Below are 57280 nucleotides of genomic sequence, written 5' to 3'. Positions count from 1 at the left end.
CGGATGACCTGGCCCTGCCCGGCGCGGTCCTCGGCGCCGCGGTGGCCACCAACATCCTGTCCGGGGACGCATCCGCACGGTCCGCGCATGTGTCGGTGCCCGCGGGTGAGACGGCGGCACGGGTCGGGGTGGAGGTCGAGGTCGAGGATCGCTGGCTGAGCCTCGAACTCACCTGGCCCTGCGCCTGACCCACCGGCCCGCCGACGGGGCGGCGGCGGGCCGCCGCGAGCCCGGAGCTCGGAGCCAGTACCCCTGGCCCGAGCCGCGGCGCTGGTCCTCCGCGCGCTGGTCCTACAGGCTGGCGACGACCTGGCGGAGCAGGTCGGGGGTCTCGGCCGGGGTCGTGCTGTCGACGCTGAGGCGGTTGTAGACCTCCATGTACCGGTCGACCTCCTCGCGCTTGTCGAGGTAGGACGAACCGGTGAGCTGCTCGAGGTACACGACGTCGGGCAGGTCCATCTCCGGGAAACGCAGGATGGTGAAGGCACCGCCTTCGGCCGCGTGACCGCCGAAGGAGAACGGCATGACCTGCAGTGTGAGGTTCGGCAGGTCGCCGAGCTCGATCAGGTGCTCGAGCTGACCGCGCATCACCTTCGGACCGCCGATCGGCCGGTGCAGGGCTGCCTCGTCGACCACCACCCACAGGCGTGGTGGATTTGTGCGGTACAGCAGCTTCTGTCGGTTCATCCGTACACTGACTCGTCGCTCGACGACATCGCTCGGCAGCGCGTTGCCACCACCGTTGATGATGGCGCGGGCGTAGTCCTCGCTCTGGAGCAGGCCCGGAATGAACTGCACCTCGTACGTACGGATTAGCTGAGCCGACTCCTCGAGCCCGACGTACGGCTGGAACCAGTTCGGCAGGACGTCATTGAAGTTCTGCCACCAGCCGGCCGAGTTCGCTTCCCGGACGAGCGCGAGCAAAGGTGCTCGATCCGCTTCCTCCGTGACCTGATAGAAGGTCAGTAGATCGGCCACGTCGCGTTCTTTGAAGCTGACGCGGCCCAGCTCCATCCGGCTGATCTTCGACTCCGACGCCCGGATGTGGTATCCGGCCGTCTCTCGGCTGATGCCCTTCTCCTCGCGAAGTCGACGGAGCTGAGAGCCGAGCAGGATCCGACGTACCGTCGGTCCACTTCCCGGCTGAGCTGTCGTCACGGTCGGCCCCCTCGCCATCGGTCAACGCAAGAGTATGACATCTGATCTTCTTGATCCGGTTGTGTCTCTGGTTCTCATGCCTGATCGACAGTCGCTTGTTTAGCGTGGTGAGTGTTATTTGTATACTCGCTCACGGAGAGTATGTGAGATGGGTGTCCGTCCGCCGCGTCGGATGGCCCGATTGGTGTGGGCTGACGGGCGAGATCGTGGCACGCTGTGATGCGGGACATCCGTTCTGTTTCTTTGCAGCACATGAGCGTGGGTGAGGGTGGGGCCCCGCGTGTTCACGCCACCGTGGTGACGCTGCGTTGCTCGTCGTCACCTTCCGCCTCCGTTGCCGTCCGAGATCATCTGCGCACGTCTGTCTTCGGTGTCGTGTGCCTGCCGACGCCGCGCTGGGCGACCCGATGTCTGATTGCACCTGACGTTGCGGGCGACGGGAGCGCCCGCCGGCACGCTCGGGTAGCTCGATCCCGGTAGGTCCCGCGCCCCGATCGCCCCCGGATCGACGTCCGGGGTGGTCGGCCCAGGTCGGAGTTCTGTGCGGAGATGGGCTGTTGGTCCCGGTCTGGGGGCCGCCCGGGTGGAAATGTGGGTCTGGGGCGCGTCCGGCGAGGGATCTGATCGTGCGATTACGCACCCCGTGGATTGCTGGTGGGCCCTCGTTGCTTTGGCTGTCACGTCGAGGTCGGCTCGCCCGCTGCGCCCTGGTGCCCGCGGGTGCGGGTGTGGGTCGCGGTGCGGGCATGGCTGGTCCGAACGTCCTTGTCTCTCGTGTAGTCCCCCGTTGGTGCCGTGCGCGGCCCGAATGTGGACACCCCCCGGGCCCCTCGCACGCGTTTTCCCCAAGGTGAAGATCAATATGGGGATTTGCCGCATCTGGGGCGAATTGCAAGCTGCCCCATGGCTCGATTCCCTCACTTTACGGATTTCGTCGGCGATTCGATGCCTTGTCGGGCGTGGCCCGGTCGGGCGGCACCGAGTCGGAGGTCGGGGGAGTCGGAGGTCGGGCTGGGCGGGGCTGGGGTCGGGTGGGGCGGGGCTGGGGTCGGGTGGGGCTGGGTCGTCCGGGCTGGAGATCGTCCGGTGTCGGGGTGTGGTCGGCCGAGCGGGTGACGGCTCGAGGGCGGCCCTCAATGATCATGTCATGTGATGGTTTGCAGGGACATTGGACGACATCAGGTGGCATGGCGAATGATCGTGCACTATGTGCCCGCCCTCGGGCGTCTGCATGGGTGCGATGCTCCCCGCCGATCGCACGTGAGGTCGTCGCGCGCACACGCCTCCCGCTTGATGCACGTGCACCCGCCCGTGCTGTATCGTGAGCCGAAGTTCGTGCAGGCGCACACGCGACGAGTTCGTGGGGTTGCAGTGGGGCACCCCGTCGCAGTGGCAGGCGAAGCCGGTCCGCAGCCGCGGCGTGGCCCAGCCGAGGTGTCGTGGGCGGACCGCGTGGGGTGAGGGCTCGCTGTCGTGCGCTGCCCTGGGGCGTGGGGAGAAACGCGTGAGCAAGATCTACAGCGGCATGCCAGCGACTGCGCTCGAGCGCGTGACCTGGCAGAAGAGCCGTCGGAGCAACTCCCAGGGCAACTGCGTCGAGATGGCGAAGCTGCCTGGCGACGAGGTGGCCGTGCGTAACTCCCGTCATCCCAACGGGCCCGCCCTGGTCTATACCAGGGCCGAGATAGAGGCCCTGATACTTGGGGCCAAGGACGGCGACTTCGACAACCTCCTCCAGTAGTCCGCGCCGCCATGTCCCCGCTGACCTCGGTTGTCCCTGCCCTGCCGGCACGCCCGCACGCGGCGATGACGGCCCGCCCGGGTACCGATACGCCCTCGATCTCGTCTTCGCCCTCGTCCTTCGGTCCGCCGGAGCCGTTGCGGCCGGACCTGTCCGTGCGACGACCACCGGCCGACCTGCGCTCGGCCGTCGCGTTCGCGTGCCTGCCTGCGTCCCGGACCGGAGACAGCATGCCCCCGCCTGCCGCAGAACGGATCTTCAACTCCGGTGACCTTCCGTCGCTCTCGCTGCCCGGAGCGGACGGACTGATCACCTGCCGGTGGCTGCGCGCGGCCGTCACCGGCCCCACTACTGCCGTCACCGAGGTCGATGCCCGGGTCACCGGCGCCCCGGTCAACCTCGGCCTCGGTGACGGTGATCGCAGCGACGACCGACGTCACGCCCAGGTGGGCTTCGTGCTCGTCGAGCCGGCCTGGCTCGTGCGGGCCGCGGCCGAGCGTGTCCGCGCGCCGGGAATCGACGCGGTCGTGCTGCACGCGCATCCAAGCCCCCCGGGGCGCAGCGCGCTCGCCCTCGCGTTCGCCTCCCACCTGCGCAACGTCCTGCGTGGGCCGGCGACCGGTACCGACCCGTGGCTGGCCAACAACGTCGTAACCTCGGGTCTGCGTCCGGACCTGCGCGGCCTGCGGGACCTGGTCCGGGTGCCACACCTGGTGACGATCACGGACGGCACGGGTGCGGTGGCCGACACGATCGTCTGGGAGATCATGACCGGGGCCCAGTTCGAGGCCTGGCTTGACGGCGCCCCACGGCCGGACCAGAAGGCCATCGAGGCGCATCTGCCCGGCCTGCTGCGGCTGCGCGGCCTGCAACGACTCGGACGCCTCGATCATCGCTTCGCCGGTGTGCTCGCGGACATGCCCGGTGGCGGTCCGCTGACGACCCGGCTGATCCACTGCTTCCCGCGGTTGGTGCTTCCGCTGGCCGCCGCCGCCTGATCGGACCGGGCCCGATCGGGCCGCGGTCGCCGGCCGCCGGCGGTGAGCCCACCCACATCGCCCTCCACCCGTCCGGGCCAGCGATGCCCCCGGCGGGCCAGTAGCCGGATGGGGCGATCGGGCCGTGCCGTCGAGCCGACGGACGGCCATGGCCCGGTCGGCGGGTGTCGGCCAGGTGGTGCCAGGGTGGTGGGGGAGAGCCGCTGGGGGCGCCCGAGCGGTCACCGCCGGCCCGTTGGAGCAGTGCGGATCGCCCCATGACCTGCCCGCCGACAGCGCCGCGGCGAGCGTGTAGCGATATGGGTGCTTTCTGCGATCGGAGTGCGGTGATCGTCCCGTGGGGGCCTGCCGGCACCGGTCCCGTCCGGCCGGGCGGGGGCGGCCTGGCCAGCGCGGGGCTTTGTGTGTCCTTCTGTGTCCCGTCGCCCACATGGGGAACCCGCGTACGCAACGGTTGTTGTGCGGCGCGCCTTCCACCACCGGACGGTCGTTGTGGGCCTATGGTCAGGCGCACCGGAACGCCGCTTTATGGGGAGAGTCGCGGATGACCGTATCGCTCGAGGATGCCCGTCGGATCATCGCCGCCGGGGAAAGGTATGCGATTCACCTCGGCCAACCGGTTAACATCGCCGTCGTCGATCACGCCGGGATTCTGGTGGCCCACGTCCGGATGGACAACGCCCGGCTACGGACCGCCGACATCTCCGTCGACCGGGCCTGCGCGGCGCGGGCATCGGCGCTGCCCGCGGTGCCGGCGCGCCTGGTGCACCATGGCGGTGACGACGGCCCGGCGGAGTGGTCCGCCGTGGGGATCGACGCCGATCCCGGCGACGTCGACCTCGATCTGGACCGCGGCGGCGGCGCTGGCCGGGTGTTCGCCGACCACGACCGTGATCATGATCTCGGTCGCGGGCCGGGTGGCCGGGGGCTCGAGGGTGGGCTGGTCCGGCATCGGCCGGCGTTCACCCGACCGATCAGTTCGGGGCTCACCGGCGCCGTTCCGCTGTGGCGCGACGGCCTGGTGGTCGGCGCGGTAGGTGTCAGCGGCGGGCCGACCCCGCACGACGAGGCGATCGCCCGCGCCGCCGCCGCCGCATACTGAGCAATCTCACAAGTTGCCCAATACATGGCAGCGCACCTGATCGGATGCATAGCGTCGGCCCGTGCCCGACATCACGGCTCGCCGCGCCGGAGTCACCCGCTCCGCGGTGCGTCGGCGGCGCCGGCCCGCCGGGCGCGGCGGTCGGTGGGCCCGCGCGGCGCTGGCCTGCCTGAGCGCGGTGTCCGGGCTGGTGGCGTGCACGTCCACCAGTTCGACGGTGACCCCGGCGGCGGCCTGCGCGGGTCCGGGCATCAGCCGTGACGCGATACGCCTCGGCCTGATCTACCCGGACACCGGCATCACGGCCTCCCTGTTCGCGACCTTTCGTGATGGTGTCGACGCGCGCCTGGGCGTCGCGAACGCGGCAGGCGGGGTGAACGGCCGCCAGATCACCTACACCTGGCGCGACGACGCGTCGAGCCCGGCCGGTAACCAGGCCGCCGCCCACAGCCTGGTCGACAACGACGCGGTGTTCGGCCTGATCGAGTCGTCCCTGTCCGCCGGGGCCTCGGCCGACCTTCTGCACCGCGCGGGCATCCCGGTCACCGGAACCTCCCTGGACCCGGACTGGGCCGGCCACGACAACATGTTCAGCTACTCGAACCTGGTGGCCCGTGGCTCCTCGGTCACCACCTGGGGGCGGTTCGTCGCCGACCAGGGCGGTCACCGGGCGGTCCTCATCCAGTCGGCCTTCTCCCAGACGTCCATGGTGCTCGCCGACGAGATGGAACGCAGCCTGCGCGCGGCCGGCATCCCGGTCGTGGACCGCGTCGACGCGACCAGCCTGATCGCCGTGGCGGCGCTCGGGGAGAAGGTGCGGGCCAGCGGCGCCGACGTCATGATCGGCACGGTGACCGGCGCGGCGTTCGCGAGCCTGCTGCGTGCCACCCGCGGCAAACCCTCGAAGCTGCGGGTCATCCTGTCGCCGACGAACTACGACCAGGGTCTGCTCGAGCGCTACCGCGATGCCCTGCCCGACGTCTACACGTTCACCGACTACCAGCCGTTCGAGCTGAACCTGCCCGCCCACCGCCGCTTCCTGGCGGGGATGCGCGCCTACGCGCCGCAGGTCACCCCGCCCACCCAGCAGGCAGCTCTGGCCGGATGGATCTCGGCCGACATGTTCCTGCGTGGGCTGGTCGCGGCCGGCCCCTGCCCGAGCCGCGCGCTGTTCCTGCACGGCCTGCGGGCGCTGCGCGGCTACACCGCGGACGGCCTGCTGCCCGCCGCCGTCGACTTCGCCACCAGCACCGCCCAGGTGAGTCAGTGCTACACGTTCCTGCGGGTCAACCATGCCGCCACCGGCTTCGAGGTGCTGCCTCCGGCGCCCCGCTGTGGGCAGACGATCGCGCGATAGCGCGTTCGGGCGTGCGGTGTGAGCCGCTAGGTGGCGCTTGGCCACCCGTGTGCGCAGCGCTCGGACTAGCATCACTGGCGGCGCGACGGAAACAGCAGCGCAGCTCGGTGGTCCGGTGACGATCGCCTGTCGGTCCGGTCCGGCCCGCCGTCCGACCTCCGGATGACCTGTACCAGGAGATGCCAGTGAGTTCAACGCCCGTCAACGTCACCGTCACCGGCGCCGCCGGTCAGATCGGCTACGCGCTGCTCTTTCGCATCGCGTCAGGCCAGTTGCTGGGCGCGGACACGCCGGTGAAGCTCCGGTTGTTGGAGATCCCCCAGGCTGTCCGGGCCGCCGAGGGCACCGCCCTCGAGCTTGAGGACAGCGCGTTCCCGCTGCTCGCCGGCGTGGATGTCTTCGACGACGCCAAGGCGGCCTTCGAGGGCACCAATGTCGCCCTGCTGGTCGGGGCCCGCCCGCGGACCAAGGGTATGGAGCGCGGCGACCTGCTGTCCGCCAACGGCGGCATCTTCAAGCCGCAGGGCGAGGCGATCAACAGCGGTGCGGCCTCCGACATCCGGGTGCTCGTCGTCGGCAACCCGGCGAACACGAACGCTCTGATCGCCCAGACCCACGCGCCGGACGTCCCCGCCGAGCGGTTCACCGCGATGACCCGCCTCGACCACAACCGGGCGATCGCCCAGTTGGCGAAGAAGCTCGGGGTCGCGAACACCGAGATCAAGAAGATCACCATCTGGGGTAACCACTCGGCGAGCCAGTACCCGGACATCTTCCACGCCGAGGTCGGCGGCCGCAGCGGCGCCGAGGCGGTCAACGACCAGAAGTGGATCGAGGAGGAGTTCATCCCGCGGGTCGCCAAGCGCGGCGCCGAGATCATCGAGGTCCGCGGTGCCTCGTCGGCGGCCTCCGCCGCGTCCGCCGCGATCGACCACGTCCACACCTGGGTGAACGGCACCGCCAAGGGCGACTGGACGTCGGTGGCGCTGCCCTCCGACGGCTCCTACGGTGTTCCCGCGGGCCTGATCTCGTCGTTCCCGGTCACCGCCTCCGGCGGCTCCTTCCAGATCGTGCAGGGCCTCGAGCTCGACGCGTTCTCCCGGGCGAAGATCGACGCCTCGGTGCAGGAACTCACCGAGGAGCGGGAAGCCGTGCGCGCGCTCGGCCTGATCTGACCGACCCGCACTGATCCCCACTGAACCAGCACCACCACCAGGACCCCGAGGGCCCCGCGTCGCGGCTCTCGGGGTCCTGGTGTTCTGGCCGCGTTTCGAACCCCGAGGCCACGGAATAGACTGAGTTCTGGCAGGTCACACACCGGTTCGGGGGAACGCGTGACGCAGCGGCTGACCGAGGCGGAGATCAAGGCGCTGGCCACCGTCTTTGACACCCGGGGCCTGGCCGTCCAGGTGCTGGAGGACGCCGGCCTGCGTCGCGATCAGATCCCGGTCTTCGACGGCTCGTCCCACCAGTTCTGGACCGAGATCGCCCACCTGTTGCACAACGGCATCCTGCAGAACGGTCGGGCCTGCCTGCTCGCGGCCGCCGCGAAGAAGTTCCCCGACATGTCCGTCTTCCAGCCCGCATCGGCCTTCCAACCCGCATCGGCCACGGTCGCCGGGGCGGAGAAGGGGCCGGCCACGGGCGGGTCGGACTCCGCTCACCGCGGCACACCCGGTGCGTCGCGGCACGCCAACCTCTTTCGCGTGGATGCCAGCGGCTACAGCAAGCGTGACCTGCAAGGCCAGGTGGACGTGCGGGCCGGCGTGCGCGGGATCGTCGACACCGCCCTCGACCGGGCCGGCGTCGCCGACGCCGTGCTGCTGCACGAGAACGGCGGCGACGGCTGTCTGTGCGCGCTCGACGCCAACGTCTCCAGGGACCTTTTGGCCAGCGATTTCGTGCGTGAACTGCGCATCGCGCAACGCCAGTTCAACCGGGTACGCGCACCGTCGGACCAGGTGCGGTTGCGGCTGTCGCTGCACCACGGTCAGATCGTCGTCGACGGTGGGGGAGCCGCGGGCGATGCGGTGGTGGTCGTCGACCGTCTCGTGAACGCGGTGGCCGTCCGCGCGATCCTGGACAGCTACCCGGCAGCCGATCTTGTGTTGGCGCTGTCGCCGGACTTCTACCGGGACACGGTCGCCGAAGGGCTGCGCGACCTCGATCCCGCCGATTTCGCGCTGTTCCCGGCGGTGGTCGACGCCAAGTACGTCGGCGAGGCCTGGGTGAGCTTGCCAGGCCACCGGGCCAATCCTCCGGTGATCACGCAGCCACCGCACCCCGCGTCCCAGCCCGAGCCCCGGCCAGGGCCTCAGCCCCAGGCTGTCGTACCGGCGTCGTCCCAGCCGCAGAGGCCAGCGCCGACGCGGTCGGCCGCCGGTCGGGCGCTGCCTGCGGACGCACCGGTCGAGGACGACCCGCCGCCGTACCCGGGCCGGACGATGCTCTGAGCCGAGTGGGACCGTCACCGCGGGTTTCCTTCGCTGGCCGCGGTGGTGAGCAGCCGACACAGCCCCTGGCCGTAGCTTTCACTCCCCTCCAGACGGCTCCATTCGCGTAGCGCCGCCGTCATCGCGTGCACCTCGCCGGCTGGGGCCTCGCCGGCCCTTACCCGTTCGATCAGGCTGTGCACGCGCGTGGTCCAGGCCAGCGCCTCGTCGCCGGCGGCCTTGGCCCGGCGGCTGGCCTCGTCGATGCGGGCCCGGCGCAACATCGGACGGCCGGTCGCCGTGGAGGCCTCGGCGAGGCGGATCAGCCCGGCGGCCCGTCCGGCGTTGGAGCCGAGGTCGCCGTAGCCGTTCAGCGCCTGTCGCCACAGCTGTTCGGCGAGATCCGGATCGGCCCGCCGCTGGGTGGGCAGCAGACTGCCGTCCCCTCGACGGCCCAGCGTCTGCGCTCCTCCGTTGGGATAGCCGGCCCAGTCACCGCGGACCAGGGCGATGTGCGCGTGGGTCGTCTCGTCGGCCTGCCCGGCGACCTCGAGGGAGTCGAGGGCCTGGTTCGCCTGGGCGGCACGGCCCATGTGGAACAGCAGATCGGCCCGCAGCACCACCCCGTAGGCGTGGGCCTGGCGCACGGGGAGGTCCGCCAGCCGGGCGACGAAGAGGTCCGCGATGACCAGCGCGTCCACCGCCTGCACCCACGCCTGGCCCGCACCCGGCCCGGGGAGATCACGGCGGGGGACGGCATCCACCCGTGCGGTAGGCGGCGCGTTGCGCCCGCCGGGGCCGGTCCGCGGCACCGGACTCGGCGGGGCGTCCCGGCTGGACGCCGCCGGGGCCTGTGTGGGTACGCCGACACCCGAGTCGCCAGGACGGCCCCCCACGGACGGCTCCGTGTCGGCCGCGGCCGGTGGCACCAGACCCGGCTCCGCGGCGCGGGCCTGTCCGGCCATGCCCGCGCGGGCGCGTGTCAACAGGCGTGGACCGCCTCGGGCTCGCCCGCGGGCCATCATGCGGTGCAGGCCATGCGCCGCTCCATCCGGACGGGGCCGACTGACCGGGGCGGCCCAGCGAAACGCCAACGGCGCCGCGACCCCCCACGGCGGTATCGCCGACGCGACCAGCGCCGACAGGCCATCCGCCCCGGCTTCGGAACCGTGCGCACTGGTCGGGTACAGCGCGGCTCGGCTTCGCGTGGCGGCCGCCGACGACATCGCGGCCGGGGATGAAGCACCCCGTGGCAAAGCGGGCTGGGACGGAACGGGTGACGGGGCCTGGGCGGCGCTCCCTGCGGCTTCCGCCGACACCACGGGGCCGGCGACGGCCTGGCCGGCCGGGGACGGGAGAACGGGGGTCGGGCCAGCCTCGGTAGCGGACGTGAGCGCCGGGTCGGCCGAAGCCGCATCAGCCGAAGATCTCGTCGGCGGGGACACGGCCGCGAAGGACAGGGACGTCGAGGACAGAGTTGTCGAGGACAGGGTCATCGGGGGCCGGGTCGCCGAGGATTCGGCCGTCGAGGAAGCGCTGGGGTCGGGGGAGCCGCTCCCGCGCCACCGGTGGACCGCGTCGCCTGACTCCCGCGGGGGAGGCGGGGCCGACCACAGGCGGGCTCGGGCCATCCGGATACCCGGAATCACTTCGGCGCCGAGCACGCAGATGGCCGCGGTCCGCGGGTCAAGATGATCGTTACGTTGCCGCTGGACCGCCAGCGCCGTCCACCTGGACAGCAGCGGCGTGGCCGCCGGTACGTCGCGCTGCGAGGACGGTCGCCCAGCGGGGCGGGCCGCGCCGCAATGGCGAAGGCCTGCGCCGTCGGGCGCCCAGTTGCGATCGAGCGCCAGCGCGGCGAGCCAGAGCGCCTCGTGCACGGCCACATGATCAGGGTCGGCCCGGTCGTGTTCGCTGCGCCGCAGTTCGCGGAGGGCTCCCTTGGGACGGCCAGCGGCGAGTGCGGCCGCGGCCCGCACGAACTGACGCTCGGCCGCGGGCGGGAAGGGATACCGCGCGGCGACCCGGCTGGGTTCGATGCGGTGCTGTTCCAGAAGAAGAAGGGCGATCAGAAGCCGAGCGGAGGAGAGCGGCATCGGGCGGTTCCTTCACGGGACGCGGCCATGCGGGACATGGCGGGCGTGACGGGTTCGACCCCTGGGGGCCGCGGAAAATCCCTGACGACGGCCACGACGCTACCGGGCATTCCGCCTCGTGCAAATAGGTTCCAGGTGATCTGTGGAAAAGTGGGAACAGGGGTGGATCTGCCTCTGGGAAATGGTCGTGAAAAGTCGCCGAAGTGGCGAGGATAAATCAGTTGACCAATTCGTGGTCGCCCGGTCGGTACATTTCCTAGATTGAGTCGTGTGGGATGGCGTGGTAGCGTCGGGCCAGTTCGCCGGTAAAGTCCGATCCGGCGAAATGGTGGTCGTCGATGGCAGCCACGGGAGAAAGGCCGCGTGAGTTGGTCATGACCGCGGCGTCATACCGGGAAAGGTCCGCCAACCGCACGGGTGCGCGCATGCTGCCCGCACCCTGTTCCAGCAGCGCCATGGTCACACCGGTCAGGCACGGCGCGTCCGGCCAGGTGACGGTGTCGCCGGCCACGAACCCGATGTTGGTTCTCGCGCCTTCCGTGATCGTCCCGTCCGACGTGGTCAGCAGGGCCTCGTCGAAGCCGCGGCGCAACGCGGCGCGGGCGTGTTCCAGCTGTCCGAAAGTGCCCAGGTGTTTGATACGTGGAAAGGGCCTGGTGTAAAGCACGGACATCAGCCGACGAGGCGTCGGCGGCGCGTCGGTCGGCGGCCCGACCACGACGACGAGTACACCCGGCCCGTCCCCGGCAGGATCAGTCGCGATGACCCGCACGGTGGCGTCCACCGGTACCGCGTCCGCCAGCGGTGACGTCGGCGCGCGGGAGGCGTACGCCGCGCCGGTGACGTGGAAAAAGGATGCGAGTGCCTGGCGAATGCGGGCGCGTACCAGGTCGCCGTCCAACGGCTCGCCGTAGAGATCACGGTGAGCCGTGTCGAGGCGCTGCAGGTGGAGCATCAGGCCGCGACTCCCACCGCCGCGCACCTGCATGACGGTGAAATGCCCATGGGAGAGCAGGGCAAGCCGCCCCCAGACCCCGGGCGAGACCGCCCGACCGTCGACCTCTACGTACGGCGGCGCGGCGGCAACCATGCCCAGACGATAGCCACCGGCACGCCACGACTTACGCCAAGGTGCCACCGGGCGATGTAAGCCACATGCGCGTTCGCTAGCGTGCACACGTGCCCGCGAAGCAGGCGGGTGCCAAAGCCGAAGCCCGGCACCCGTCAGGCGCCTCGTCTGCCGAAACGAATGGAGTGGTCAATGTCCGACCTCGCCGTTGATCCCAGCGCCGACCCGGCCAAGCTCATCACGACGCTGGCCGCGATGTCGGAGCGGGAGGTCTCCGACCTGCTCTCGAGCCCGGGCGGAAACGACGTCCTGGACGAGATCTTCCGCCAGATGCAGGCGAACTTCCACCCTGAGCTGGCCAAGGGCGAGAACGCGGTCGTGCGGTTCGGTCTCAGCGGCGGGTCGGGCGGTGCGACCCGCACGTACGAACTGCGTATCAGGGATGGCGAGTGCGCCCTCGCGCATGAACCCTCCACCACCGCGCCCGAGGGCCGGCAGTTGACGATCACGACCGACCGGGTGCGCTTCGTCCGGGTGCTGACCGGGCAGGCCAACGGCGCCAAGCTGTTCCTCACCCGCAAGATCAAGGTGGACGGCGACATGAAGTTCGGTGGCAAAGTGATCAGCTGGTTCGGGGTTCCGACGCAGGAGAGCTGACCGGGGCCACCTCGATCCGTCCGAGGCAGGCGCACCGTCCCACCACTCCCGCGTTGCGTGTACGGAGAGTACTGGTCTCCCGGGGAGCGCCGAGGGTGCGTCTGCTGCCCGACGGTCAGGTCCTGGATCTGCCCGCAGGAAGGGACCTGGCAGCCCAGCACCTCGCCGGCCCCGCCGGGGCGGCGCGGTGCTGGGCGGCGGGGGGCGGGGGGCCCCCCCGCCCCGCCCCCCCGGGGGGGGGGGGGGGGGGGGGGGCGCGGCCGGCTGAACCGCCGGCCGCGACCGATCCGGCGTCGATCCCGTCAGAGCGCGAACTCGGCCGGGTCCAGACCGAGCACGAGGGCCGCCTCGCGCACCACGGCCCGCTCGCTGGCCACGAACTCGCCGTCCACCAGGCCGATGACCTGCCCGAAGCGAATCACCGCGGAGGCCTGCGCCGCGCGCCCCCGCACCTTGGCGATCTCGGCCAGGGCCACCGCCCGGCCAGCCTCAAGATCATTTTCGAGGCGGTCCAGATGGCCCTCGAACAGCGTGATCGTCTCCTGCTCGGGGAACTGCGACAGCACCGGATCGGTCGCGGCGTACGCCCGCACGCCCTCGCGTTCGGTCGGATCGATCCGCCCGTCCGCCACCGTCACCAGCGCACATATCGCGACGGCCGCATCGCGGAAGGCCAGTGTCCGCAGCTCCTCGCGGCGGGCGAACAGCTGCGCCCGCAGCGAGGCCAGCGACGGCAGCCGCCGGGTGCCACCGATCGGGTCGAGCCCCCGCCACAGTGGCCACCCCTCGGCCAGCCAGCCGCGCACCACCTCGGCCATCGACACCGGACGCAGCCGGGTCGCCAGCAGCACATCGACATCCACCGGCACGAGCGTGTGATCCCCCCACCGTGACGGCGTTGGAATGTCGGCGGGCCAGATTCCCCCGAACAGCACACTCAGCACATGGTCATCGCTCTGCTCCGGGGCCCGGCCCGACACACTGCCGTCATGCTCGACCGCGCCGACGAACTGACGGGACACCACCCGTGGCCCCGCGAGCCGTCCGACCAGCCGTTCCAACGCGTCATCCGCCGACTCGTCACCGTGCACGGGGCCGCCGGGCAGCACGTGCCAGGCGTCATCGGGCGGTCGAGCGAGCAACACCCGGTGATCGATCCGCAACAACAGGCGAACATCGAGTCGAAGAGCGGTCCGTAGCGGCATACAAGGGCCTCCCGGCGACACACAGCACAGTGGGTCTCTCGCTCCCCGCATCATCGCGCAGACGTGCCGACAACCACACACAGCGGTGCGTCCGGGTCATCCGCCCAGCCGGGATGTCCGACTCGTGCGGGCCCACGCCACCCCTTCGCCGCCTCATCGCCACCGCGACGCTCGGGTCGGTACCAGCGGATGGGAGCGAGCCCTCGACCGTGGGAGTGGCACCCGAGTGGTGGAACTGTCGCAGGCGAGCCGTAGCGTCGGGATGTACTGTTCGTCCGCCTCGACGCTGCCGCCGGCCCGCGCGTGCGCAAGCACGCGGGCCCGCCCGTGGTCGAGGTGCGTGCCGCGATGAGGTGTTCGTGAACAAGTTCCTGCTCAGCGTGCACGTCCTGGCGGCGATCGTGGCCATCGGCCCGGTGGCGGTGGCGGCCAGTATGTTTCCCCCCTCGGCCCGCGCCGCCCTCGCCAACCCCGGCGACGCGCACGCCACGGCCGTCAGCCGTGTGCTGTACCGGATCTGCGGGGTCTACTCGGCGGCCGGCCTGATCGTCGTGCTGTTCGGTTTCCTCACGGCCCAGAGCCTGGGCATCCTCGGCGAGGTCTGGCTGATGGTCGCCATCGCGCTGACCGCCCTCGCCGCCGGAGTGCTCGCCTTCGCCGTCCTGCCCGCGCAGCGCGACCTGATGGACGAGATCACCGCCGCCAGCACCGGTGGACCGGTCGACGCTCAGGCGCTCGGCGCCGGGCGGATCACGGACGCGACGGTACCGGCCGACGACGCCCCCACGTCGGACGCGGCCGCCGTGACGAGTACGGCCGCCGCCCCGAGCGCGGGTGAGGTGGCGGGCGCCGTGGCTCGCAGCCGGCGACTCGCGATGAGCGTCGGCATCTTCAACCTGCTGTGGGTCGCCGTCACCGTGCTGATGATCATCCGCCCGGGGTCCACGACGAACGTCTGAGCCGGCGGTTTCCCCGTCGTGGCAGGCATTCTGATGCGATGATCGCCTCAGCCGCCGCGGCGTGACGCGGCGTGACGCGGACCAGGCGAACACGGGGGAGACACCGGTGGGGCAGGCTCTGGACATCGTCCGACAGGCGCTGGACGCGTTCGACGGCGGCGACGTGCCGGGCGCGCTGGCGCTCATGCACGAGGATCTGGTGGTCGAGGCACCCGGCGGGGTGCGCGTCGAGGGCCGGGAAGCCGGCGCCGGCTACAGCGCCGCGTTCCTCGCCGCCTTCGACGACGTGGACGTCGACACGCACATCCTCGCCGAACAGGGCCAGCTCGTCGTCGAGGAGTACACCCTGACCGCCACCCACACCGGCCCCCTGCGGGAAGCCGACGGCAGCGAGCATCCACCCAGCGGTCGCCGGATCACCCTGCGGGTCGTCGAGGTCTACCGGGTGGAGGGCGGGCTGATCGCCGAGAACCGGATCTACTACGACCAGACCCGCCTGGCCCGCCAGCTCGCCCCCACCCTCTAGCGTCGTGCACACCGACGGCGGGTCGATGTTCAGCGGCTGATCGTCCGGGACATACTCCATCCGGAACCCGGCAGACCGGACACACCGGTCGGACGGCTGCCGGGCGGACCCGGGGGATCGGTGGAGGGCAGGACATGCAGTTCGACGACGAACAGGTCGATGCGTCCGAGCTGGACGACCAGCGCGGCGGAGGCGGCGGCCTGGGGCGCGGCGTCGCCTTCGGCACCGGTGGCGCGGGCATCATCGGCGTGGTCATCTACCTGCTCGTCACGGTGCTCGGCGGCGGGTCGGGTACCTCGACGTCCGGCCCGGCCCTGTCGCAGCCCGGCGGCGGGACGTCCGGGGACGTCGCGACGCGCTGCAACACCAGCGGGGCGATCAACACCTACGACGACTGCTTCGTCCTGAAGGCGTTCAACGAGATCAACGAGGTGTGGGCGGCGCAGTTCAGCCGCTCCGGCCAGACCTACACCAAGCCGCGCCTGGTCTACTTCTCCCAGGCCGTGCGCACCGGCTGCGGAACCGCGTCGTCCCAGGTGGGCCCGTTCTACTGCCCGCCGGACCGGCGCGTCTACATCGATCTCGGCTTCCTGGCCCAGCTGCAGAAGGAATTCGGCGCGCAGGGCCGCTACGCGCAGGCCTACATCGTCGCCCACGAGGTCGGCCATCACCTGCAGACCCTGACCGGCACGGAGGCCCGGGTCCGCCAGGCACAGCAGGCGAACCCGTCCCAGGAGAACGCGTTGAGCGTGCAGCTCGAACTCCAGGCCGACTGCTACGCCGGCGTGTGGAGCACACTCGCGAACACCGGCGGCAACGTCACCATCGGCGAGGCCGAACTCGACCAGGCCCTCGGCGCCGCCCAGGCCGTCGGCGACGACCGCATCCAGGCCCGCGCCGGCGACGTCAACCCCGAGACCTGGACGCACGGCTCCGCCCAGCAACGCCGCGACAACTTCCTCACCGGCTACCGCGGCGCCACCATGGCCTCCTGCGGCACCGTCCCCCACACCTGATCACCGCCAGCACCGGCCGGCCAGGCCACCGGCCGCGGTGACCGGCGGGTACAGGCGACATCGCAAAGCGCGCTGTTCGCGGCGAGTGCCCGAACGCCGACCGAGACGGCGTTGCACGCGGCGAGGTTGATGTCCTCCCCACGCCCGTGGGGGTGATCCGACTGACGAGTGGTGCAGCTCCCTGCCCGTCTCACGGGATGCTGTTTGTTTCGGAACGGCGGGCTTGGAGATGTGCGGCGACAGCGTGCAGGGCGGCGGTCAAAGCAGCGCGGATGTGAGGGTCCTCGACCAGCCCGTCGGCGCCGATGGCGTCCCGGGCGATGGGGATGTCGGCGCAGGCCTCGGTGATCAGGTCGACGGTGACGTAACGCAGGACGGTGGCCAGTTCGGCACATGCGCCGGCGCCGCGGCCAGGTGCGGCGACGTTGATCCAGGCGGCGGGCCTGCCGTAGAGGTCGCCGGTGCCGACCGTCCAGTCCAGCAGGTTCTTGAGGCTGCCGGGTAGCGCCCCCGCGTACTCCGGCGTACAGAAGATCACCGCGTCGGCCGTGGCGATCGCGGCCCGCAGGTCGGCGACGGCAGGGTGGGGGGCGTCATCATCGGCATCCGGGGTGAACGCCGGCAGCGCCATCAGCCCGCTGTACAGCTCGGCTGTCACACCCGGCGGTGCCACCGCGGCGAGGGTGCGCAAAGCCGCGGTGTTCGTGGACGCGTCCCGGGTGCTTCCCGAGATCAGTAGCAGACGCATCTGGCCCATGGTCACATCCTTATCATCCACAGCGCCGGGTTGTGGTCGGGTGGGTCGCGATTACGGCGGAGCAGCATGCGGCGAGCTGCCGCGGCGCGCCGTCTCGAGGTGGATTCGGCGTTCGCGGATGTGAATCCTCGCGGGATGAAATAAACCGGAGAGCGGCAGTTCGGTCGCTGTTGCTGGCGAGTGCTGTTGAGAAGCGCAATGGCGCCCCGGCTGTCGTGCGTGGCTCTGGAATGTGGCCTGCCAGTGCCGCGGCGGTGACTCCACGGCCGTGCAGAGGAGAGGAAGGGGCGCGGGGGTGTGTGGACCGGGAGCGCGGGTGGTCGGGTTCGGGGCCGAGCCGTCCGGCATGATGAACGTCCGTGACCGTCACCACGGCAGCCGCCCTGACCGGCTCTGCGTCCGACCTCAGGGAAATCCTCGCCGCCTACGATCTTGGGCCGTCGCCGCAGGCCCGGCTGCTGCACCTGTCGGAGAACGCCACGTTCGAGATCATGCCGGGGGAGGCCGACGGGCCGAGCGATGCCATGGCCCCCTCGGACGGGTGCCCCGGGCCTGGCGGTGATCGTCGATGGGTGCTGCGGCTGCATCGGCCCGAATACCATGATCGTGCTGCTGTTCGCAGTGAGCTGGCCTGGATCTCCGCGCTCCGGCGCGACGGCGTCGTGCGCACGCCCGCAGTGATTCCGACTCGTTCCGGTGGCAGTGTGGTCACGTTTCTTCGTCCGCCCGCGGTGGACCCGGCTGGGCCGGCCGGTCCCGGTCGGAACAGGGAATCCGAGGCTGCCGGTGCGCGGCACGCGGTGCTGTTCGAATGGGTGGCAGGCCGATCACCGGAGACGTTGGAGCCTGCGGCCCTTGTCCGGGCGTTCGCGCAACTCGGCGGGATCGCCGCTCGTCTGCACCTGCACGCTCGGAGCTGGGAGCGTCCACCTTCCTTTTCTCGCTTCTCCTGGACCTGGGAGGCGATGCTCGGCAGGGACGGGCGGTGGGGTAGCTGGTCGACCGGCCTCGCGGCCGCGCTGACCGGCGGTGCGATGCGAGAAGAAGTCGAGCTGTTGGAAAGGGCGGCGCGGGAAACGTATCGCCGGGTGGCCGGGTATGGGACCGGCGCGGCGCGGTTCGGTCTCGTCCATGCGGACATGCGGCTTGCGAACCTGCTGATTCCGGATGTCGCGTCTGGCGATGACCGTGCCGATGGTGCGAACGGCGAGGTGTGTGTCATCGATTTCGATGACTGTGGGTTCGGGTGGTATCTGTGGGATCTGGCGGCCTCGCTGTCGTTCATCGAACACCTGGATGTGGCCGGAGATCTGACGGACGCCTGGCTGACGGCGTACCAGCGTCAGCTGCCACTGACGGCCGATGACATCGAGATGATTCCGACGTTCGTGATGATGCGCCGGTTGCTGTTGGTGGCGTGGCTCGGCACCCATCCACATTCCGACGCGGTGGCGAGCCGCGCCGAGTACGCCCGTGACACCTGCACCCTCGCCGATGCCTACCTGCGTGGACGCCTGCTCGCCGGCTGAGAGGAACAGCCGTCGGCGGACGGCGGGTCCCTCACGGCCGGTGGGACGCAGCCGTCGGTGGGACGCGGCTGGGTCGCGGGGCGGTGCGCGTCAGCGCAGGTCGAGGGGGGCGGAGAGGACCTGGGTGGCCTGGGTGGCGGTGAGGCGGCCGGTGGCGACCAGCCGGTCGAGGACGTGGCGTTGGCGGGCGCGGGCGGCGGCGAGATGTTCGTACGGATCGTAGGCGGACGGTGCTTGGACGAGGCCGGCGAGCAGGCTCGCCTGGGTCCAGGTCAGGGTGCCCGGCGTCTGGCCGAAGTAGCCGGCGGCGGCCGCGACGATGCCGTAGTAGCCGTGGCCGAAATAGACGGTGTCCAGGTACATCCGCAGAATCTCGTCCTTGGAGTAATGCGCGTCCAGTTTCACGGCGAGGGCGGTCTGTTCGATCTGGTCGATCGTGTCGCGCCGTCCGCCGGTGTAGAGAAGTTTCACGAGTTGCTGGTCGAGGCTCGCACCGCCGCGGTCCGGGCCGCCGAACAGCGGCTGGGAGAGGCCGCGTATCGCGCCGAGGGGATCAATGCCCTGGTGGGAGTAGAAACGGCTGTCCTCGGTCGCGATCAACGCGGCGACGACTCGGCTCGGCAGCGCCCCGCTGAGCGCCCGTGCCCCGTGCTCCGCGGCCTGCGCGTCGACCCGGCTCCGCGCGTCGGCGACGGACGGCGTGACACCGAGGAGCACACCGAATCCGAGCAGCGCCGCCAGCCCGCAGGCCAGCGCCGTCAGCAGCAGCCGGCGCAGCACCCGCACCCATCGTCGGCCGGGGCGTCGACCAGAGTACGAGGCGGTCTCGACCTCCGGCTCGTCCAGCTCGTCAGGTCCTGTCGTCCCCTCGGGATGCCGGATGTTCTGAGGCTCGGTGTTCTGGGGCAGGACGTTCCGAGAAAGGGTGTTCTGGGGCAGGGTGTCGCGGGTCAAGCCGTACCTCCTGCCTGCGGTTCGCCGGCTGCGTCGCGCGGGCTGCGCCGTGGTCTGTTGTCAGTGTGTCCAGCGGGGATGTGAACACGCTGTGGGCTGTGGTCGCCAGCCCAGCGGTCGTGCACCGCGGCGGTGTGCCGGAATGCGGAAAATCCAGATCCCCGGGCGCCTGTGGGCGCTTTGGGAAGAGTTGTGAACAAGAGTGGAAAGGTGCCCTTCGGGGTCTTCTGGCGGCGTGGAGGATGGTCATCGAAAGCGTTCGGGAGATTATCCACGACGGCATAGGGGTAGCCTCCCTGGGCGCGCTCTGGATGGTGTCCTGCCTGCATTGAACTGAGGTGGATGGCTGTCGGTGCGCCGGTCGAAGGGATGGCGATGAAGGTTGCCAAGGGCTTTCGATATCTGTTCCTGACGGTGCTCCTCGCTTTCGCTGGATTCCTTGCCACCGCGCCGGTCGAGGCGGCGCCACCGGCGTCCCCGTCCACACCGGCGCCGACGGCTTCGCCGTCCAGTGGCGCACCCTCGGGGCCGGTGGGCAGGCCGCACGCCGACAAGCCTCCGGTAGACAAGCCGCCGGTAGACAAGCCGCCGGTGGCCGGGCCGAAGCCGGTGGAGCGCCATCGGGATCGGCACTGGATCTGCCGGCCGGGTTACTGGGAGCCGGGTTACTGGATGCCCGGGTTTGTCTGGCACGGGCGTGCCTTCCCGAAGGAATGGCACGACCGGACCTGGCATCCGGCGCAGTGCTACTGGGTCTTCTGATAGACGGACGCGACAGCCGTGTGCCGAGGGCCCGGTCCCGTCGGGACGAGCCGTCGGCACACGGCCAGCGGTGCTGTTCGGCGACGGTGCTGTTCGGTGACGGTGCTATTCGGTGGTGACGGTGCGGCCGCAGCGGGGGGTGGCGGACACGGGGGTGAACGTGGCGCCGTCCTTGTTGACCCGCAGGTAGTCGTAGCAGGCGGTGGCGGCGGCGAGGCCCTTCGCGGGGTTGATCGGGGCGAGGAGGAGGCCGCCGGCGTCATAGTGGTCGAGGGTGCGCAGCGCGGTGAGCAGGGCGGCGCGGGTGGGACAGTGGCCGGCGGCCCGTACCCCGGTGAGCAGCAGGTCGGCGCTGATCCAGCCGATCAGTGCGTTGCCGTCGGCGAGTGTCGCCGCCTGCGGTGCGTAGGTGGTGAGCGCGGTGCGGAAACGCTGGTGGGCGGGGGCCGCGAGCTCGAACGGCGCGTAGTCGACGAAGGTGTAGACGCCGGCGGCCCTGGTCCCGGCGGCGGCGAGTTCGTTTTTGCTGTAGGTGGTCTGGTCGCCGAGGATCGCGGTGAGGCCGAGGGCGGCGTTGTGGGCGGCGGTGGCGATCGCGTAGAACGTCGGCGCGGGCACGAAGGCGATGACGCTGTCGGCGTCGGCCGCGCGGATCTGCTCGACGAGCTTCTCGCCGTCCAGGGGGCCGGGCGAGACGAGCAGGGACGCGGCCACCCGCATCCCGGCGGCGCGGGCGCTGCGCTGTGCGGCCGCCGCCATGGCCTGGGTGCCGTCGGACAGTTGCACCGCCACCGTCGCCACCCGCCGCGCGCCGCGACTGTAGAGGAAGTCGCCCCAGCCGCTGGAGGCTGGTGACATGCCCATCGGACGGGAGTAACTGAACACGTTCGTCCTGGTCGCGGCGCCGGGATCGCTGACGTGGCCGTCGACGACCGGTACCGCGGCGGCGGCCAGTTCCGGCGCGCCGCCGCCGGACGCGGAGCTGAACCGCAGGATGCCGAGGGCGTCGCCCGCGCCGGTGAGGCTACGTCCGGCGGCGGCGTTGCGGGTGGGGATGCCGTGGTCGTCCTCGATGCGGTAGGTCAGCCGGCGCCCGTCCACGCCACCGAGGGCGTTCTGCTCGCCGAGGCGGGCATCGACACCGGCGCGGAACTGGGCGCTCGGATCCCCGCCCGTATCGCCGGGTCCGCCCGAGGGCGAACCGGAGTAGACCATGCCGAGGCGGATGGTGTCGCGGTCGACGCCGGGCGTGGTCGCGCATGGGTACCCACCCTGCGCGACCTGCCGCAGCAGGCTCTTGGTGACCGCGGTGTCGCCTCGGCCGCCGGGCTGGCCGGCGTCGCTGGTCTCGTGCGCGCCGCAGCCGGTCACGGCGACCAGCACGCAGGTGATCACGGCCCTGGCCGCGGCGTGTGACCGCCGGTGTCGTCTCATGTCCCCCACCCGTCCGTGTGCCGGTCCTGCGCCCGTTGTTCGGGCGTGCCGCGTTCGCCGTGGACGGACGGCCTCACCGAAATCCGGAAACCGGCCCGAAAGTGGGGTCGGGCCGGCGAGGCCACCTCATCGCACGGCCGATCGAGAGGCAGCACACGGTAACTGGCGGCCTTTTCGGACGACTACGCGGAGACGGCTGCGGAAAAGGGTGCTACGCATTTTGGGTGGGGCCCGGTGGCGGTATCGAGAGTTCCGGGAATTCTCCGTGTGCAGAACACCCCGGGGGTCTCCTCGAGGATGTGAGTGGGCTCACGAAGAAGCGGCTACTTGCCCCTTGTCCGGACGGCCCACGGGTGGATCGATCATTCGGGCGGTCCGGATGGGGGTAATGATTATGCCTGATGGGCATGGCGGGATGCCGGCTTCGCCGACCGGTCACACCGGTTCGGGTCGCCGGAAAAAGTGACAGATGGTTACCGGCGCTGGTCGGTGGGCCGCTGCCCTCGGCTACCCGACAACGCCGAAAACTTCTGGATATCGGCTGGTGTCGGGTGGGGCAAGACAACCACCACCGTCGGGCGACGCGCCGTCGGCGGCTACGCGCCGGTGAAGCGGGGCTCGCGGCGTTCGGCGTTCGCGCGGGTTCCCTCGGCGAAATCCGCGGTGTCCCGCAGGACCGCCTGCTCGGCGGATTCGCGGGCTGTCACCGCCTCGATCGCCGGCAGCAGGTCGGCCCACATGGTCGCTCGGATGCTGCGCACCGCCAGCGGTGCCGAGGCGGCGATGGCACGGGCGTGTTCGATCGCCGCCTCACGCAGGTCGACGGCGGCGACGAGTCGGTCGGCGAGGCCGATCGCGAGCGCCTCGGTGCCCTCCACCCGTCGTCCGGTGTAGAGCAGATCGAGGGCTTTCTGCCGGCCGACCACCGCCGGCAGCGTCACCGAGATGCCGAAGCCCTGATGCAGGCCGAGGCGGGCGAAGTTCGCGACGAAACGGCTCTCGGGCGTCGCGACCCGAAAGTCCGCGGACAGGGCAAGCCCCAGGCCGCCGCCGATCGCGGTGCCCTGGACCGCGGCCACCACCGGGATCGGCGCGGCGAACAGACGCAGCGCCGTGCGGTAGAGGGCCGGTGCGCCTTCGTCGGCGCTCAGCGGGGCCGCCGAACTCGCCCCGGTGAAGTCGGCGCCGGCACAGAAATGCCGGCCCTGCGAGGCCAGCACGATCGCGCGGACGTCACCGTCGGCGGCGAGCCGCTCGTAGGCGTCGGCGAGGGCGGCGATCAGGTGCACGTCGAAGTAGTTGTACGGCGGCCGGCGAAGCTCGACGACCGCGACGTGGTCGGGCCGGGTCTCGACGGCGATGTCCGTGACCGCGCTCATGAGCTCCTCCGAGATCGGGCTGGCGCGGCCGTCCGACGAGACCGGCCGCCCGGTGCTTATACCGCACCAGGTGCTTTGCCGTCCGCGCACCTGACCGATTCGCCCGTTTTTCATAGGTCTGGTGTGAGACGCTGAATCGGCGCAAGAATTGTCCGGGTCGACGTCCGATGCTTTGTGGAGGTGCGGATGGCGGTGGCGCGGCGCTCCCGCGGACGCTGTTGTCCCAAGGGTCCTTCGGGACCTGTCAACGGGACGTTATTCCTGCCCCGTTGAGTCGTTCGGCCGGCATTCTGGAGGTCGACCATCTCCATCGGTTTAATCTGCGGTCCCACGATCGATCAAAGGAGATCATCATGGACGTCTGGGCGGCATCGACGGCGTCGGTGACTGCGGCGTCGACGGTGCTGGCCTTACCGCATCCGTCGGCGGGAACGACCAGTTCCGCGAGGCCGGCCCGACCGGTTCGCCCCGCGTCGACGCCGGCCGACACCGGCCTCGGGGGAGTGCTACCCGTGGGAGCGCCGGCGGCGGGAACGGTGCCAAGGGGAACGGTGCCAGAGGAAACGGCGCCGGGGGGAATGGCGTCCGGTGGGCCGGGGGGTTGGCGGCAGGTGTGGGAACTCGGTGATGATGCTGCGCTCGCGCCGGTGTTCGCGAGTATGGCGGGGGACCTGGTGCGGGCGGCCGGCATCACGCCGATGCATCGGGTGCTCGACGTGGGCGCGGGTAGCGGTAACGCGGCGCTCGCGGCGGCCGAGGCCGGCGCGGACGTGGTGGCCTGCGATCCGGTGTCGGCGCTGCTCGAACGCGGGCGTGCGGTCGCCGATGCGCGCGGGCTCAGCCTGGACTGGCTACCGGCCGACGCGCAGCGGCTGCCCTTCGGCGCGGGCACGTTCGACGTGGTGCTGTCCTGCGCGGGCGTGATGTTCGCGCCCGACCAGGCCGCCGCGGCCCGCGAGCTGGTACGGGTGTGTCGTCCGGGCGGCACGATCGCGGTGGCGAGCTGGACCGCGGACGGAGCGATGAGCCGGCTGTTCGCCCTGCTGGAACGCTACGCCCCAGCCCGCACCGACGGACGGGTGGCGGCGCCGACCGCCTGGGGAAATCCGGCGAGGGTGCGGGCGCTGTTCGCCGGTGGTGACGTCCGTCGGCTGAGCACCCACCATCGCACCGCCCGGCTGGACTACGGCGGATCGCCGGCGCAGTGGTGCACGCTGTACCGCGCATATTTCGCGCCCATCATCGAGGCATATGACCGGATCGGGCCGAACCCGAAACGCATCGCCGCCCTGGACAACGCTTTGCTGCGATTCGCCACCGACGAGTACCTTGGCCCGCTCGGCGGCCCCGGACGCTACGAGTTCGAATATCTGCTGCTTCTCGCCGAGCCGCGATGACACCTGCCCGGCTGGCCACGGCTATCCGGCGGCCGGAAGTGCGGTCAGACCGAGGGCGAGTGGTGTGGTCACCGGGGCGGACGGCCACCAGACGGCCTGCGGTGCCGCGTCCTGGGTGGTCGCCGAGTTGCCCAGGACGATTCCGGTCGGGGTGACCGCCTGCGCGTGCCCGAAGGCACCACCGGCGGAGGGCAGACGGCGCAGCCGACCGGAGTGCCAGCGAAAGGCCTGGACCTCCCGACCGTCCGCGGTGGAGATGTCGCCGCAGACGACCCCCTGATCGTTGAGGCCGGTCACCTCCACCCGGTCGTCGCCGGCACCGGTGGCGGTTGCGCCCCCGATCGGGATCTGGCGGCCGGAGCGCCACAGGAACGCGCCCTGGGTCGGGCCGGACGCGCTCACCAGCACCTGGCCGGTGTTGTTGACCGCGATCGCGCTCGAGCCGTGCAGTCCGGGCAGGGTGCCGAGGTCGACGGGCCGGTCGTGGCCGCGGCGCCACAGCACCGCACGGCGGGAGCCGTCCGGGGTGTCGCTGGTACCGATGATGTCGCCGGCGTCGTTGATGGCCACCGCCACGCTGGACGGTCCGCCGAGGGTGCCGAGGTCGCGGATGCGCCCATCGGTCCAGACCACGGCGTGCGACTGGCCGTCGCCGGTGTCGGCGCTGCCGACGATCTGCCTGGCGGCGTTGACCGCGGTCGCGGAACTGGACGGGCCGCCGAGGGTGCCGAGGTCCTGCGGGCGGGTGCCGCGCCAGCGGACGGCCCGGGTCGTCCGGGCGTCGGTGGTGCTCCAGCCGACCACCAGCCCGGTGGGGCTCACGGCCAGCGCGCTGCTGCGGCGGCCACCTTGCTCATCGCTCCCACCGAGCAGGCCCAGGGCCTGGTAGCGGCCGGCGGACCAGCGGAACGCCCGTCGGTTGTAGTGGCTGACGGCATCGCCGACGACGACGCCGGTGGCGTTGGCGGCCACCAGCTGCTGGCTGCCCTCGAGGAAGGTCACCCGGCCGCGCCACCACACCCCACCGGTGGAGCTGTAGGAGCCGTCGTTCCAGACGCCGACGAACAGCCCGGCCGCGTTGCCGGCGACCAGCGTCCCGTAGCCACCGGAGCGCGGGCCGGGCACGACCATCGGAGCCAGCGGGCCACGGACCGAACCGTCCGCCGCTCCCAGGTCGGGTGGTCCCACGTCCGGTGGGCCGGGCGGGGGGCCGGGGGGTGGGCCGACGGTGGGGATGGCGCCGGTGGTGGCGGCGATGGCCGGGGTGTGGACGAAGCCGTGCAGCGCCCACGGGGTGCTCACGCCCGCGACCGCGGCGAGTCGCAGGAGAGATCGTCTGGTGTCCGGCACGCGGGTCGCCTTCTCTCGAATTCCGGCTCGTGGGTTCCCAGGCCAGCTCGCAGGCCGGCTCGGGCTGGCGGATCCGCGAATTCAGGGCGTCTACCAGAGATGATTACTTTTAGGATTTGAATAGTGACTTTTAGTGGATGGAGTGTCAACGGCCGACGTGGCTCGGCGCGTCACGATCCGGGTGCTGATGGTGACAGTGGTGGCGCGAGGTGGTCCGGGTGAACCGGGCGGGGCGATGATGCGTGTTGGTGGGCATGCATGCGCGGCGGCGAGGGCGCGACGGCGGGCCGGAGGTCGAGGACCCCGCCGCCGAGTTTGTGCGCGCCGTCTACACCGAACACGGCTCGGCGCTGCTCGCGTTCATCTCCCGGATGACCGGTGACCGCACGAAGGCCGAGGACGTCCTGCAGGAGACGCTGGTACGGGCCTGGCGGCACGCCGGCCGGCTCGACACCGACGAGCGGCCGTTGCGACCATGGCTGTTCACCGTCGCGCATCGCATCGTGGTCGACGAGCATCGGGCGCGGCGGGCCCGACCGGCCGAGGTCGGACCGGAACACCTCGAGTTCCTGTCCGCGGGCAACGAGCTGGACCGCGCGCTGGAGAGCTGGCAGGTCGTGGAGGCGTTCCGGGCGCTGAGCACCGAGCATCGGGCCGCGCTCGTCGAGACCTACTACCTGGGACGCTCCGTCGCCGAGGCGGCCGTGAACCTGGGAATCCCGCCCGGCACCGTCAAGTCCCGGGTCTACTACGGACTGCGTGCGTTACGGCTGGCGCTCGAAGAACGGGGGTGGGCGACATGAGCAGCGACTGCGCAGCCCCCCGCATCGCACTGGGCGCCTATGTACTGGGCGCCCTGGAACCCGCGGACCGCGCCGCCGTGGCGAACCATCTGGGCGGCTGCGCGGAGTGCCGCGCGGAACTGGCCGGTCTCGCCGGACTGCCCGGCCTGCTGGCACGCCTGCAGCTGGCCGACGTGGTGGAGCCCGACGAGCCCAGCAGCACCGACCTGGACATCGCCGCCATCGTCGACGCGGTCCACCTCGACACGGCCCACCTCAACGCGCGGACCCACACCGACCCGCGCACGGACGGGGCGGCCTCCGCGCCGAACGGGTCCGACCACCCGCGGACCGCCGCGGGCACGGGCCAGGACCAGGGGCCGGATCAGGGTGTGCGGCCGGGTCAGGGCGGGTGGCAGGGGCATGGTCAGGGCCCGAGGCATGGCCAGCGACCGGACCAGGCGGCTCGTCCGGTCGTCGAGCCACGGGCGGGGACCGACACCGAGCTCACCCGGCGGGCACTGGCGTCGCTGCAGCGGGCCCGTCGCCGCGCGCGCCGCCGGGCCGTGCTCGCGTCGGCGGGGCTGCTCGTCGCGGTCGTGCTCGCCACGGTCGGGATCACGGTCAGCGTGCACTCGAACGGCGACTCGCTGACGGCTCGTCCACCCGGGCGGATGTACACCGGGGCCAGCATCACCAGTCAGGTCGAGGCATGGGTGTGGGTCGCCGCGAACCCGGCTGGCAGCGCCTTCACGGTGAAGGTCGCGAACGTGCGTCCGGGCAGTCACTGCACCCTGATCGCCCAGGCTGTCGACGGGCACGAGGAGACCGCCGCGACGTGGGCGGCCAACTACGACGGCGACGTGGAGGTGCGGGGAACCGCCGGGATCGAACCGGCGAACCTGGCCCGCCTGCTGATCGTCGACGCGCAGGGCGGGCGGATCGTCGTCCTGCCCGCCCGCGGCGCCTGACGGCTCAACGGCTCAACGGCGGCGGGGGCCGTTCAGCCAGGGCATCAGCGCGCCGATCGCGAAGCAGGCGGTCGACGTGACGATGGTGAGCACGAGGTCGACCAGCGTCGTCGGTGACAGCAACCGGGTCGCCGAGAGAGCGAAGACCCCGAACAGGCCCACCGCGCAGCCGGCGGGGACGAACCGCAGGCCACGCAGCCACCAGGTCGCGGGCCCGGCGTGCCGGCCCAGCGGGAGCAGTGCCACCGCCCACAGCAGCCCCATCAGCACCAGCAGCCCGACGCCGAACAGTCCGTAGATGGACAACAGCGAACCGTGGACGTTCGCCGTGCCGGACTGGCGGGCGACCGCGTGCAGGTCGGTGTCACGCAGGGTCACCTCGACCGGGACGAGGCCGGTGGCGCGGCCGTCCAGATCGCGGATGTCCAGATCGACGGTCCAGTTGGCCGAGCCCTGCGCCGGGACGGTGGTGTGCAGCCGGGTGTCGTAGTCGAAGAACGTGAGACCGAGCACATTTCCAGAAAGCCGCACCGAGTCAATCGGGATGTCGACCCGGCTGAGGTTGTGCACGCCGACCACGACCCGGGCGACGGTGCCGGCGTTCAGGACGAGGTCCCCGCGATCCAAGGCGTGCCCATCCACTGTCACGGCAAGCTCAACGCGACCACTCGACTCCGCCCGTGCGATCGACGGGGGCAACAACACGAGCCAACCCAGACAGACTGTCAGGCATATGACAATCAGAAAGCTTTTCTGAACCGCCACCCTCGGCGCAGCCGCGCATTCCACGAGTTCCCCCGACTCTTCCCTGGCTGGGATGCCCCCGACCGGCGTGGTCCATGTTGCCCTAGCCGGGGATCTTCGGCCAGCCTGCTGTTATTCTATGGACCGTCGTATGGGCGGGGCTTCCGCCTCTCACATCAGGCACGTAACGTCAGGCGCGCACCACGCGTTTTCAACGAGCTGTGTTGACGGGCCGTTATCGCCGTGTTGCCGTTCGCACCCGGGGGGCGACCTATGTCTGGCCATCGAGCAGCCGGTCGATGGACGGCTCGATCATCACGATTCGGGGCATCCCGAGGTGATCGGTCGTCGCGTGGTTCCGTCGCTGTCATCTTCCTGAGCGTCCTGCTGCTGTGCGTCGGCGCCGGGGTGGCCACGGGGTTGGGTACTCCCGCAGGGGCCGGCGTCCCGATCAGCGCCGCCGCGGCCGGTGACCCCACCAGCGCCGCAGCCACGGAGGGTTCCACCGCGTCGACCGCGTCGACCGGGTCGACGCCCGCGGCCGGCGCGGGTGGCACCACGACGGATGGCGCCTCGCCCACCTCCGGCGGCGGGTCGACCACGACCACCGGGCCGCCGACCGACGGCGGCTCCGGCGGCTCCGGCGATGCCGGGTCGCCGACGGGCGGGTCGACGCCGAGCGCCGACCCGAAGCCCGACCCGACGACCCCCGCTCCCACCGCCGCCACCACCAGCCCCACGACCGGCACGCCGTCCACCGGGACGGGCACCCCGGGCACCCCGGGTACCCCGGGCACGTCGCCCCCGACCACCGGCACGCCGAGCGCCGGCATCACCTCGCCCGGTTCGGCGAGCTGCTCGCCGACCGCCTCGGCGACCAGCGCCTGCCCGACCCAGCCAGAGGACTGCCTGGCCAACATCGCCTCGAGCGCGTTCGTGCCCGCCTGCGAGTCCCCCAGCCCGACGGCCTGCCCGCCGAAGGCCACTGTCTCCCGAGTCCCGGTGATCGCTACGAACGGTGTGGTCGCAGCCTCGGGCAGCGCCGCCACGGGTGGGCACACCGACAGCTGCGCGCCGCCGCCGCCGGGGCCCGCGCCCTGCCCGTCCGCCACATCGACCCCGGCCGGCTCGGCCGACGCGGACTGCCCTGGGCGATCCTGCCCCAGCACCTCGGCCGCCCCCACGCACCGCACCGCCGACGCCACCTGCCCCACAGGCACGGGAAACTCGCCGCAGTGCCCAAGCCTGCGGCCAGGCCAGCCGGGCCATTCGGCCAGCGGCGCCGCACCCGCCCCGGCGGCCACCCCGATCTGCCGGTCAGACCCCGGCACGACCGACCACCCCACCGAACAGCCGACCAAGGTCACCTGCTCGGACGGTTCGGTGCGCGACCGCGCCGACCAGTGCCCGCTGCCGCAGCGGTCCTGCCCCGGCACCTCGGTCGGGGTGCCGGTGGGTACCGCCTGCCCGTCCCCGCCGACGCCGACCGCGCCGGTGCCCGTCATCTGCTGGGACGGTTCGCAGCACGCCGCGACAGCCGACTGCCCGTCCGGACGGGTGATGTGCCCGGGCGGTATCTCGGTCCCGCTCGAGCAGACGTGTCCGAGCCCCGAGCCGACGCGGTGCGCCAGGGGAACGGTGCGTGTCCTGGGCGTGTGCACGCCGGTGCGTCGCGCCAGCGACCCGGTGCCCCCGGTCGGCCAGCCCGAGGTGCGGGAGGCGAAGGCCGGTGAGCTGCTGTTCGACCGGACGATCGTCAGCGCCGGCGACACCCTGTTCGCCCGCGGCGCCGGCTGCGATCCGGGTGCCCAGGCAACCCTGACCACCGGCGGTGAACTGGTCGGACGCGCCGTCGCGGACAGGTCGGGCACCTTCGAGACCGTGGTGCAGTTCGCCAGCTTCGAACCCGGGCACCGTCCGGTCGAGGCCCGCTGCGCCGGCGAGAAGCCGTTGACCGCCGGCATCGACATGGTGCTCGTCGCCGCGGACACCAGCGCGTCGGCGACGTCGGTGCTGCTGCCGCTGTTCCTCGCGTTGTCCTTCCTCGCCGTCCACTACCAGATGGCAGCCCGGCGTCGGCGTCGGGGCCGGGTGCGTCGCTGATGGCGAACCCGTCCGCGTCCCAGGCCGCCGAGAACGACGGCGTCGCCGGCGCGGGCGGGTCCGCTGCCCTCAGCGCCGGAACAGGTGCCGACGGTGGCGACAGCGGGACCTCGGCGCCGGCCGAAGTGGGGCCCTACCGGCTGGTGCGGCGCCTCGGCGCCGGCGGAATGGGCACGGTCTACCTGGGCGAGACCGCCGAAGGCGGCCAGGTCGCGGTCAAACTGATTCGCCCGGACCTTGCCCGGCTCGCCGAATTCCGGTCCCGGCTCAAGCATGAGGCCGACAACGCCCGCCGCGTCGCCCGGTTCTGCACCGCCGCGGTCCTCGACGTCGACATCACCGGTGACCATCCCTACCTCGTCACCGAATACGTCGACGGACCGACTCTTTCCGAGGTGGTGCACAGCCGCGGGCCGCTGACCCCCGCCGAACTGCACCAGCTCGCGGTCAGCATGACCACGGCGCTGATGGCCATCCACCGCGCCGGCATCGTGCACCGCGACCTCAAACCCTCGAACATCCTGCTGTCCCGACTCGGCCCGAAGGTCATCGACTTCGGTATCGCCCGCGCGCTGGACAGCGCCACCGTCGTCGGACGCGACTCCGGTACCGACCGCCACCTCGGCACACCCGCGTTCATGGCGCCCGAACAGGCCCGCGGCGAGCAGATCACATCGGCGGCGGACGTCTTCGCCTGGGGCGGTGTCCTCGTCTACGCCGGCACCGGCCGCTATCCGTTCGGCACCGGCCCCGCCCCCAGCCTGCTGTTTCGCACCGTCAACGACCCGCCCAACCTCGAGGGCCTCGACCCGAGCCTGCTCCCGCTGGTCGAGGACGCGATGCGCAAGATCGCCACGCTGCGCCCCGCCGCCGAGGAGCTCTACGTCCGCCTGCTCGACCTGCGCGTCGATGTCCCCGTCACCGCCCGCGAGCAGATCCTCTCCGAGGTCACCGCCCTCATCCGTCCGCTGAACACCACACCCCCCAGCACCCCCACCCCCGAACCGGACGTGGCCGGCCACGCCGTGGACGGCGACCCGGCCGGTCCGATCACCCCGATCACCGGCCAGATGCCGCACGACCCGCCGCCCGAGACCCTGGGCACCCAGCCGCTGCCCCTCAACCCCGCCGCGTCCCCCCGCTCGACCGGCACCGGCTCGTCCTCCACCCCTGGCGGCGTTTCCCGGACGGGCGATGCCTCTCGAACCGGTGGAGCCTCTAGGACCGGCGGTGCCTCTAGGACGGGTGGAGCCTCGTCTGCGGGGGAGGCGGGCCCGCCGGCTGGCGGGAAGATTCCCTGGCGTCCGGCGGACCAGTGGACGGGGACCCCGCGCCTTGACGACGGACTGGTCACGGTCTGGGGCGCCGGCGAGGCAGTGGACGCCCGGCGTCTGGGCGCAGCCGCGGCGCGGACGCCCCAGGCCGGCCCGCCGGACCCGGCGACCCTGGCCGACGACGACCTCAGCGACGCCGAGACCGGCATCGTGCCCACCGACCGCCTCAATCGTGTCCGCGACGCCCACCGTGCCCGTCAGGCACGTCCCGGCCAGGCTCCGGCCGACGGCCCCACGTCCCGCGGGACCTCCGCGCATGGCGCGCACTCCCCTGGCACACCGGCCCGGGGCACACCCACCCGCGATACCGCGTCCCAGGGGACGTCCGGTCGTCCTACCGCCGACCGCGCCGGGCAGCCGGGGCAGCGTGGTTCGGGGCAGCACGGCCAGGTGGGGCAGCACGGCCAGGTGGAGCAGGGCGGGGCCTCGTCGCGGACACCGGCCGATCGGGTCCGGTGGGGACGGCGCTGGCTGGCACTGGTGGCCGTCGTGCTCGTGGCCGTGCTCGTCGGCGCGATCGTCCTGCTCGAGAGACGGGACAAGGGCGGGGCGGACGTCGCCGACGTCCCGGCCGCCGTCGCCGTCCAGGCGATCACGCGGCAGGCCACCGACCCGGGTCTGGCCAGTCGCCTGGCACTCGCCGCCTACCGCGCCGCACCCACCTCGACGCGGACCCAGGAAGCGATGATCGCCGCGTTCGGCGAGAACCTCCCACCGGTCGCCGTGGACTCCGGCTCCGCCGACATCCGGTCGATGGCGATCAGCCGCGACGGCAAGCTTGTCGCCGTCGGCGGCGCGGACGGCGTCATCACCATGTGGGAGGTGACCGACCGCACCCGACTGCAACGCCGTGACTCGGTCCGCACCACCGGCTGGGTCGACTCGATGACGTTCAACTCCGATGGCAAACTGCTCGCCACCGGCAGCGCGGACGGCTCCGTCCGCCTGTGGGACGCGCACGACCCCACCAACCTACGCCGCCTGTCGATCACCCAACGTCACACTGACACGGTGCGCGCTGTCGCCTTCACCCCGGACGGCAACACGCTCGCCTCCAGCGGCGCCGACGGGACGCTCGCCCTGTGGGACATCACCGATCCCGCGAACCCCACCATCCGCTCACACTTCGAGACCGCCACCGGCGGCGTGTACGCGATCGCGTTCGCACCGAAGGGTGGCATCCTGGCCACCGCCGGCGAGGACGCCACCATCCGTCTGTGGCACATCACCGATGCCGCCCATCCCGTGGGTGGCCTGGTGCTGCGCAGCCACAGCCGGGCCGTGCAGACCCTCGCCTACACCGCGGACGGCGCGACCCTCATCACCGGCGGTGTCGACGCCACCGTCCAGCTCTGGAACGTGGCCAGTCGCGACCGGGCGATCTCCCTGCGCAAGATCCCTGGTCAGCTCGGCGGCGTGACCGCGGTCGCGGCCTCCCGCAGCATCGTCGCCTCCGGCGGTGACGCCGAGGTGATCCGACTGGCCGGTATCACCGACCCCACCGACCCGGTACCCCTGGTCAACTGGCACGGCCCCACCCGGTCGATCACCGCCGTCGGATTCGTGGGCGACAGCGGCGTGGTGCTCGCCGCCGCCCACGACGGCACCCTGCGCCTGTGGGACGCGGACCCCGCCCACCTGGCCACCGCCGCCTGCACCGACCCCGCCAACCGCATCAGCCCCGCCGAATGGTCCACCTTCTTCGGTTCGATGGACTATCGCCCGCCCTGCTGAGTGCGGCACGCGAGATCAGCGTCGATGCCTGAGCTTCGTGGTGACACCGGAACGCCGGCTTTCCGGGGCCGGGCCGGCGGGCATCCCGCCAGCCGGGTTCGGACCAGTCTGGTTCGGGCCGGTCGGGTTCGGTCCGACCTGGTTCGGTCCGGTAGGCGGGTTCGCCGCCACGCGCCGGACGGTCCGACGAAGCTGAATCATCCGACCGACACCGGGGATGGCGACCAGCAGCGCACCAGCGACCGCGGAGAACAGCATGGCCACGGCGAGCGGCAGTGTGCCGCTCAGGCCAAGGAACGACACCTTCACATCGTCCAGATTCTGCAGAATAAATATCAGCAGAATGATCAGAACGACTGAGAACAGTACCAGGCTCGTCCACGCCCGACTGGTGCGGGTATGCGGAATATCCGGCCGTGCGGGCGAACCTCCAGTACCGCCGCGCGAATTCCTGGAACCACGGCCCTGGTCGACATCACCAGGGCCCGGGCCGGTGCCTCCGAACCTGTTGCCCGCGGGGCCGGGACCCGCGGGTCCGGGCGCGGCAGGCCCGGGGCCTGAGGGGGCGGGATAGGACGTGGCGGCGGGCGGTGCGCCGGTCGGCGGGAAGCCTGGCTGCGGGCGGGTGTTCACGGGGAAGCCGCTCGTCTGGCCAGGCGCCGGTTGCGGTGCGCCGCCCGTGGACGGATGGCTGGGGGGCGGCGTCGTCATGACCTTCGTGTACCCCGTCAGCTTGACAATATCCCGATCGGATGGGTCCATCTGATCGTCGAATCAGTCACTTGTTTCGTCCGAACAGCCACATCACCGAGGAGATCGGCGCCCGAACGATCCTGTCGAAGCCTGACGAAGGATTCGGGGCCTCGTTTCCGCACCCACGCCTGGCAGGATTCGATGACAGTGCCGCGACCGACCGGTTTGCGGATAAACAGGCGCTTACCGGATTGCGGTGATGATCGCGGGTGGGGCGTCAGGGGGTGCTGGTGGTGAAGCCCGGTGCCACCACGCCGGAACTCGAGAACGAACCGGTACCAGCGGTGGCGGTGGGGCTCGCGCCGACGGAGCCGAACAGGCCACCATCGGTGGACGGGCTCGGCGTGAGGTCGGTCGGGGTGGGGGCCACGGTCGGCGTCGGGGTCGCGGACGGATCGGGGGTGGGGGCGGCCGTGGTGGGGGAGGCGGTCGCCCGGGTGATGGTGCGGGTGGTCGTGGTGGTGGTCGTCGTCGTGCCCTCGTCGGTGGCGGTGGTCGTGCTGGCGACCGCGCGGGCCTGCGCGACATGAGTCGGGATCGGGCGGGCCACCAGGTAGGCGGCGACGGTGGCGAGGAGGAAGACGATCAGTGCGGCGGTCGAGCGTCGCATGTGGATCGACTGGGCGAAGCGGATCACGCGTTCGCCGGCGGGCGGGGTCACGATGGCATCCTCACGTGGCGGAGGGCGCGGCCGTGTCGAGGTCCGCGGAGACGGTGATGCCCTCCCGTTTGAGGGCGGTGGAGATGCGGGCCCGCAGGGTCCGTCCGACTTCGAACTGGCGGCCGGGCTGGGTACGGGCGACGACGCGGATGCGGTACTCGTCGAGGTCCAGGCTTTCCACGCCCATCACGGACGGGGCGTCCAGCAACAGGTCGTGGAGCACCTCGTCGGTGTAGGCCTCGACGCCGACCCGGTTGAGCAGGTCACTGACGGTGGTGACGTCCGCCGTCGCGGGGATCGGGACGTCGATCACGGTGCGGGCCCAGTCCCGGGACAGGTTGATCACCTGGACGATCTGCCCGTTCGGCGTGGTGACGACCTCACCGCTGGACGTCCGCAGCCGGGTGATGCGCAGCGTGACCTCCTCGACGGTGCCCAGGGAGCCCGTCCCCGGGCCACCGGAGACGTAGAGCCGAACCAGATCGCCGAAGCCGTACTGTCGCTCGGCGATCAGGAAGAACCCGGCGAGCATGTCCTGCACGACGCGCTGCGCGCCCAGGCCCAGGGCCACACCCACGATCGTCGCGGGCGCGACGAAACCGGTCACCGGCACGCCGAACCGTTGCAGGACGAGCACCGCCGTCAGACTGTAGACGAGGACCAGCGCCACCCAGGTGATCACCTGGGCGACGGCGTGGCGATGCTTGGCCGCCTCGGTGCGCACCATCTGGTCCTGGGTGGACTGCACGTCGATCCGGCTGGTGACCTGGTTGCCGATCCAGGTGGCCAGTCGGGTGAGCAGCACTGCCCCGGTCAGCAGCATGACGATCTCGAGGCCGCTACCCCGGGCCCAGTCGGTGATGTCGCTCAGCGGTGCCGTCGCGGTGACGGTTGGCTCCGTCACCGCCTGGATGATCGCGTGCCCCGGCAGGTGGGGTCGAACTCCGCTCACTCACCCGAACCTACCCGCTGTCCGATCGGCGGGTACCCGGCGGAGGTGCCCCCGACCCCGAACATCCACCGGTCCACTGTCACCGATCCGACGCGGTGGTCGACAGGGGGGCCGCGAACCCGCACCATGGGAGTGCGGACGGCGAGGGGGTGCACGCGCATGCGGCCAGGTAGATGGGCATCATCTCGGCGGGCACGTACCTCCCACGCGCAGCCACGCCCGGAGAGGCCCGAACCCGAGCACGGGTCCGGCTTCGGGCTCGGCACCCCGACCGGCCCCTACGACCTCGCCGAGGCCCCGAACGACGGATGGCCGCGGGTCGATCTCGGCTCGCTCGTCGTCCCGGTGCGGCCCGGTTCGACGGTCGGCGTGTCCGGTCGGCGCACCGCCCGCGGTGAGCGTGAGACCGTCGCGGTCGTCGGGCTCGGCCAGATCGAACTCGTCCTCGCCGCGTTCGCCGCACCCCGGTCGCATCCGCTGTGGGGCGCCCTGCGCGCGCGGCTGAGCATCTCTTCGCGGGCCATCCTCGCCATCGCCGGCCTGCCCGCCGACGCCGCGGCCGGCCCGGTCCAGGAGACGGCCGGCCCCTGCGGCCCCGAACTGCGCCTTCTCGCCGGCACCGGCGGCGAACGCCGGCTCGTCCGGGTGCTCGGGTTCGACGGGCCACGCTGGCTCCTGCGCGCCACCCTCACCATCCCTCTTCCGGACGTCCCGGCCGCCTCGGTCACCTCGGGTGTTCCGGCCGCCGGCAGCCTCACCGGTGATCCCGCGACCGGTCCTGGCCCGTCCGCCGATGTGGAGCGCATGATCTCCGAGGTGCTCCGCCAGGTGATCGTGCTTCGGGGCGGCCGGGCTGTCCCCAGCGGCGGCGCCCTCCCGCTGACCACGGTGGGCGCGTCCGGCGAGTGGCGGGCGAGCGAGCAGCGTCCCGAGACCGGCCAGCACCACGAACTCGATGATCAGCTGGGTCGGGTACGGCCCAACGGCGCGATCGTCGGGGTGGCTCGGGAGAGCACCCCGCCGGAGGCCACCAACCTCGGTCCCTACCTCACCCGCGACCTGTACACCTGGGCCTGAGCCACCCGCATCCCACCACGTCCGCACCTGCGACCTGCGCCGGACGCCGCCGCGGCACGCTCGCGTGGCCGACCGGCCCGTGGCCGGAGGGTTGTTCCGCCTGTGGACTCGGGTCCCACGGGGAGTGCGACGAAGCCGTCACGGCAGCGATGCTGACAGGGTCGGTTCCGATCGTGTTGGGAGGCAGCGAATGCTCCGTCACAGCTCGACGCCCGCGCATGTCGTGGTGCGCGACCTCTGTGCCGATTTCGTGACGGAAGATGGGGCCCGAGCGGCCGTCGCGGGTACCCTGCGCTACGACCCGGCCGACCCGTTCGCGGTCGAGCTCATCCTGCGCCCCGCCCGCGAGTCGATCACCTGGATCTTCGCGCGTTCCCTGCTCGCGGACGGCACCCAGAGCCGCGCCGGCACCGGTGACGTGCGGATTCGTCCGAACCGTTCGCACGGACGCGCGGTGGTGACCGTCTCGCTGTCCAGCCCGTCCGGACGGGCCGACCTGGAGCTGCCCCGCTCCGTGGTCACCCGTTTCCTCGCCGAGATCGAGGCCCAGGTTCCCAGCGGCCGCGAGAGTGACTCCGTCGACTGGGACGCCGAGCTGCGCACCCTCTGGCGCACCCCCAACCCCTGACTCCCGCCAGCTCTGACCTTCGCCAGCTCTGACCTTCGCCAGCTCTGACCTTCGCCAGCTCTGACCTTCGCCAGCTCTGACCCCCACACCTCGATCCCACCGACGATCCGACCTACTGGTCGGAGGCATCCGGATTGTCCGGATGGTTTCCGTCCTCAGCATGATCGGCGAGTTCGACGTCTCCGTCGGCGGTGACCGCGGGCCAGGGGGGAATGGGCGGGGGATGGGCGATGCCGGCGTCACGCATGATGGTCTCGACGGTCAGCGGGGCGACGTAGGCGCGGTGCAGTACGGCGGCGGGTTCGCAGAGGTCCAGGTCGACGGGCCGACCGTCACGGGTGACGTAGCGGCGGGCCATGGTGGGCTCAGGCTCCCCGGCGTTCGAGGACGCCGCGCAGCAGGGCGGCCTGGCCGACGTGCTGAAGGTCGTCCGCGACGACACTGATCAGGCGGACGCCGAGGGTGACCGGCGGTTCCCAGCGCCGGTCGACGATCCGGTCGAAGTCGGACTCGGTGAGGGTGGCGAGGTAGGCGACGGTCTGGTCGTGGACGGCCTCGTGGTAGGCCACGAGCAGATCGGGATCATCGACCTGGACCGCGTCCACCTGCGCGGACGTGTGCCCGTAGCCGATGGAGGCGGTGTCGAGCTCCAGACCGAACCGGTCGGCGAAACCCTGGGCCGTCCAGACCTGGTCGAGAGCGGCGACCTCGGCGATGTGGTCGTCCTGCACCCGGGTGAGATGCCAGATCAGCCAGGCGATCGAGTTCGCCGAGCCGTCGACGCGAACGCCGAGGGTCAGACCGCTCAGCCCGGCGACGGCATCGCGAACCTCGTCGCGCACGCGCCCGAACGCGTCGGCCAGCAGATCGGAACCGTTCATCACGCGGACTCCCTCCCGTGATCGTTACGGCACCGGCGGTACCGGTGTCGATCTTAGGCGTCGACCGGGCGTCCGATGCCCCGGCCACCACCGTTGCCGGCCGTCAGACCCGCCGTCGGAACGCGCGCACCGCCAGCGGCGCGAACACCGAGACCAGAACCACGCCCCACACCAGCACATGCCAGGTGGGATTCAGCACCGGGCCGCCGACGAACAGCCCGCGGGTCGCGTCGGCCAGCGACGTCACCGGGTTGACCTTGACGACCGCCTGCAACCAGCCGGGCATCGTGCTGGTCTGGACGAACACGTTGCTGACGAACGTGAGCGGGAAGATCAGCGTGAAGCCGAAGACCATCACCTTCTCCGGCTCGGAGACCAGCATCCCGACCAGCACCGCGATCCACGACGCGCACAGCGCGAACAGCACCACCAGCCCGACCGCGGCCACGGCCTGCAGCGGCCCGGTCTCGATCCGGAAGCCCAGGATGTAGCCGAGGCCGAGCAGGATGCCGATGGCCCACACCTGCTTGGCGAGGTCGGCGAGGATACGGCCGGCCAGCGGCGCCGACCGCGCGATAGGCAAAGACCGCAACCGGTCGAACACGCCCTTGGTGAGGTCTGTGTTCAGACCGGTGCCGGTGTTCAGCGTGGTGAACAGCGTGTTCTGGACGATCAGGCCGGGCAGCGCGAACGTCAGGTAGTCGCTGGTCGACCCGGCGATCGCACCACCGAACACGTAGGTGAACAGCAGCAGGAACATCAGCGGCTGGACGCTGAAGTCGATCAGCTCCATCGGATTGTGCTTGACCTGGACGAGGTTGCGCCAGGCCAGCGTGCGCACGTGGCGCAGCGTCTCCAACGGGCTGACCCGGGCCGGGCCGGGATCGGGCCAGACCTCCCGGTGGGTGGACGACTCGGGCAGCGCGGCGGTCAGCGTGGACATGGCGGTCAGCTCCTGGTCGCCGCGGGAATCCGCGCGGCGGGGTCGTCATCGTCGTGGGTGCTCGAGTGGGCGTCGTCCTCGGACGGGCCCCCGGTGGCCGCCGCGGGGTGGCCACCGTTCGCGGCGGCCTCCTCGTCGGCGGGATGACCGGTGAGGGCGAGGAAGACCTCGTCCAGACTGGAACTGCGCAGAGTGATCTCACCGACGGTGACACCGGCGTCATCGAGGCGGCGTACCACCGCGGGCAGTGCGGCCGGATCGGTGACCCGGGCGCTGACCAGGGTGCCGGTGACCTCCGGGTCGGCGCCGACCACGGCGGCGACGGTGGACACGACCAGCGCCAGATCGGTCTCTGTGGCCGGGCGCACCGCCAGGGTCTGTGCACCGGTCTGCCGCTTGAGCTCCTCCGGTGAGCCCTGGGCGATGATCCGGCCGTGGTCGAACACCGCGATGTCGTCGGCGAGCTGATCGGCCTCCTCCAGATACTGCGTGGTCAGCAGCACCGTGACCCCGTGCACGCCGACGAGGTCGCGCACCACCTCCCACATCTCGTTGCGGCTGCGCGGATCGAGCCCCGTGGTCGGCTCGTCGAGGAAGAGCAGCCGGGGCCGCCCGACCAGGCTCGCGGCCAGGTCGAGGCGCCGGCGCATCCCGCCGGAGTAGGTCTTCGCCGGCCGGTCGGCCGAGTCGGACAGCCGGAACTCGGCGAGCAGCTCACGGGCCCGCTGCCTGGCCTGCGGGCGGGACAGCCCGAGCAGCCGGCCGATCATCAGGAGGTTCTCGGAGCCGGTGAGCATCTCGTCGACCGACGCGTACTGCCCGGTCAGCCCGATCAGCCGGCGCACCCGGTGGCTGTCGTGGCGCACGTCGTACCCGCCGATGAGCGCGGTGCCGGCATCCGGGCTGATCAGGGTGGCGAGCACCCGCACCGCCGTCGTCTTGCCCGCGCCGTTCGGCCCCAGCAGGCCGAAGACAGTGCCGGCCGGCACCTCCAGATCGACTCCGGCCAGCGCCGTGGTCTCGCCATACCGCTTGACCAGGCCGTCAGCGACGATCGCGGGGATCGTGTGTTCGTCTCGAACCGTCATGCCCGCCAGCATGCCCGCCACCACCGACAGTTTTTGACGATCGCGCGCCGCGTCCCGCTGCCAGCGGCAGATGATCCCCTGACAGCTCGCTGTCAGGGGACGCCCCACGCCCGCACGTCACGCCCCACGCCCGCACGTGTCGGACGTGGGCCGGCGGCTTCCCGGTGGATTCCGCCGGCTTCCCACGGGTGGCGGCTCGTTCCGGCCGGTTCCCGGTCTCGCGGCTGGTTCCATAAGCCTCCGCCGGCATTCCTGGGTCGATGCGCGAGGATGCTATAGTTCCCGAGAAAACTGCTGTTCTTCCGCGTTTCGGACACGGATCGGGGGGCCCGTGTTCCACCAGTGCCGAACGTCTCCATACCCGCTGGCATACCGTTGGCGGAGCTTCGCCGGATCAGCGAGCTCGCCGGCTCCGGCCAGGCTCGGCGCACGGGTCGGTGCGTTTCCCGGTCTCCGGGCCGAAGCCGCTGTCGGCGCCGTTGTTGGTGTCGGTGTCAGTACGAGGCCGGCATGAGTGGCGGCGGGTACGGGCTTGGCCCGAAGGATCCGCGGCGGATCGGGCCGTACCGGGTCGACGGTCTGCTCGGCCAGGGCGGCATGGGCCGGGTCTATCTCGGGCGTGATCCGGTGGGCCGGCCGGTGGCCATCAAGATGATCAAAGATGATCTCGCCGCCAACGCCGAGTACCTACGGCGTTTTCGCGAGGAGGCGGCCAATGCGCGGCGCATCGCCCGCCAGCACACCGCCCAGGTACTCGACTTCAACATCGACGGCGGTTCGCCCTACCTGGTGACCGAGTACGTCAAGGGTCAGACGCTACGTGATCGGATTCGCCACGGCCAGCCGATCGTCGGCTCCGAACTCGACCAGCTCGCCTTCGTGCTGGCCACTGCGCTGCAGGCGATGCACCAGGTCGGGCTGATCCACCGTGACCTCAAACCGGAGAACGTCATCCTGTCGTCGATGGGCCCCCGTGTCATCGACTTCGGCGTGGCCCGGGTCGCGGACAGCCCCCACGAACCGGACCGGAACTCGACCTTCGTCGGCACCCTCGGGTACATCGCCCCCGAGATCCTGGACTCCAGACCCGCGACGGCGAAGGTCGACATCTTCGCCTGGGGAGCCACCGTCGCCTTCGCCGGTACCGGTCGACCGACGTTCGGTGACGGCGACTACGAGCAGCGCCGGTACCGCACGCTCGGTCAGGCTCCGGACCTGCGCGGGCTCGAAGCGCCGCTGCGGGATGTGGTCGAGCGTGCCCTGCACAAGTCGCCGACGATGCGGCCGTCCGCGGCCGACCTCGTCCGGGTGCTCAACGGCGGTGCGGTGCTGGGCGCCGGGCTGGACGAGCCGTCGGCCGGCCACAGTGGTGAACCGCCAGCACACACGGAACGTGAGCTCATCCTGGAACAGGAAATTCTTCGCAGAATGGGGATGTAGGTGCACGGAGCAGCGCCGTCGATTGTCGCCGCCGTTGATTTCGGCACTTTCGGCTCCGGGTATGCGTGGGCGTTGACGAATCTGGCCGGCGGGTATATCCCGAGCCATGACATCAACTGCAACGACCAGTGGCCGGGTGCCGATTCCGGATATCCCAAGAACCGTAGCGCGATTCTGCTGGACGGCCGGGGAGAGACCCTGGCCTGGGGCTACGAGGCGCTCAACCGCTACACCGACGGGGGCGAGCGGGCCGGCGGCTTCGCCGTCGACTTCAAGATGCGGCTGGCCTCCGGTGACGGTCCGGGCGCCGCCGATCCGGGCATGGCACCGGGTGTGGGGCCGGGTGGCGGCCTGGGCGGGCGTGCTGGCAGTGGGCAGGGGAGCAGCCCGAGCCAGGCCGAGGGTGGTCGCAACGAGACCGGTCGGTCGACCGAACACCTCATCGCCGCCTACCTGCACGAGCTCTACATCGTCGCCCGTCAGCACATCCAGCGGGCAGGGTACGGCGACCTGCCGATCACCTGGTATCTCAGCGTGCCCGCGATCTGGAGTGACTTCGACCGGCAGGTCATGCGCCGGACCGCCGCGGCGGCGGGCTTCCCCGCCGATGCCCACCGGTTGTCGATCGTGCTCGAACCGGAGGTGGCCGCGCTGTACTGCATGGCCAGTGAGGCCCGCGCTGGCGGCTTCGGCCCGGTCGGCCCGGTCGGCCCGGTCGGTTCGGACGGCCCGGCCCAGGTCGCCGGGCTGGGTGCACCCCGGCACCGGCCGGGTTCCCGGTTCGTCATCGTCGACTGCGGCGGCGGTACCACCGACCTCGTTCCGCTGGTGGTGCGGGCCGACGGCACCTTCGACCAGATCGGCGTGGCCAGCGGCGACACGTCCGGCGCGAACCGGATCACCCGACAGTTCACCGTCTCCGTGCTGGCCGAGCGGCTGGGGCGCACCACGCTGCTGCGCCTGGTGGAGGCGGAACCGAAGGCCGTCAACGAACTGATGCGGGCCTGGGAGAAGGCCCGCGACGTCTTCGACCTCGCGCAGCGCACACCGGTGCGCATCGAGCTGTCCATGCGGCTGTGGAAGGCGCTGCCCGGGTCGGCGCGCACGCGGCTCGCCGCCGCGCAGAACGGGGAGAACGAGGCGATCCTGCTGTCCGCGGCCAGAACCCGGGCCCTGCTCGACACGTCGGTCGACCCGATCTGCGACCTGGTGGACGAGCAGCTGAGTCGGATCTCCGAGCAGGCCCACACGCGCGGACCGGGTGAGCCGGACCCGCCGACGGCGGTCTACCTCGTCGGGGGCTTCGCCAACTCGCGGTATCTGCAGCACCGGCTCGCGGCGGTGGTCGAGGGCCGGGCCCGGCTGTTCGTGCCACCGCGACCGGAGAACGCCGTCCTGTTCGGCGCCGTGCAGTACGGCAACAATCCAGCCCGCATCCGTTCCCGCGTGGCCGCGCGGACGTACGGCTTCGGCCTGCTGGACGCGTTCGATTCCGCCCTTGATCCCCCTGAGCGGTTGTATCTCAACGCGGAGGGCAAGGCCCTGTGCAAGGGGCGGTTCCGCGTCCTGGTCCGACGCGGCGAGATCATTCCGGTGGGGAGCGAGAAAACCTCACGGGTCTATCCCCGCGAGGGCGACCAGACCCAGATGAGGCTGTCGTTCTTCGCCTCGGACGGGGACGATCCGCGCTATGTCGACGATGACCGGGTGAGCCAGGTCGGCTTCGTGACCATCTATCTGCCGGACGCCGGAACACGCCGGTACGCCGCCCGGGAACGCGCCATCGACGTCAGGACGATCTTCGGTGAGACGGTGATCCGGGTGCAGGCGATCGATCTCGCCACCGGCTACCAGACCGAGGCGGAGATCGAGTTCACCGCATGACCGCGCGGCAGGAGCAGGGCCGGGTGGACGGATGGGTCAGCGGCGGCGGCGGGCGGGGTCGAGGGCGGGGCTGCGGTCGAAGTGGTTCACACCGCTGATGTCGGTGCCCGGCGGGACGACCTTGTCGATCGCGTCCAGGGTCGCCGCGTCCAGGACGACGTCGGCGGCGCCGAGGAGGTCCTCGAGCTGGGCCATCGTCTTCGGACCGATGATGGCCGCAGTGATCGCCGGATGCGCGTCGACGAACGCCAACGCCAGGTGGGTCAGCGAAAGACCGGCCTGCTCGGCGATGGTGACCAGCGACTCCACCGCGTCATAGCGGACGGGGGTGCTCGGGTCGTCGTTGAGGTCGGCATCGGCCCGGCGCTGGGCGAACGGGCCGTCCTTGCCGTAGCGCGAACCGCCCGGGATGTCCTGGCCGCGGCGGTACTTGCCGGTCAACCAGCCGCCGGCCAGCGGGCTCCAGGGGATCACACCCACGTCGTGGCGCAGCGCCGCCGGCAGCACCGCCTCCTCGATCCTGCGGGCGAAGATGGAGTACTGCGGTTGCTCGCAGACGAACCGTTCGCTGCCGCGTCGCCGTGCCGCCCACTGCGCCTCGATGATCCAGTCCGCCGGGAACGTCGACGATCCGAGGTAACGCACCTTGCCGGCGCGCACCAGGTCGGTCAGGGCGCCGAGGGTCTCCTCCAGATCGACGTCCCAGTCGTGCCGGTGGATCTGGTAGAGATCGATGTGGTCGGTGTCGAGGCGGCGCAGACTGTCCTCGACGGCGCGGATGATCCAGCGCCGCGAGCCGCCGCGGCGGTTGCGCTCGTCTCCCATCGGGTTGAAGAACTTCGTGGCGAGCACGACGTCGTCCCGGCGACCCTGCAGGGCCCGGCCGACGATTTCCTCGCTGACGCCCTGGGAGTAGACGTCGGCGGTGTCGATGAAGTTGATCCCGGCGTCGAGCGCCCGGTGGATGATGCGGACGGCCTCGTCCTGGTCGTCGTTGCCGATCGGGCCGAACATCATCGCGCCCAGGCACTGGGTGCTGACCTCGACACCGGTCCGGGCGAGCTTGCGATACCGCATGGGTCACTGCCTCCTGCGCTGTCGTCTGCCATGCCGTCGTCAGATCGACCGTAGCGAGTCCGCAGCCCGGGCAGTACCCTTACAGCGCGTGACAGTGCTGGTGTGCAGGGGAGGTCCGGGTGCAGCGGACGTTGTTCGACGCCGACCATGAGCTGTTCCGCGCGTCGGTGCGGGCCTTCGTCGAGCGGACCATCGAGCCGGGGCTGCCGACCTACCTCACCCAGCGGCTCATCGACCGCGCCGCCTGGCGGGAGGCCGGCGAGGCCGGCTTCCTCGGCGTCGGCATCCCCGAGGAGCTTGGCGGCAGCGGTGTCGGCGACTACCGGTTCAACGCCGTCTGGCTCGAGGAGCTGGCGAAGGCGAGCCTGGGCGTGGCCACCTCGTTCAGCCTGCACACCGACATCGTCGCGCCGTATCTGGTCGAACTCACCACGCCGGAGCAGCGCGAACGCTGGCTGCCCGGGTTCTGCGCGGGCGAGATCGTCACCGCGATCGGGATGACCGAGGCGTCCGGCGGATCGGACCTGGCGGCGCTGCGCACCACCGCGGTGCGTGACGGACCCGACTGGATCATCAACGGGTCGAAGACGTTCATCACCAACGGTTCCTCGGCGGAACTCGTCATCATCGCAGCCCGGACCAACCCCGATGCCAAGCCCGCCCGTGGCATCACCCTGTTCGCCGTCGAGGAGGGCATGGCGGGCTTCACCCGCGGCCGCAAACTCGACAAGGTCGGCCAGCACGAGGCCGACACCGCCGAACTGTTCTTCACCGACCTTCGGGTCGGCGCCGACGCGGTGCTCGGCGAGGTCGACCGCGGCTTCGTGGCGATGATGGAACGCCTCCCGCAGGAACGGATCAGCTGTGCGGTCACCAACCTCGCCCACGCCGACGCGATCCTCGCCGAGACCATCACCTACGCCCGTGAGCGGCGCGCGTTCGGCGCCCCGATCGGCAGCTTCCAGCACAACAAGTTCCTGCTCGCCGAACTGGTCACCCAGCTCGACGTCGCCCAGGCGTTCATCGACGCCTGCGTCGCCGCGCACAGCGAGGGCGCCCTGTCCGCGGTCGACGCCGCCAAGGCGAAATGGTGGTCGTCGCAGGTGCAGAACGAGGTGCTCGACGCCTGCGTGCAGCTGCACGGCGGCTACGGCTACATGACCGAGTACCGCGCGGCCCAGGCATGGATGGACGGCCGGGTCACCCGCATCTGGGCCGGCTCCAACGAGATCATGAAAGAGATCATCGGTCGCGACCTCGGCTTCTGAGCGCGCCGAGCCATCACGGACCACGCTAGTAGCGGACGGAGTTCGCCAGCAGCGGCGGGTAGACGGTGGACGGTTCGCCGTCCACGGTGGTGCCGGCGAACTGCAGCATCGCGCGCAGCGCACCGTGCATCGCGGCGGGGTAGCCGAGGACGGGGGCGGAGATCTCGTCGAGTCGGCGAAGCTGGTCCGCGTCCAGGGTGAGGGTGAGGCTGGCCAGGTTGTCGGTGAGCTGCGCGACGCGCCGGGCGCCGATGATCGGCACGACCGCCCCCGTCCGGGCGTGCAACCAGGCCAGCGCCACCGCGGCGGACGACGTGCCACACTCGTCCGCGACCTGCGCCACGGCGTCGATCACCGGACGCTGCGCGGGGGTGGGCAGCCCGACGTAGGCGGTGCGCGCCGAGTCGATGCCCACAGCGGGGGAGTCGGAGGCCGCGGAGGAGTCGGAGGCCGCGGGGGAGGTGGCGGCGCGGCGGTACTTGCCGGAGAGAAAACCGTTCTTCAGTGGGCTCCACGGAACGAGCGCCAGACCCTGGTCGCGGGCGAACGGCGCGAGCTCACCCTCGACGGTGCGCGCCAGCAGTGAGTACTCGACCTGCAGCGCGACCAACGGTGTCCATCCGCGCAGCAGGGCCGTCGTCTGGGCCTGGGCGGTCAGCCATGCCGGAGTGTTCGAGAAGCCGAGGTAGCGGACCTTGCCGGCGCGGACCAGATCGTCGAGGGTGCGCATCGTCTCCTCGATCGGGGTGTTGCGATCCCAGTTGTGCAGCCAGTACAGGTCGAGATGGTCGGTGCGCAGGCGGCGCAGCGTCTCGTGTAGCTGCGCGAGGATCGCGCGGCGTCCGGCGCCCCCTGCGTTGGGGTCGCCGGGAAACATGTTGGTGAAGAACTTCGAGGCGAGCACCACCCGGTCGCGGTGCCCGGGCCGGGCCGCGAAGTAGTCGCCGAGTATCCGCTCGGAATGCCCGTTCGTATAGAAGTTGGCGGTGTCGACGAAGTTCCCGCCGCGCTCCAGGTAGGCGGTCAGGATGCGTTCGGACTCCTCGACGCTGCACCCGGCGCCGCCCGGATCCTCGCCGAAGGTCATCGCACCGAGCGCGAACGGGCTCACTCGAAGACCCGATCGTCCCAGGGTGACATAGTGATCAAGAGCCATGGTCGACTGCTCCATCCGGGTCGTGGCTGGCGTCTGCCGTGCTCGTCCATCGAAGCCCGCCCCGCCCGGCGGACGGTAGACCAATCCATGCATCCTCTTGCCCGATCCTGTCGACTATGCTCCGATCGGACTTGCCAGTGGACGTGGCGGGATGGCACCGTCATGATGATGCGACCGCAGCCGTCCCCGCCGACGTCCGACGCCGCGCTGGCGGAGCTGCGCGAGCTCATCGCCCGGCATGCCCGCCCGGACCTGCGCACCCCCGTGCCCGGACTGCTGCTGTCCCGGGTGACGAGCGTGGCACCGGACTACTCGGTGGCCGAGCCGCTGCTTGTGGTCATGGCCCAGGGCGGCAAGCGGCTGATGCTCGGCGACGAGGTGCACGAGTACCGAACCGGCCAGTGCCTGGTCGTGTCCGCCGACGTCCCCGTGGCCGGCCATTTCCTGGACGCCTCAGCGGGTACGCCCGCGCTCGCCCTGGGCGTTGTGCTGCGGCCCGCGGTCCTTGCGCCACTGCTGCTCCACGCGCCAGGCGCGGAACGTGTCACGGCGACGACTTCGCCGGCAGCGGCGCCGGTGTCGGCGCTGGCGACGAGTGAGGCCAGCACCGACCTGCTGGACGCGGCGGTCCGTCTGCTTCGGCTGCTTGACCATCCGGCGGACGCACCGGTCCTCGCGCCGCTACTCGAACGGGAGATCCACTGGCGGCTGCTCACCGGCCCGCACGGCCCGACGATCCGCCAGGTGAGCCTTGCCGACAGCGTACTCGCTCAGGTCAGCCGCGCCATCCGCTGGATTCGTGCGCACTACGCGGAACCGCTGCGCATCGCCGATCTCGCCCGCCTCGCCGGGATGAGCCCGTCCGCCTTCCACCGCCGTTTCCGCGCGGTCACCGCGCTCAGCCCGCTGCAGTTCCAGAAACGCCTTCGGCTGCAACAGGCCCGTACTCTGCTGCTCACCGCCGCGGGGGATGTCGCCGCGGTTGGTCATCAGGTCGGCTACGACAGCCCCACCCAGTTCAACCGCGAGTACCGCAGGCTGTTCGGCGCCCCACCCGGCCGCGACGCCACCCGCCTGCGGGCGAACTCACTGCCCGCGGCGGAAAGCAGCTATGCCCTTCCCTGACCCGGCGACGCCTCGCCTCGCCGGACGGCGTTCAGCCCGTCCCTCACCATGTCACCGCGCATCAGCTGATCGGCGCCGGCGCACGAGTCGAGCCCCCACGCGCCGGCGGCTGTCGATCTATTGCTTCGAGCAGGTCAGCCATGGATGATGAAGGATTGTTCCTGGGGAAGGAAACTTCGTTGCGCGCGTGACGCACGTCGAGGGCGCGGGCCCGGGCAACGGCAGCCGCTCGTCGCGGCATATAGATGGACGCATCGATCCGCTTGCCGGAACGGCCGTCAAGTTGCTTGCTTCGACGCTCCGCGTTCTCGGTGCTCACGAAGCGCGTGGAGTCTTCGAAATGAAGGGAAAGCCAGAGCTCGAAACTGGGGTTGGAAACCGCGACCTTGATTCCGTGTTGTTGCGCGAGTGTTATTGCCTGGATCAGGTTCGGATGATTCTCCGGCCATTCGACGTCGAAGACGCACCAGCATTCATCAATATCCTGCTCGTGGCTGCGCTCGATTGCCCGCTGTACGAGCTTCAGCGGCACTCCCCGCTCTGAGTCGATCTCAATGCTGATCGCAGAGTTTGCGGCCACGTGTGGCAGCTGTTTGATGCCACTGATGTAATCCGGCTCGGAGTACCTGCCCTCGCAGAAAATAACATACGTCTTCTTCAGGGGGCGCACCTGTGCTCTTCGCCTGAGTGGTCTGGAGCTCGACCTCCTGGACGGCACCGAGACTAGCCGATGCGTCGCAGGGAGTAGATGAGGTCAGCCTGGTTGATGTCCGGGACGGCGCCGAACCTGCCATGCAGGTAGGCCGACTCGAGGTTCTGGGACCGCCGCACCCGCTCGCCGGCGAAGTCGGCGAGGGCACCCAGCCGGGTGGCTCCGGCCCTGTTCTTCTCGGTAAGCCAGACCTCATCCCGGTTCAGATGATTCAGGAGACTGGTGTTGTGGGCCGCGAAGACCAGCTGGGCGCCCCTCGGATTCGTGGCGCGGTCGTGAAACAGTCTGATCAGCTGCGCGGACAGCGCCGGGTGGAGGCTCGCGTCCAGCTCGTCGAACAGGAGCAGCCCACCTGCCTGGAGGGCTACCAGGACCGGGCCGATCAGATCGAACCAGATCTGGGTGCCGTGGGACTCGGCGATGAACTCAAGCGGGACGTGCTCCTCGTCCGCGTCGTGGACGAGGCGAACGCCGCGGAGTACCCGCGTGGAGCCTGGATCACCAGGTCTTGGCACCTCCTCATCGTCGATGAGAACGTCGACTATGCCCATGTCCGCCATTCTAAGCAGGGCCAGGGCCAGTTCTCGGTCCGGGGTCGGTAGGTCCGTATCGTCGAAGAGACCCGGCTGCGACGTAGCCGACTGATTGTCGAACCATCGGATCGATGCCCGGGAGGCCGAGAGGCTCCGTCCGCCCCGTGTGGTGGGCCTGGAACGGCGGGGCATGCCGAACGTCTGCGCGCGGGTCAGTGCCCGAACAAAGTCGCTGACCAGCGGCTCCCTGAAACGAGCCGCCACGGAGAGGGCGAGCGTCGAATCGGTGAGTAGCTCCCGGGTGCCGGAGAGGCCGCCGAGGCCGCGTTGCAGCTTGAGCTCCAGAGCCTCGCGCTCAAATATTCTCCGGCGCTTTTTTTCGGGGTAGTGGAACAGTGCCTCGTAGTGCACTGCCGTCCGATCGAGTCTTAGCACGTACTCGAAGCGGACGCCGCCGATCAGGTAATCGACAACAAATTCCGTCGGGGAATCTGGGCCGTTACCGAAGGCGTGGGGATCAACCGGAATCTCGGTTTCCCACTGCCGGAGCGAGTGCTGCACGGCATCTCGGAGCCAGGCGAAGGCGGCGATGACATTGGACTTCCCCGATGCGTTGGGTCCGAAAATCGCCGCCACGGTGACCAGGCTCTCGCCGAGGAGTGCCACGCGACGCGCGCCTTCACGCCCCTCGTCGATTGCGATCATCGATAGCTCGGCTGGGCTGAGGATCGATCGGAAGTTTGTCACCTGAAAGCGGATCAGCATGGCTACCCCAACGTCGTCGATCGACGCTACCAGTCGCTCCTTCTCGTCAGATCTTGACGAATCTGACTGTCAGCGTGCGGTCAGGTCGTCATCCTAGACGACAGGGCGTCGTTGAGTAGGTTGTTGCCTGTGGTCGCTGCCACCGCTGGCCCACGGCCCGACGCCCAGAGCTCATCCGATTGGTGGTTCGTGACTGCGCTCGGCGTCACTCGTTCGGCGATCGGGCAATTCATTCATCTTTGTGTTATCTGGCCGTTACAGGCCGTTCGCCCCCAGGCGCCAGTGATGGGTGTCTGCTCAAATATCAGCGATTACACCCATTTGGCATGCCTCGAAGGTGACATCCAGATGCCTGCCGTGTACCTCCAAGCCTACTTGTGGCGCCGCCTGTCCATTTCGGCTGGGAGTCCACGATGGGTTGATGTTCCGTGGTCGAGGCGGTCGCGGAAGCGCGGTGCACGGTTCGCTTGGAGGTCGCCCGTGGTGGTGGGGGTGATGTCGGACGCGGTGCTTCGAGCGTTTGTATGCACACCGGCATTCCTTTTGTCCTAGTTTGACATGATATAGGGATTTACTCTAGGTCGGGATGTCACGTCCAGCGCAATCGACGTCGGCCTGGCTGACCTCGCGTGTCGTGGACGCTCGGGCGCGTGGGGGTGCTGGCGGCGAAGGCTGTGACACGAGGGCGAGGGTGGCTATGGGTGCAGGATGCCGGAGGCGAGGGTCGCGTCATAGTCGAGGCGGGCGGCGGTGATGTCGCCGCGGTGCCGCTCGGCCCAGGCGGTGAGGGTCTGCAGGGCCACGAGCAGTTCGCGGGCCATCTCCGTGAGTCGGTAGTCGACCTTCGGCGGGACGGTGGCGTAGACCGTGCGGGTGAGCAGCCCGTCCCGTTCGAGGTTGCGCAGGGTCAGCGTGAGCATCCGCCGGCTGATCCCGTCGATGGCCCGCTCGAGTTCGGTGAAGCGTGCAGGTGCGTCGGCCACCGCGATGATGATCAGGATGCTCCACTTGCCGGCGACCCGGTCGATCACCTCGGTGACCGGACAGGCCCGCGCGATGAGGTCGCTGGCATGCTCGCTGCTGGTGGGCTGATCGGGCAGATCAGGCATGGCACTCCCGTCGACCAGCCCTACGATGCCATCCGGCTGGGCCGTCGGGTCAGGCATCGGCGAGGTGCTCCCCGGGTGCCGCCCGCTCGGCCCTCGCACCGTCCGGCCGGGGCGCTGCCGCCGACGCGGGGTGAGTGTCGGTCCGTGGCCGAAGGACGAGGGCGGCCACGACCAGCGCGGCGAAGGCGAAGGCCGCCGCCAGCAGGAAGGCGAGATGGTAGCCGCCGAGCTGGGCGGCCCGCGGCGTCGAACCCGAGGCGACCAGGCTGGTGGTCCGTGTGCTGACGAAAGCGTTCAGGACGGTCAGTCCGAGCGCACCGCCGATCTGCTGGCTGGTGTTGAACAGGCCCGAGGCGATACCGGCGTCGCGGGGTGCCACCGCCGACATACCCAGCCCCATGGCCGCGGGCATGGCCAGACCGGCACCCCAACCCAGCAGGACGGATGCCGGCAGGAAGTCGACGACGTAGGTGCCGTCGGCGCGGGCGAACGAAAGGCCGACGAAACCCAGCACGACAAGTGTGAGTCCACCGATCAGCATGACGCGGGGGCCGATCGACATGGTCAGTCGGGCGGCCAGGCCGAGCGAGACCACCGCGATCGTCACCGCGATCGGGACATACGCCAGTCCGGCCTGCAGCGGGCTGTAGCCGAGCACACGCTGCAGATACAGGGTGCCGAAATAAAGCAGACCGAACAGGCCGGCGATCAGCAGGAACTGCACCGCATTGGCCGCGGACACCGAACGGGACCGGAAAATCCCCAGCGGCAGCAGTGGCCGCGCCACGGTCGCCTCACGAAGGACGAAGGCGACCAGCAGGACGACCGCCAGCGGGCCGAGAACCAGGGTGGCGGCGGACCCCCAGCCGACCTGATCCGCGTGGACGATCGTGTGGACGGCCAGCATCAACCCGGCGGTGACCAGCAGCGCACCCGGCAGATCGACGCCCCGGGCCAGGCCCGGGCCGCTGTCGCGCTCGACGGTGCGCAGCGCGCCGACCACGACCACGGCCCCGATCGGCACGTTCACCAGAAAGATCCAGTGCCAGCTGGCCAGGTCGGTCAGTACGCCGCCGGTGAGCGTGCCCACCGTGCCGCCACCGGCGGAGGCGAAGCTGTAGGCGGCGATTCCCTGCGCCTGCTCCCGGGGCTCGGTGAACATCGCCGTGACCATGCCCAGGATGCAGGCCGACGCCACCGCGCCACCGATCCCCTGCCCGAACCGGAAGACGATCAGGGCGGTCCCGGAGGTGGCGAGGCCACACAGCAGGGAGGTGGCGCCGAACAGCGCGACACCGGCGACGAAGACGCCCCTGCGGCCGATGAGATCACCGAGTCGCCCGGCGAACAGCAGCAGCCCGCCAAACGGGATGACATAGGCGTTGACCACCCAGACCAGGCTGGTGGCCGAGAAATGCAGGCTCCGTTGCAGAACGGGCAGCGCCACATTCACGATGTTCTGGTCGATGACAATCATCATCTGCCCCAGGCACAACACGGCCAGTGGTAGCCAGCGTCGCGCCCGACCGCCGGGCCGTTGTTGTGCCTGCGGGGCCGATTCGGTCATGAACGGGAACTCCTCGATGGGGCGACCAGCATTACCGTGATCGATGGTGATGATGGCCGCCCCTCGGGGCGGGCGGAAGAAGGCACATGTTTGTGCCATGGGAACATCGATGTGACCCAGGCCCAGGCCCAGGCGTGGCGTGGTGTCCGCGCGCGGCGGTAGGGTTTAATTCGATGGTTGTCAAAGTGTTGAAATCCCGGGGTGGCCCTTCGTGATCACAGGGCCGGAGAGGAGGCCGGTGATGGCACGTCAGCTCCCGCAGCCAGGCCGTGACTCGATCAACCTGGTCACGGTGCTGGCCGCACTGGCCGATCCGGTCCGCCTCACGCTGATGCGCTCGATCTATGCCCACAGCGATCCGATCGACTGTGCCACCATCGCCGCCGGCATCGAGGTGACCCCGCCGACGATCTCCCACCACTACCGCGTTCTGCGCGAGGCCGGCCTCACCACGACGACGGCGGACGGTCGCCGCCGCATCGTCACCATCCGTCACGACGACCTCGAAGCCCGCTTCCCGGGCCTGCTCGCGGCCATCCTGACCCCTGAGCTCATCCCGCCGGCTGCCGCGGCGGAGACGGACCCCGCGCCACGGGCGCGGCAGGGGCGGCTCTCGGCGCACTGATCTGCTGGTGCGGAGTCGGATGTGGCTGCCGGCCCTGGTTTCCCGATTAGGTAAACCCCGTCGTCCGGGTTCTTTACTTCGCCTAACTTTAATTCCGTGGTTGCTGGTGTGCTCGATCCCTGGTCGTGCGCGTCACATGAGGATTCCCTTCTTCGGTTTTCCGTCGCGTGGTCGACCGGCTTTGGCCGTGTTCCACGGTGAACAGCGGTAGCTGGCCCGGCCGAGCGGTGCGGTGCGAAGCATCGCGGGGCGGTGTTCAGTCGGGCACTGAGCGCAAATGCCGGGGCAGGTGGAGTGAAACTCCGTAGGTGCGGGCGTTGCAGCTGCTAGAGTCCGCATCTGCGTGCCTCGCGGCGGGGATCTCCGCGGCCTGCGACCCGAGGTGACGCCGACTACGCGACGGGCCCGCGATGGTGCCCGGCGCTTTTGGCTATGCGTTTCCGTCGAGTGTGCCGCAACGGAGCTGCCACCTGACTCCAATCGGTGATTCGGCGCTGCCGGACACCTGTGCGCACCCCGGAACGTCCCAGCATGAACACTCGCGAGAATCGACCGAAGGAGACCTGAACATGCCACGGTTGCCCGGTTATGCCCGTTTTCCCGTCAGGTCCACAACCCCGCCCGCCGTCCGTCCCATGGTCCGCGGCACTGTCCGCGCGGCCGGCATGGCCGGCGTGGCGACGCTGCTGGGGGCCGCCCTGGCGGTGACCGTTCCCGGCACGGCACACGCCAACTCGGTGGGCCTCACCGTCCGGACGCCCGGAGCGACCAGCGGTCCCAGCGCGACCTTCGCCGAGATCTCCACCCACGCGGACTGCGCCAGCGGCCTGGTCGCCGGGGGCGGGGTCGACCAGGCGATCGGTACCGGGACGGCGTCGAACGGCAACCATGTGATGGGCTCCTCGCCGAGTTCGGACGGCAGCTCCGAGTACACCGGCACCACCGGTGTCGTCGGCACGGACGTCACCCACTGGCTCGGTATCGGCGGCACCGGTGGGGCGACCGACGCCGCGTTCTCCACCACGCCGTACGCGACCTGCCTGACCAGCACGCTGATCAACCACACGCAGGTCGTGATGAACAAGGTCGCCGGTCCGACGACGGCCTCGACGGTCGGCCTGGTCACCGCGGTCTGCCCGGCGAACACGGTGCTGCTCGGCGGCGGTGCGCGCAGCACCCCGGCGAGTATCGGCAGCATCAAGCCGATCGCCAGCTTCCCGACCTTCAACGACGCCGGCCACAGCTACGGGGCAAGGGCCGCGGCGGACGGTGCGACCAACCCGAACGCCTGGAGCGCGGTGGGCTGGAACGGTGGTGGCGGCAACGTCGGTAACACCACCTACGCCTACGCGATCTGCAGCGGCAGCGGCATCAACGTCAGCGGGGTGACGGTGAAGGTGCGCTTCGCCGAGGTGAGCGGCCCGACCTCGGCCACCACCGGGCAGACCGCCACCGTCGGCTGCGGCGGCTCGGACGGCCGGCTGATCAGCGGCGGCGCGGCAGTCAGCGGCGGCAGCGTGACCACGACCGACTTCACCGGCCCGGGTTCGGGCGGCACTCACCTCAACGGCAGCTTCCCGAGCGGCTCCACCGGCAGCCCGGTCGCCAACGGGACGACCACCGCCGCGTACTGGACCGCCTTCAGCCACACCGGCGGCGCAAGCTCGCCGAACACCTACACCGACGTGTGGGCGCTGTGCGCCGACGACGGCGTCTGACCCGGACGGCAGCCACCGCACGTCCAAGAGTCCGCACGTCCCACCGCCCGAAAGAGTCGACTCGCATGCCCGCACGACACTCCCGGCGCGCCGCGCCGTTGACCCCTCGACCAGTTCGGCCCGTCCGGCCGCCCGCGTCGCCTCTCCAGCCGGCTGCTTCGCCGTCCAGCCGGGGGGACGTCCGCGGGCGGTCCCGAGCGGGACGTCTCCTCGTCGTCGGCGCGGTCGGCGTGCTGGCCGCGGTCACGGGGGCGGCCGTCGTCGTCAGTCCGGCGGCCGCGGCTGACCCGGCCCCGAGTTCGTCCCCCTGCGGGATGACCGGAGCGCTGACGACCTCGGGCGGGGCGCCGGCGTGCGGCTACGGCCAGCCGGGGACGGACACCTTCACCGTGCCGGCCGGCGTGACCAGCGTGACCATCGACCTGTTCGGCGGCGAGGGAGGCAGCGCCGCCGGCTACGTCGAACCGAACCCGGTCAACGGTGGAGCCCCCGGCGGGCTCGGTGGCCAGAGCCATGCCATCGTGGCCGTCCAGCCTGGGCAGGTTCTGCAGATCACGACCGGGGCCGCCGGTGTTCCGGGGACCTCCCGGCATGGTGAGTTCGCCCGCCTGGGTGGCACCGGTCACGGCGCCGGCGGCGGTGGTGCGCACGGCGGTGGTGGCGCGGGTGGCGGTGGCTCGGATGTCCGGGTCGGTGCCTTCGGCGCGGACGACCGGATTCTCGTGGCCGGCGGTGGTGGCGGGGCCGGTAACGGTGGGCCGCTGCTGCATGGTGGTGACGGCGGCGGGCTTGTCGGCCAGGACGGCGGCCAGGGCGGCGGTCCGGTCGGGTCGGGCCTCGCCGGTGGCGGCGCCAGCCAGAGCGCGCACGGAACCGGCAGCCCGAACTCGGCGAAGGGCGGCCCCGGCAGCCCCGGTGGCGACATCGACCCGGCCAACAGCCAGCCCAACCCGGGCAGCGGCGGCCCCGGCGGTAACGGTGGTGGCGGCGGGAACGGCGGCGGTGGTGGCGGTGGCGGCTACCGCGGAGGTGGCGGCGGATCGGGTGGCGGCGACCCGGGTGACTTCTACGGCGCCGGCGGCGGCGGGGGCAGCGGGTATGCCGCGTCGTCGCTCACCGAGGTGGCGCTGACCGGTGGCGTCAACCATGGCAACGGCCGGGCGGTCGTGGCGTTCGGCCAGTCCTGCCTGACCGGGGCGCGTAGCGGTCCGTTGACGGTCGCCGCCGGCCAGTCGCTGTGCCTGGGCACCGGGGGACGCCAGAGTGGGCCGGTCACCGTGCGGGCCGGGGGCGCTCTGTTCGTCACCGGTGCCACGATCTCCGGTCCGGTGAGCGCGGACGGGGCATTGGCGATCACCGCCTGCGGAGCGACGATCTCCGGCCCGGTGTCGATCCACGCCACCAGCGGATACGTCCAGCTTGGCGGCCCGTCGGCCTGCGCCGGTAACACGATCTCCGGTCCGTTGACGGTCGAGGCCAACCGCGGCGGCCTGACCGTGGCCGCCACCACGATCACCGGACCGGCGCGGATCAACGACAACAGCGGCAGCGGCCCGGAGCCCGGCAGCGACGTTCCGTCGTTCACCGGCAACCGGGTCAGCGGCCCGCTGAGCTGCGCCGGCAACCAGCCGACCCTGCGCCAGTCGGGTAACACGGTGACCGGGCCCCGCTCCGGTCAGTGCGTCTGACGAAGCCAGTCAGCGGCCTTGGGCCGGCGGGCCCCGGGCCCGGCGCCCCCGCCCCCCCCCCGGGGCGCCGGGGGGCCGGGGGCC

General features: G+C 70.9%; 51 protein-coding genes (1 of these 51 running past the window's edge). 27 read left to right on the top strand and 24 right to left on the bottom strand.

The annotated features are described in order from the left end of the window. A protein-coding gene (locus MXD59_RS14155) for an ATP-binding protein (RefSeq protein WP_248825216.1) crosses the window boundary here: on the top strand, nt 1-188 show its end. Its footprint begins 2404 nt before the window's first position; only the last 188 of its 2592 coding nucleotides appear in the window; its start codon lies off the left edge, out of view; it ends in the stop codon at nt 186-188. 103 nt (nt 189-291) lie between these two features. Here the strand turns inward: MXD59_RS14155 and MXD59_RS14150 are convergent, their stop codons facing one another. Beyond that, nucleotides 292-1158, bottom strand: a complete 867-nt coding sequence (locus MXD59_RS14150) for a Sco1979 family transcriptional regulator (RefSeq protein ID WP_248812012.1) — start codon at nt 1156-1158, stop codon at nt 292-294. 1504 nt (nt 1159-2662) lie between these two features. Here MXD59_RS14150 and MXD59_RS14145 point away from each other — a divergent pair. From MXD59_RS14145 to MXD59_RS14120, 6 genes are all read left to right on the top strand, one after another. After that, nucleotides 2663-2899 carry a DUF397 domain-containing protein gene (locus tag MXD59_RS14145; RefSeq protein ID WP_163547925.1) on the top strand — a complete coding sequence of 79 codons (237 nt, stop codon included), beginning with the start codon at nt 2663-2665 and terminating at the stop codon, nt 2897-2899. A gap of 230 nt (nt 2900-3129) precedes the next feature. Further along, nucleotides 3130-3897 (top strand): hypothetical protein, encoded by a 768-nt coding sequence (locus MXD59_RS14140; RefSeq protein WP_248825215.1) that lies wholly within the window; start codon nt 3130-3132, stop codon nt 3895-3897. 544 nt (nt 3898-4441) lie between these two features. Next, complete coding sequence (locus MXD59_RS14135; RefSeq protein WP_248825214.1) at nt 4442-4999, top strand: GlcG/HbpS family heme-binding protein; 558 nt, start codon at nt 4442-4444, stop codon at nt 4997-4999. Nucleotides 5000-5060: 61 nt separating this feature from the next. Next, complete coding sequence (locus tag MXD59_RS14130; protein ID WP_248825213.1) at nt 5061-6356, top strand: ABC transporter substrate-binding protein; 1296 nt, start codon at nt 5061-5063, stop codon at nt 6354-6356. A 185-nt stretch (nt 6357-6541) separates the two neighbouring features. Next, the gene (locus MXD59_RS14125; RefSeq protein WP_163547923.1) at nt 6542-7531 is read left to right on the top strand and encodes a malate dehydrogenase; all 990 of its coding nucleotides are present in this window, start codon (nt 6542-6544) and stop codon (nt 7529-7531) included. Nucleotides 7532-7690: 159 nt separating this feature from the next. Next, complete coding sequence (locus MXD59_RS14120; protein WP_248825212.1) at nt 7691-8809, top strand: effector-associated domain EAD1-containing protein; 1119 nt, start codon at nt 7691-7693, stop codon at nt 8807-8809. A 14-nt stretch (nt 8810-8823) separates the two neighbouring features. Here the strand turns inward: MXD59_RS14120 and MXD59_RS14115 are convergent, their stop codons facing one another. Then, nucleotides 8824-10884 (bottom strand): hypothetical protein, encoded by a 2061-nt coding sequence (locus tag MXD59_RS14115; protein WP_248825211.1) that lies wholly within the window; start codon nt 10882-10884, stop codon nt 8824-8826. Between the two features lie 256 nt (nt 10885-11140). Continuing rightward, nucleotides 11141-11974, bottom strand: a complete 834-nt coding sequence (locus MXD59_RS14110; RefSeq protein ID WP_248825210.1) for an aminotransferase class IV — start codon at nt 11972-11974, stop codon at nt 11141-11143. Between the two features lie 171 nt (nt 11975-12145). Here MXD59_RS14110 and MXD59_RS14105 point away from each other — a divergent pair, with 171 nt between their 5' ends. After that, nucleotides 12146-12610 carry an SCP2 sterol-binding domain-containing protein gene (locus MXD59_RS14105; protein WP_248825209.1) on the top strand — a complete coding sequence of 155 codons (465 nt, stop codon included), beginning with the start codon at nt 12146-12148 and terminating at the stop codon, nt 12608-12610. A 302-nt stretch (nt 12611-12912) separates the two neighbouring features. Here the strand turns inward: MXD59_RS14105 and MXD59_RS14100 are convergent, their stop codons facing one another. Next, nucleotides 12913-13815, bottom strand: coding sequence for a TerB family tellurite resistance protein (locus MXD59_RS14100; protein WP_248825208.1), 903 nt, complete (start codon nt 13813-13815; stop codon nt 12913-12915). A gap of 359 nt (nt 13816-14174) precedes the next feature. Here MXD59_RS14100 and MXD59_RS14095 point away from each other — a divergent pair, with 359 nt between their 5' ends. The 3 genes from MXD59_RS14095 (at nt 14175) to ypfJ (ending at nt 16316) form a co-directional block, all read left to right on the top strand. Then, nucleotides 14175-14774, top strand: coding sequence for a protease (locus tag MXD59_RS14095; protein ID WP_248825207.1), 600 nt, complete (start codon nt 14175-14177; stop codon nt 14772-14774). 106 nt (nt 14775-14880) lie between these two features. Beyond that, nucleotides 14881-15300, top strand: a complete 420-nt coding sequence (locus tag MXD59_RS14090) for an ester cyclase (RefSeq protein WP_163547915.1) — start codon at nt 14881-14883, stop codon at nt 15298-15300. Between the two features lie 134 nt (nt 15301-15434). Beyond that, the gene (gene ypfJ, locus MXD59_RS14085) at nt 15435-16316 is read left to right on the top strand and encodes a KPN_02809 family neutral zinc metallopeptidase (RefSeq protein WP_248825206.1); all 882 of its coding nucleotides are present in this window, start codon (nt 15435-15437) and stop codon (nt 16314-16316) included. Between the two features lie 190 nt (nt 16317-16506). Here the strand turns inward: ypfJ and MXD59_RS14080 are convergent, their stop codons facing one another. Then, entirely contained in the window at nt 16507-17073 is a 567-nt protein-coding gene (locus MXD59_RS14080) for an NADPH-dependent FMN reductase (protein WP_248825205.1), read from the bottom strand. A gap of 359 nt (nt 17074-17432) precedes the next feature. Between MXD59_RS14080 and MXD59_RS14075 the strand changes: the two genes are divergently transcribed. Continuing rightward, nucleotides 17433-18602 (top strand): phosphotransferase enzyme family protein, encoded by a 1170-nt coding sequence (locus tag MXD59_RS14075; protein WP_248825204.1) that lies wholly within the window; start codon nt 17433-17435, stop codon nt 18600-18602. A 90-nt stretch (nt 18603-18692) separates the two neighbouring features. Here the strand turns inward: MXD59_RS14075 and MXD59_RS14070 are convergent, their stop codons facing one another. Beyond that, complete coding sequence (locus tag MXD59_RS14070; RefSeq protein WP_248825203.1) at nt 18693-19556, bottom strand: biosynthetic peptidoglycan transglycosylase; 864 nt, start codon at nt 19554-19556, stop codon at nt 18693-18695. Between the two features lie 342 nt (nt 19557-19898). Between MXD59_RS14070 and MXD59_RS14065 the strand changes: the two genes are divergently transcribed. After that, complete coding sequence (locus tag MXD59_RS14065) at nt 19899-20318, top strand: hypothetical protein (protein WP_248825202.1); 420 nt, start codon at nt 19899-19901, stop codon at nt 20316-20318. 105 nt (nt 20319-20423) lie between these two features. Here MXD59_RS14065 and MXD59_RS14060 read toward each other — a convergent pair whose 3' ends face one another. Then, nucleotides 20424-21752, bottom strand: a complete 1329-nt coding sequence (locus MXD59_RS14060; protein ID WP_248825201.1) for an ABC transporter substrate-binding protein — start codon at nt 21750-21752, stop codon at nt 20424-20426. 596 nt (nt 21753-22348) lie between these two features. Then, nucleotides 22349-23131: an enoyl-CoA hydratase/isomerase family protein gene (locus MXD59_RS14055; RefSeq protein WP_248825200.1), complete on the bottom strand. Its 783-nt coding sequence runs from the start codon at nt 23129-23131 to the stop codon at nt 22349-22351. 551 nt (nt 23132-23682) lie between these two features. Between MXD59_RS14055 and MXD59_RS14050 the strand changes: the two genes are divergently transcribed. Then, nucleotides 23683-24528, top strand: coding sequence for a class I SAM-dependent methyltransferase (locus MXD59_RS14050; RefSeq protein ID WP_248825199.1), 846 nt, complete (start codon nt 23683-23685; stop codon nt 24526-24528). Nucleotides 24529-24549: 21 nt separating this feature from the next. Here the strand turns inward: MXD59_RS14050 and MXD59_RS14045 are convergent, their stop codons facing one another. Then, the gene (locus tag MXD59_RS14045) at nt 24550-25830 is read right to left on the bottom strand and encodes an HAF repeat-containing protein (RefSeq protein WP_248825198.1); all 1281 of its coding nucleotides are present in this window, start codon (nt 25828-25830) and stop codon (nt 24550-24552) included. Between the two features lie 302 nt (nt 25831-26132). Here MXD59_RS14045 and MXD59_RS14040 point away from each other — a divergent pair, with 302 nt between their 5' ends. Then, a complete protein-coding gene (locus tag MXD59_RS14040) occupies nt 26133-26681 on the top strand; it encodes a sigma-70 family RNA polymerase sigma factor (RefSeq protein ID WP_248825229.1) in 549 nt (182 codons plus the stop codon). After that, a complete protein-coding gene (locus tag MXD59_RS14035) occupies nt 26678-27631 on the top strand; it encodes an anti-sigma factor family protein (RefSeq protein WP_248825197.1) in 954 nt (317 codons plus the stop codon). Before MXD59_RS14040 ends, MXD59_RS14035 begins: the two co-directional genes overlap by 4 nt. A 12-nt stretch (nt 27632-27643) precedes the next feature. Here the strand turns inward: MXD59_RS14035 and MXD59_RS14030 are convergent, their stop codons facing one another. Together MXD59_RS14030 and MXD59_RS14025 are read right to left on the bottom strand one after the other, a co-directional pair. After that, complete coding sequence (locus tag MXD59_RS14030; RefSeq protein WP_248825196.1) at nt 27644-28258, bottom strand: hypothetical protein; 615 nt, start codon at nt 28256-28258, stop codon at nt 27644-27646. Between the two features lie 293 nt (nt 28259-28551). Continuing rightward, complete coding sequence (locus tag MXD59_RS14025) at nt 28552-29880, bottom strand: hypothetical protein (RefSeq protein WP_248825195.1); 1329 nt, start codon at nt 29878-29880, stop codon at nt 28552-28554. Nucleotides 29881-30013: 133 nt separating this feature from the next. Here MXD59_RS14025 and MXD59_RS14020 point away from each other — a divergent pair, with 133 nt between their 5' ends. Continuing rightward, a complete protein-coding gene (locus MXD59_RS14020; RefSeq protein WP_248825194.1) occupies nt 30014-30478 on the top strand; it encodes a hypothetical protein in 465 nt (154 codons plus the stop codon). Then, entirely contained in the window at nt 30478-33546 is a 3069-nt protein-coding gene (locus tag MXD59_RS14015) for a WD40 repeat domain-containing serine/threonine protein kinase (RefSeq protein ID WP_248825193.1), read from the top strand. Before MXD59_RS14020 ends, MXD59_RS14015 begins: the two co-directional genes overlap by 1 nt. A gap of 15 nt (nt 33547-33561) precedes the next feature. On the opposite strand, the gene MXD59_RS26465 is transcribed toward MXD59_RS14015, so the two are convergent. The 3 genes from MXD59_RS26465 to MXD59_RS14000 form a co-directional block, all read right to left on the bottom strand. Next, nucleotides 33562-34257 (bottom strand): LapA family protein, encoded by a 696-nt coding sequence (locus tag MXD59_RS26465; protein WP_283096868.1) that lies wholly within the window; start codon nt 34255-34257, stop codon nt 33562-33564. Between the two features lie 259 nt (nt 34258-34516). Next, complete coding sequence (locus MXD59_RS14005) at nt 34517-34960, bottom strand: hypothetical protein (protein ID WP_248825192.1); 444 nt, start codon at nt 34958-34960, stop codon at nt 34517-34519. Nucleotides 34961-34970: 10 nt separating this feature from the next. Further along, a complete protein-coding gene (locus MXD59_RS14000) occupies nt 34971-35864 on the bottom strand; it encodes a mechanosensitive ion channel family protein (RefSeq protein WP_248816067.1) in 894 nt (297 codons plus the stop codon). A gap of 207 nt (nt 35865-36071) precedes the next feature. On the opposite strand from MXD59_RS14000, the gene MXD59_RS13995 reads away from it, so the two are divergent. Both MXD59_RS13995 and MXD59_RS13990 read left to right on the top strand, forming a co-directional pair. Next, on the top strand, nt 36072-36989 hold the full coding sequence (locus MXD59_RS13995) for a DUF3710 domain-containing protein (RefSeq protein WP_248825191.1): 918 nt from the start codon (nt 36072-36074) through the stop codon (nt 36987-36989). A gap of 190 nt (nt 36990-37179) precedes the next feature. Next, the gene (locus MXD59_RS13990) at nt 37180-37617 is read left to right on the top strand and encodes an SsgA family sporulation/cell division regulator (protein WP_248816069.1); all 438 of its coding nucleotides are present in this window, start codon (nt 37180-37182) and stop codon (nt 37615-37617) included. A gap of 112 nt (nt 37618-37729) precedes the next feature. On the opposite strand, the gene MXD59_RS13985 is transcribed toward MXD59_RS13990, so the two are convergent. The 4 genes from MXD59_RS13985 to MXD59_RS13970 form a co-directional block, all read right to left on the bottom strand. After that, the gene (locus MXD59_RS13985; RefSeq protein WP_248825190.1) at nt 37730-37975 is read right to left on the bottom strand and encodes a hypothetical protein; all 246 of its coding nucleotides are present in this window, start codon (nt 37973-37975) and stop codon (nt 37730-37732) included. 7 nt (nt 37976-37982) lie between these two features. Further along, complete coding sequence (locus tag MXD59_RS13980; protein WP_248825189.1) at nt 37983-38498, bottom strand: mycothiol transferase; 516 nt, start codon at nt 38496-38498, stop codon at nt 37983-37985. Between the two features lie 103 nt (nt 38499-38601). After that, nucleotides 38602-39441 carry an ABC transporter permease gene (locus MXD59_RS13975; RefSeq protein ID WP_248825188.1) on the bottom strand — a complete coding sequence of 280 codons (840 nt, stop codon included), beginning with the start codon at nt 39439-39441 and terminating at the stop codon, nt 38602-38604. Between the two features lie 5 nt (nt 39442-39446). Beyond that, nucleotides 39447-40529, bottom strand: a complete 1083-nt coding sequence (locus MXD59_RS13970) for an ATP-binding cassette domain-containing protein (protein ID WP_225438583.1) — start codon at nt 40527-40529, stop codon at nt 39447-39449. 510 nt (nt 40530-41039) lie between these two features. On the opposite strand from MXD59_RS13970, the gene MXD59_RS13965 reads away from it, so the two are divergent. After that, nucleotides 41040-41969 carry a serine/threonine-protein kinase gene (locus tag MXD59_RS13965; RefSeq protein WP_248825187.1) on the top strand — a complete coding sequence of 310 codons (930 nt, stop codon included), beginning with the start codon at nt 41040-41042 and terminating at the stop codon, nt 41967-41969. Continuing rightward, on the top strand, nt 41970-43853 hold the full coding sequence (locus tag MXD59_RS13960) for an acetate and sugar kinases/Hsc70/actin family protein (protein ID WP_248825186.1): 1884 nt from the start codon (nt 41970-41972) through the stop codon (nt 43851-43853). Between the two features lie 36 nt (nt 43854-43889). Here the strand turns inward: MXD59_RS13960 and MXD59_RS13955 are convergent, their stop codons facing one another. Then, nucleotides 43890-44930, bottom strand: coding sequence for an aldo/keto reductase (locus MXD59_RS13955; protein ID WP_248825185.1), 1041 nt, complete (start codon nt 44928-44930; stop codon nt 43890-43892). 119 nt (nt 44931-45049) lie between these two features. Between MXD59_RS13955 and MXD59_RS13950 the strand changes: the two genes are divergently transcribed. Beyond that, nucleotides 45050-46198, top strand: a complete 1149-nt coding sequence (locus MXD59_RS13950; RefSeq protein ID WP_248825184.1) for an acyl-CoA dehydrogenase family protein — start codon at nt 45050-45052, stop codon at nt 46196-46198. A 25-nt stretch (nt 46199-46223) separates the two neighbouring features. Here MXD59_RS13950 and MXD59_RS13945 read toward each other — a convergent pair whose 3' ends face one another. After that, complete coding sequence (locus MXD59_RS13945; RefSeq protein ID WP_248825183.1) at nt 46224-47354, bottom strand: aldo/keto reductase; 1131 nt, start codon at nt 47352-47354, stop codon at nt 46224-46226. 162 nt (nt 47355-47516) lie between these two features. Between MXD59_RS13945 and MXD59_RS13940 the strand changes: the two genes are divergently transcribed. After that, the gene (locus MXD59_RS13940) at nt 47517-48479 is read left to right on the top strand and encodes an AraC family transcriptional regulator (protein ID WP_248825182.1); all 963 of its coding nucleotides are present in this window, start codon (nt 47517-47519) and stop codon (nt 48477-48479) included. Nucleotides 48480-48540: 61 nt separating this feature from the next. Here MXD59_RS13940 and MXD59_RS13935 read toward each other — a convergent pair whose 3' ends face one another. From MXD59_RS13935 to MXD59_RS13920, 4 genes are all read right to left on the bottom strand, one after another. Beyond that, on the bottom strand, nt 48541-49149 hold the full coding sequence (locus MXD59_RS13935) for an RloB family protein (protein WP_248825181.1): 609 nt from the start codon (nt 49147-49149) through the stop codon (nt 48541-48543). Nucleotides 49150-49202: 53 nt separating this feature from the next. Next, a complete protein-coding gene (locus MXD59_RS13930; RefSeq protein WP_248825180.1) occupies nt 49203-50429 on the bottom strand; it encodes an AAA family ATPase in 1227 nt (408 codons plus the stop codon). 755 nt (nt 50430-51184) lie between these two features. Then, entirely contained in the window at nt 51185-51598 is a 414-nt protein-coding gene (locus tag MXD59_RS13925) for a winged helix-turn-helix transcriptional regulator (RefSeq protein ID WP_248825179.1), read from the bottom strand. A 49-nt stretch (nt 51599-51647) separates the two neighbouring features. Further along, nucleotides 51648-53165 (bottom strand): MFS transporter, encoded by a 1518-nt coding sequence (locus tag MXD59_RS13920; RefSeq protein ID WP_248825178.1) that lies wholly within the window; start codon nt 53163-53165, stop codon nt 51648-51650. A gap of 241 nt (nt 53166-53406) precedes the next feature. Between MXD59_RS13920 and MXD59_RS13915 the strand changes: the two genes are divergently transcribed. The 3 genes from MXD59_RS13915 to MXD59_RS26460 all read left to right on the top strand — a co-directional run bounded on the left by MXD59_RS13915 (nt 53407) and on the right by MXD59_RS26460 (nt 57196). Further along, nucleotides 53407-53790: an ArsR/SmtB family transcription factor gene (locus MXD59_RS13915; protein WP_248825176.1), complete on the top strand. Its 384-nt coding sequence runs from the start codon at nt 53407-53409 to the stop codon at nt 53788-53790. Nucleotides 53791-54359: 569 nt separating this feature from the next. Beyond that, on the top strand, nt 54360-55508 hold the full coding sequence (locus MXD59_RS13910; RefSeq protein ID WP_248825175.1) for a hypothetical protein: 1149 nt from the start codon (nt 54360-54362) through the stop codon (nt 55506-55508). A gap of 65 nt (nt 55509-55573) precedes the next feature. After that, nucleotides 55574-57196 (top strand): hypothetical protein, encoded by a 1623-nt coding sequence (locus MXD59_RS26460; RefSeq protein ID WP_283096867.1) that lies wholly within the window; start codon nt 55574-55576, stop codon nt 57194-57196. Nucleotides 57197-57280 lie beyond the last annotated feature (84 nt).

Source organism: Frankia umida, assembly GCF_023242945.1.
GTDB lineage: Bacteria > Actinomycetota > Actinomycetes > Frankiales > Frankiaceae > Frankia > Frankia umida.
This window is presented reverse-complemented; position numbering and strand designations above follow the sequence as displayed.

What these genes read in the sequence shown, in the direction of transcription:
- MXD59_RS14140 (WP_248825215.1), top strand. Translation starts at nt 3,130, where the DNA reads ATGCCCCCGCCTGCCGCAGAACGGATCTTCAACTCCGGTGACCTTCCG.
- MXD59_RS14135 (WP_248825214.1), top strand. Translation starts at nt 4,442, where the DNA reads ATGACCGTATCGCTCGAGGATGCCCGTCGGATCATCGCCGCCGGGGAA.
- MXD59_RS14115 (WP_248825211.1), bottom strand. Translation starts at nt 10,884, where the DNA reads ATGCCGCTCTCCTCCGCTCGGCTTCTGATCGCCCTTCTTCTTCTGGAA.
- MXD59_RS14110 (WP_248825210.1), bottom strand. Translation starts at nt 11,974, where the DNA reads ATGGTTGCCGCCGCGCCGCCGTACGTAGAGGTCGACGGTCGGGCGGTC.
- MXD59_RS14105 (WP_248825209.1), top strand. Translation starts at nt 12,146, where the DNA reads ATGTCCGACCTCGCCGTTGATCCCAGCGCCGACCCGGCCAAGCTCATC.
- MXD59_RS14100 (WP_248825208.1), bottom strand. Translation starts at nt 13,815, where the DNA reads ATGCCGCTACGGACCGCTCTTCGACTCGATGTTCGCCTGTTGTTGCGG.
- ypfJ (WP_248825206.1), top strand. Translation starts at nt 15,435, where the DNA reads ATGCAGTTCGACGACGAACAGGTCGATGCGTCCGAGCTGGACGACCAG.
- MXD59_RS14080 (WP_248825205.1), bottom strand. Translation starts at nt 17,073, where the DNA reads ATGGGCCAGATGCGTCTGCTACTGATCTCGGGAAGCACCCGGGACGCG.
- MXD59_RS14065 (WP_248825202.1), top strand. Translation starts at nt 19,899, where the DNA reads ATGGCTGTCGGTGCGCCGGTCGAAGGGATGGCGATGAAGGTTGCCAAG.
- MXD59_RS14060 (WP_248825201.1), bottom strand. Translation starts at nt 21,752, where the DNA reads ATGAGACGACACCGGCGGTCACACGCCGCGGCCAGGGCCGTGATCACC.
- MXD59_RS14055 (WP_248825200.1), bottom strand. Translation starts at nt 23,131, where the DNA reads ATGAGCGCGGTCACGGACATCGCCGTCGAGACCCGGCCCGACCACGTC.
- MXD59_RS14040 (WP_248825229.1), top strand. Translation starts at nt 26,133, where the DNA reads ATGCATGCGCGGCGGCGAGGGCGCGACGGCGGGCCGGAGGTCGAGGAC.
- MXD59_RS14035 (WP_248825197.1), top strand. Translation starts at nt 26,678, where the DNA reads ATGAGCAGCGACTGCGCAGCCCCCCGCATCGCACTGGGCGCCTATGTA.
- MXD59_RS14025 (WP_248825195.1), bottom strand. Translation starts at nt 29,880, where the DNA reads ATGACGGGCACCGGCGCGGTCGGCGTCGGCGGGGACGGGCAGGCGGTA.
- MXD59_RS14015 (WP_248825193.1), top strand. Translation starts at nt 30,478, where the DNA reads ATGGCGAACCCGTCCGCGTCCCAGGCCGCCGAGAACGACGGCGTCGCC.
- MXD59_RS26465 (WP_283096868.1), bottom strand. Translation starts at nt 34,257, where the DNA reads ATGACGACGCCGCCCCCCAGCCATCCGTCCACGGGCGGCGCACCGCAA.
- MXD59_RS13995 (WP_248825191.1), top strand. Translation starts at nt 36,072, where the DNA reads ATGCGGCCAGGTAGATGGGCATCATCTCGGCGGGCACGTACCTCCCAC.
- MXD59_RS13990 (WP_248816069.1), top strand. Translation starts at nt 37,180, where the DNA reads ATGCTCCGTCACAGCTCGACGCCCGCGCATGTCGTGGTGCGCGACCTC.
- MXD59_RS13985 (WP_248825190.1), bottom strand. Translation starts at nt 37,975, where the DNA reads ATGGCCCGCCGCTACGTCACCCGTGACGGTCGGCCCGTCGACCTGGAC.
- MXD59_RS13980 (WP_248825189.1), bottom strand. Translation starts at nt 38,498, where the DNA reads ATGAACGGTTCCGATCTGCTGGCCGACGCGTTCGGGCGCGTGCGCGAC.
- MXD59_RS13975 (WP_248825188.1), bottom strand. Translation starts at nt 39,441, where the DNA reads ATGTCCACGCTGACCGCCGCGCTGCCCGAGTCGTCCACCCACCGGGAG.
- MXD59_RS13970 (WP_225438583.1), bottom strand. Translation starts at nt 40,529, where the DNA reads ATGACGGTTCGAGACGAACACACGATCCCCGCGATCGTCGCTGACGGC.
- MXD59_RS13965 (WP_248825187.1), top strand. Translation starts at nt 41,040, where the DNA reads ATGAGTGGCGGCGGGTACGGGCTTGGCCCGAAGGATCCGCGGCGGATC.
- MXD59_RS13955 (WP_248825185.1), bottom strand. Translation starts at nt 44,930, where the DNA reads ATGCGGTATCGCAAGCTCGCCCGGACCGGTGTCGAGGTCAGCACCCAG.
- MXD59_RS13945 (WP_248825183.1), bottom strand. Translation starts at nt 47,354, where the DNA reads ATGGCTCTTGATCACTATGTCACCCTGGGACGATCGGGTCTTCGAGTG.
- MXD59_RS13940 (WP_248825182.1), top strand. Translation starts at nt 47,517, where the DNA reads ATGATGATGCGACCGCAGCCGTCCCCGCCGACGTCCGACGCCGCGCTG.
- MXD59_RS13930 (WP_248825180.1), bottom strand. Translation starts at nt 50,429, where the DNA reads ATGATCGCAATCGACGAGGGGCGTGAAGGCGCGCGTCGCGTGGCACTC.
- MXD59_RS13925 (WP_248825179.1), bottom strand. Translation starts at nt 51,598, where the DNA reads ATGCCTGATCTGCCCGATCAGCCCACCAGCAGCGAGCATGCCAGCGAC.
- MXD59_RS13920 (WP_248825178.1), bottom strand. Translation starts at nt 53,165, where the DNA reads ATGACCGAATCGGCCCCGCAGGCACAACAACGGCCCGGCGGTCGGGCG.
- MXD59_RS13915 (WP_248825176.1), top strand. Translation starts at nt 53,407, where the DNA reads ATGGCACGTCAGCTCCCGCAGCCAGGCCGTGACTCGATCAACCTGGTC.
- MXD59_RS13910 (WP_248825175.1), top strand. Translation starts at nt 54,360, where the DNA reads ATGCCACGGTTGCCCGGTTATGCCCGTTTTCCCGTCAGGTCCACAACC.
- MXD59_RS26460 (WP_283096867.1), top strand. Translation starts at nt 55,574, where the DNA reads ATGCCCGCACGACACTCCCGGCGCGCCGCGCCGTTGACCCCTCGACCA.